The organism is Paenibacillus profundus, assembly GCF_021369635.1.
GTDB classification, from domain to species: Bacteria; Bacillota; Bacilli; order Paenibacillales; family Paenibacillaceae; genus Paenibacillus_B; species Paenibacillus_B profundus.
The window spans coordinates 1-49,816 of sequence record NZ_JAJNBZ010000040.1; the positions used below are offsets into that span (position 1 = coordinate 1).

Sequence of the window (49,816 nt, forward strand, 5' to 3'; positions counted from 1 at the left end):
GTAGCAGTAGAAGCTTTTGTTTTTCCTACTGTCTACTATGATGGGAGCATATCAACTAACCGCGGCTTTTTCCTTTTTATGTATTTATGAAATAATAACCTGCCAAATGAACAGATTGCTCTTTTTTAGGATGTCACAAGGAATTTAATATCATGAGGGGGGATGAGAAGGAACTATCTTGATAAAACTAATCCTGAATAAGGGGGTGTTATGGGTGGATAAAACGACAAAAAACGGACTGAAGAATTTAGAAAAAACCATTAAGGCTAAAAATTTCACTCAGGAAGAAAAAGATAGCCCACATGCTGAAACTGTCAAATCCGAGAAGATCCGTTACGAAAACGCTGATAGCATTTACGAATAGATGTGGTGACCAGCCTGATGAGTCCGAGCAGAATAGGACGAAACCTAGGGGCAATGCCCCGATGGTCGCGGATAAACACACTTATTATGCGGGAGATGATGTCGGACACCTTGCTCCAAAGTGGCATAAAAAAAGCACCGGTTAAGGTGCTTATCTATGCCACCAAGATTCCACAATCTGATGAGCGGTTGTAGGATTGTAACCTCTCCCTATCAAGAAAGACACTGCCGCAGCTTCTCTTAGGGCATGCTCAACCGATATGGTTTGCGCTTCTCGTAAGCCATTCTGAACCCATGGTTCCACTACTTGTAATGTTTCGCATTTCAACATATTTGGATCTGGGTAAGGGTACGTGTATGGGTATACATTGGCAGGATGCGGTTGACAACAGTAATTCAAATTGAATATCTCCTCTCAAATTACAACATACACCACCATATGCCCATACCCATGATTTTGACTCAGTTTTATTGCTGGAATAAAAGTACCGCCCCCGAAGGAGCGGCTAAGTAGTTTTCAATTAACCAAAAGGCTGTTGTTTACTACTTCGGCATAATATTCAAATTAGAACATATGGATAATATTATGTTATACTATTTAATTTTGGAAGGAGATGCTTATGCGTTTCAAATTGTTGGCCCTATTGTTGTCAGGTGTTTTGTTAACAGGTCCATTTATCCCTGCTGTAGCAGCCTCAGTCCCTGCAAAAGCCCAGAACTCAGTTTCAGAAGACAATGTAATTAAGTACAATAAACGTGTTGTCGTAGCATATAATAAGAAATACTCCCCAACAAGATCATCCATCCCTCAAGTCTACCAGTACAACGACGGTAAATATGCTGGACAACTTAAGATTACAGTAGTCACCTCATACAGAGATGGAGCTGGAGACTGGTGGGGCGTTACTTATGAAGGCCCTGTTCATGCTGTTTATTCTATTTTTCCTGTTTAATCTTGAAAAATGCCGCTCTATTACAGGGCGGCTATGGTTAAGTTTATGAATTGGTATTATTGCACACTATCATAATATCACGATTTAAAACCCCGAAACTGACATGATAGTGTCATATCCATCTGATTTTTTCAGTAATGCCTGCGCGGTGGCTCGTTAACTATTAAGATATCATCGTCAGACTCATAAAAATCCTGCATTTCATTGCACAATTCTATAAGATAGGCCCGATCATCTTTGTAGAAGTCCGGAGCCATACCCTGATAAAAATAAAAAAACTCGCGGTTAGCAAGTTCTTTGCGGGAATATCTTTTGATTGTCTCCAGGTCAACCATCATGGATCAACCTCTTCAGTTCGTCTACTGTCAGGTCTTTCATTGGATTATTGACGTTTACTCCACCACTGTGATTGATGTCCTGCTTGTCACGCCACTTATCCGGGCGGGGCGGTTCTTCATCAGAATATCTGTGCCGTTCCGTCCCGCTGTACTTCTTTGGTGACGTGCTTAGTCTTGACCATTACCGTGATAGATCCCCCTGTTTCTTCGTCTATCTGTTTGACGGCTTCCTGTGCAACCTCATCATATCGAAAACCAATTGCCCGCTTAAGCAGCGCATTCTCCACTTAACGTCAACGACTTCCTGACCTTTTTTAGGGCCTCCCGAAGCTTATTCTTATAGTCAAAGAAAGTGGAGTTCGCTACACTTAACTTTGCGGCTATCTGCTCAATTGTTAAACCGTCCCTCGCCCATGCTTCGATAAGCAGGAGTTTGGGTTCAACATGGGTTTGGTACTTGTTTTTCCGCCCTACTGCCATGTCTATCAGATCCTTTCGCTAAAATAGAAAAAGCACCTCGATGGGTGCTTTGGTTTGCTTGGTTATTACAGATCATAGATTCTATGAGATATTCTGTATTCTTCCATTACTCCATTTTTCGATTCTACAACATAATAAACTGTTGCACCTGGAGGAACTTGTATATTGCCTATGGAGTGTACGCTCCCCTTTGACTGGCCTATATCCACTGGATCCTGCGCAAAAAGTACGTCAGAAACACGACCATTATGATAATCAATAACTACCCCAAATCTATACCTGCAATCGCCCACACTTGGCCATAAAGTACCCCCTAAATACTTAGTTTCACCTGTATTGTTGTTCCAGGTAAACCAATCTTTATCCCCACCACCTTCTATAAATAACCTAATTTCTTGTTTTGGGAAGATGTTAATAGCAGTCTCTTTTGTGTCACCGATCCCTTTAGCAGCAAATGTACTCTGTGAAAATACTAGAACCATAACAAATACAAAAAACATCGAAAATGACTTTTTAAATTTCACAGGTATTCCACCCTTCGCATTATGTAGAGACAGCTGTCTCTTATTACCATTCTACTAATATATCCCTAATTAAGTACATAGTCCTAAAGCATCAATATACTATCATTTTACTTTTATCAACATATTCCCCCAAATAGCAACATAAAAAAGCCGCTCCGTTGTTCGAAGCGGCAGCAATATAAATATTACATCAGGCTCGACCAAATAATCTGCTTCGTTCCCAGTACAGATAGCGGAACCCATGAGCTGACAGAGGGAACGAAAAACACGACTACCATTTGCTCCGTCGGGTCGACGAACAATGCCGAACGACCAGCGCCTTCTAATTGGAAAGTTCCTTGTGTTTCAAAGGACGTCATATGATCTGCTGCAATGTCGAAGCCAAGCGCATGGGGCTTATCTTGAAGCTTGCCTCCCCACTGATAAGCAGGCTTGCCGAACAGATGCCGGCGTGTCATCAGTTCAACCGTTCTGCGCCCTAATATCCGCTCACTGTTCCAAGCTCCACCGTTTAAGAGCATCTGCCCGAATTTCCACATATCGTGTAAGGTTGAATAAAGCCCGCTGTCCGATCGAGGGGGAAGCTTAGCATAATCCTCCTGTGGCTTTAACAAATTGACGTCCCATTGATCGACAACACACACCTGCCCATGCAACGATTCCGGTACGTCGAAGAATGTGCGATCCAGTTGCAACGGCTCAATAATGTTCTCAATGACGAACGATTCGAACGGAACCCCAGATACTCGTTGTATGATTTCACCTAACAGCAAAAATCCTGCGGACGAATAATTGTACGCTTCGCCCGGCCTATAGTAGAGCGGTCCTTGCAACACTTTGCGTATCCAATCCTCCATTCCGTTCGTGCCCCACCAAGGGTTCGGATACGGTTCATTGAAGTAACCCCCAACCGGCAGGATGCCGGACGTATGGGTCAACAGATGATATAGCGTAATATCCTGATGCGTAGGATTGTTTAATTCCTCAATGATGGTGCATACGGGCTGATCCAGGTACAGCTTGCCGTCTTCCACCAGCTTCATGAGCGCTACAGTCGTAAATGTCTTCGTGATGGAAGCCAGCTTGCGAATCGAATCCGGCTGCAGATCTCCCCTGTCTGCCGTGCCGTCCAACTTGCCCATTGACTTCCAAGCAGCGACTTTTCCATTCCGGGCGATCAGATAACTGGCCGATTGGATGGATCCGTTTTCAATTAGCGATAGAAAATGCACATCTAATTTACCCAATTGCTGCGGATGCAGCCCAACGTCTTGCGGGGAAGCAACAATTGGAGATGATTGGCGTTAATTGTGATGATATGAGATTGTGGGTATAATAAAGTCCATAGTTCTGTTTTATATACTCATGCAGAAGGTGATGGAATGTCTAGTTCATTAATAACAAAAAAAGCGCTTGCAAATTCGCTCAAGGAAGTCATGAACCATGTTCCTTTCAATAAAATTACCGTCAAGCATATCGTGGATAGCTGTGGCTTGAACAGACAAACTTTTTACTATCATTTTCAAGATATATACGATCTGCTCGGTTGGGTCTATAAGACGGAAGCGGTTGAGAGCATCGCCCAATACAGGAGCTATAACACGTGGACACATGGTCTCCTTAAGATTTTCCTCTATATCGAAAATAACAAAGCATTCTGTGTTAACACGCTCAATTCATTAGCAAGAACTCATCTGGACCATTATTTGTATAGCGTCACCACAGAATTGATCATGGGTGTCGTTAACGAAGTTTCGTGCGAAATGGAAGTCAAGGAAGAGGACAAGAAATTTATCGCCAATTTCTATACGCTTGCCTTTACTGGCCTAGTTATTCAATGGATGGAGCACGGAATGAAGGAAGATCCGGAAGCGATGATTGAAAAATTGAACGAATTAGTCGAAGGCAATTTCGCAAAAGCGTTACAGCGATATGAGCACAAACCGCAATAACAATAGTCATACAAGGCGATCCGCCAGCTTGCAATCTGCCTAGCCAAGTTTTTCTTCCCTTTGCCCCACCGCACAATTTCCACATTTCTTTTCCTATTTTCGCAAGCATTTTGTTTGAAATATATACACTTTATAACAAATGACTAAAAATCATACAGTCGCTGTTTATTGATTATTCCGCCAGCAGCCGCGATGTAATACATTTAGGTTGCTAAGGAACACAATTAATAATTACCAATGGAGGCGACTGTTATGAACAAGGAATACAACAACAAACAAGTATATTTTGTCGGTGGCGGAATTGCGTCACTTGCAGGTGCTGCTTTCCTGGTTAGAGACTGTGATTTCCCTGGACAAAATATTCATATTATTGAAGAAACGAAAATTCTCGGCGGCAGCAACGACGGTTCTGGCAACGGCGAGCAAGGATATGTAATTCGCGGCGGCAGAATGCTGAATGATGAAACGTACGAGAATACGTGGGATTTGTTGAAATCCATTCCATCTATCGATGATCCTGCTAAATCCGTCAGAGACGAAATCATTGAATTCGATTCGGCCCATCCAACCCATGCCAATGCTAGACTCGTCAATAAAAACGCTGAGGTTCAGGACGTTACATCCATGGGATTTGATATGGTGGACCGGATTGCAATGTCTAAGCTTATCATTACGCCGGAAGAGAAGATGGGTAAAGCTCGCATCCAAGACTGGTTCGGCCCGCACTTCTTCGAGACGAACTTCTGGTATATGTGGGCGACTACGTTCGCTTTCCAGCCTTGGCATAGCGTGGTAGAGCTCAAACGGTATATGATTCGCTTCATGCATGAGTTCCCAAGAATTCAGACGCTTGAAGGCGTAACGAGAACACCGTTCAACCAGTACGATTCACTCACGCTTCCATTGCATAAATATTTGGCTCAGTACGGCGTTGATTTTGATATGAAATGCACGGTGACCGATCTTGATTTCAAAGATTCAAGCGATATCACCGTGACGAAGATTCATTATGTGAAAGAAGGCACAGCAGGTACCATTGACCTCAATGAAGGCGACCTCGTTATCGTTACCAATGGTTCCATGACAGAAGGCTACAGCCTTGGCTCTATGACCAAAGCGCCAAGCTTAAACGGCAAAGGCAGCTCTTGGAAGCTGTGGGATCGGCTCGCCGCCAAGAAGTCTGGCTTAGGCAATCCTTCCTCCTTCGATGATAACATCGATGGTTCAAAGTGGGAGTCCTTCACCGTAACGTGTCAAGATTCGAGATTCTTCGATCTGATGGAAGCCTTCTCCCGCAACAAAGCAGGGACAGGCGCCTTGGTCACCTTTAAAGAGTCCAGCTGGCTGATGTCAATTGTACTGGCGCATCAACCTCACTTCCGCAATCAGCCTGAACATGTCAAAGTATTCTGGGGCTACGGTCTATTCCCAGACAATACAGGCGACTATGTGAAGAAGAAAATGTCTGACTGTACAGGTGAAGAAATACTGACAGAGCTTCTGCATCATCTTAAATTCGATAAAGACATGGACGCGATTATCCAATCCGCCAATTGCATTCCATGTATGATGCCGTATATTACAGCGCAGTTCATGCCGCGCGCAGTCGGCGACCGGCCTCAGGTCGTTCCGCAAGGCTCAACGAACCTGGCATTTGTCGGACAATTCTGTGAGATTCCGGACGATGTCGTATTTACCGAGGAATACTCGGTAAGAGCCGCAAGAATCGCCGTGTATACACTGTTAGGCCTCAATAAGCCGATTGCTCCAATCAATCAGTATCAATATGATGTAAGAACTTTGTTGAATGGACTCGTAACTTCATTCCGCTAAGCGACACATGATTGTGATATGAAATGCATCAGCTTGCCCTTGGCGCTCCTTATCGGAGCATCAAGGGCATTTTGTATTGTGCTAGATGGAGGTCTTATTCGTGGACACATTGGAATAGAGAATGGATACCGATATTTCGCACAATTCATCGGTGTTGTTTTTATAAATGTGACCCGTTTCAGCCGAGAAGGAGATCGCATCCCCTTTCCCAAGCATGCTTGTCTCCGGTCCGATTTCGATCGTCAGCGTGCCCGCAAACACGGTGACGGATTCAATCACACCGAGCCCATGAGGCTCTGATTGATAAGAACAGCCCGGCAGCAGTCGAGCCCGGAACGTTTCTAATGATATGCCAGGCGCCGCATATGTATTGTAGGCTTCGAACCGCTTGTTGTCTTCCCGGAATTGGGGCTGGTCCTCCGCTCGCACGACCTTTAAGGAAGGATTCTCGAATATGAATGCGGTCAAAGGGATTTGAAGTCCGGAAGCAATCTTCCACAGTGTAGCTACCGTCGGATTGGAGCTGCCTCTTTCGATCTGCCCGAGCATCGGCTTGCTGACACCGGTAAGCTCGGCTAAGTCGTCCAACGTCATGTTTAACTGCTGCCGATAATGGCGCAAACGTTTGCCAATACGGTCAGAGATTAAGTCTTTTTCCATAACGACCTCCATCAGGTAAAGTAATGTGATTAAAATTAATCACTTTATAAAAAAATGATTAGATTTAGACAAAATATCAGTTGACCACCGCAACAGATATGCTATATTATATCTCGGGAGTTATTATAGCATATTAGAGGAGTAATCGCGGATGGACGGCTATGTATCATCTACAATAACAAAAGAAATTCCATTACGGAACGGTTTTATGAAAGCTGTATCCGATGTGTTTCCGCTTGCGCTCAGCGTGTTCACTTATGGACTTGCCTTCGGAGCGCTGGCGAATAACGCCAATCACTTTACATGGTTGGAAACCGTATCGATGTCTCTGTTCGTGTTCGCCGGAGCGGGACAATTTACCATTCTGTCTCTCCTTCAGCAGGATGCCACACTGTGGACGATTGCAATCAGCACTTTTCTCATTAACGCTCGATATATTATATATGGACTATCGCTTGGCCGGGACCTCGGCCCCGTACATCGCAGGCATCTGCTCTGGTTATCATATGGCATTACGGATGAAAGCTACAGCGTCGGCACGATGCAGGCAAGACAAGGGAAGCTAGGGCTTGGATATATGGCCGGAGCTTGCTTGGTCGTGCTGCTGGCATGGGTGTCGAGCGCTGCGGTCGGATATCAACTAGGAGGGTTTATTACAGACCCGGCCCGTTTCGGACTGGACTTTGCCTTTACGGCAGCTTTTCTCGGGCTTCTCATCGTCATGCTGAAGCATCGCAGTCATTTCTTGGCTGCCGGGCTGGCAGTAATCGCATCCGTGGCCGCCTACCAATGGTTCGGCACGTCCGGAGCTGTATTTGCCGGAGCTGCTGCGGCATTTGCTGTAGGAGTGTATTCGAAATGACGTCAAATACTATCTTTATTGTCATCTGTGTGGCCGCGGCCGCAACATTTCTGACCCGCTACCCGAGCATGGCGCTCAGCCGATACATTAAAGTATCCCCACGAGTTGAACGCGGCTTCCATTATGTGCCTATCGGCGTATTTGCCGCTCTGGTAGCGCCGGCCATCTTCTATCACCCAACAGTGGATGGCAAGATTGAATGGGTGTATTATGTGGCTGTAGCCGTTTCGAGCCTGACCGCTTGGTTCGCCAAAAGTCCGCTGTGGGCGATGATTTCGGGCGTATTGATTATTGCGTTGCTACGGTTGATTTAACGGCGTAAACCTCGAGGATCGCATTTTTTTTGATATTTTGATAATTAATATTCACAAAAAGAGCGCATTCTCAGTGAATTCCGCTCTTTTTTGTGTTCCCAATATTCGAATGTGCATCTCATTTACTTCATAATTGCAGCCTCGATCGTCTCAAGCAGTTTCTCCCAGCCGACAGAATCATAGCTTTTCGTGTAATTACTTCCTTAGCCCGACGCTATGATAATCTTCCTCCCTTGATTCTCCATCCCCCGAGCCGCTGTTGTTCCTGCCACAGCCTATTATACAATCCGCCTTTTCCCAGCAAATCCTCATGCTTGCCTTCTTCCACAATGCGGCCTTCATCGACGACCAAGATCCAGTCCGCCGCGCGGATTGTTTTCAAGCGATGGGCAATGACCAGCACTGTTTTATCGTAAGCCAGCTTGCCTATAGCTCGCTGCAGATACGCCTCATTTTCCGGATCGAGAGAAGCGGTTGCTTCATCAAGGATAACAATCGGCGCGTCCTTAAGTATGGCCCGGGCAATGGATATGCGTTGCTTCTCCCCCCCAGACAGCGCCGCTCCCCCCTCTCCTGCCACCGTATCGTAGCCTTGCGGCAGCTGTTCAATAAAAGCGTGACAATGTGCAGCCTTAGCCGCTTTCACCACCTCTTCATGTGAAGCTCCCGGCTTCCCCATCCGAATATTGCTTGCGATCGTTTCATTGAATAAGTAAGGCTGCTGCTGCACGGTGCTGACCAAAGCGAGGAGTTCCTCGCTGCGCATATCTCTCACATCGACGCCGCCGATTCGAACGGCTCCTCCTGTGACATCCCAAAAGCGAGATACCAAGCCTGCTATCGTGGACTTGCCTGCGCCTGATGGTCCGACCAGCGCAATGAGCTTGTGCTCCGGCACCCTAAAATCAATCCCTCTTAAAACTTCCTTCTCCTCATATCGAAAACGCACATCGCTAAATTCAATATCGAAGGAGACGGGGAACTGGGGCTGTTCAGGCTCTGACAGCGGTGGTTCGGCAAAGATGCCGCGTATGCGCTCACCCGCCGAGGCCATATACCGCATCTGTGTCAAAGCCGCCCCAGCCGAGCGCAGCGGTTGATAGAACTTCATGCTGACGACCAGAAAGATCAAAAACGCCGCCGTATCCAGCGTGCCCCCTTCTAGCAAATAGCTGCCGATCAGCAGCAGAAACACAAACCCAAGATCCAGAACAATGGAGAACAGCATCACGACTGGGGACGTCATCGCTTCCACCCGAATACTATCGTCTCGCAGCTGGGCCATCGCGCTATCTAGCCGGGAGAACCGCTGTCCCGTCTGATTGTTGGCTTTGATCAACCGGATCGTCTGCACGTATTCAAGCAAGCGCGAATGCACTGCCGCTGCCGCCTCTTGCCGCTGCTTGCTCCTCCGACTCATCAGAGTCTGGGACCAATATAAAAGAGGAAGCGCCAGTGGTACGGATACGAGTACGGCGAGCGCCAGCCGCCAATCGACGACCAGCAGAAACGCCGCGCTAACGATCGGCAGAATAATCGAACCGATGACATGATTGAACAAGTGGGTTAATATCATTTCCACTTCATCTACATTTGTCAGCAGGGTGTGGCTGATGTCCCCTTGATCCCGGCGGGCGAAGTAACCCATCGGCAGCTTCCGCAAATGCTCACCCAGACGCAAGCGCACATCCTTCATAATCGTGGCGCCATTGCTCTGTGCTTCGATCTGGCCGAGGCTGGAGAACAATGCTTGTACGGCGAACAAGCCAATCAGCAACACCGTCCACCACAGAATTTGCTTTAGCGAAGCCGGCCCCTGAAACAGAGATGCCAGAATGGCATATAAGAGCCCGGCAGGAGCGGCGTTTGCGATCATTTCTAGCACCGTATAGAGAGTCGCCCGAGACAGTAACCCTCTGGAACGCCCCGTAATCAAGCGGATTGTGCTAAACATCGGACTCCTCCTTTCCTTCGAGCGACCACTCCCCGGCATCCCGGTGAGCCTGCCACATACCTGCGTATAATGGACAACTGTGAAGCAACTCATCATGGGTTCCTATTCCGGCTGCTTGACCGTCATCAAACACGACGATGCGATCCGCATCCATAATCGTAGATAGCCGATGCGCAATGACGACAACCGTCTTCCCATGCAACAACCTGCTTAACGCATCCTGTATTTTAGCCTCGTTCTCCGCATCAGCGAACGCGAAAGCTTCATCTAAGATCAGAACCGGCGCGTTCTTCAGAATAGCGCGGGCGATCGCAAGCCGTTGCCGCTCCCCTCCGCTTAGAGGAACGCCACCCTCACCAATTCGCGTATTGTAACCTTCCGGCAGCGCGGAGATAAAATCATGCGCTTGAGCCGCTTGAGCCGCATCAATCATATCACTCTCGCTGGCCCCTTCCTTGCCCATCCGCAGATTGGCAGCTACGGAGTCGCTTACGATAGGAACATCCTGAAAGACGAACGATAGGAGGTCCATCAGATGTTCCGGCGGTATAGAGCGGATATCGAAGCCTCCCAAGCGAATTTCTCCTGCCGCAGGGTCGAAGAAACGGGCGATCAGCTGTGCAGCCGTTGATTTCCCCGCTCCGGAAGGACCGACAAAGGCAGTTACCTTGCCATGCTCAGCCGTCAGATCGATTCCTTTCAGCACCTCCCGTTCCCCATAAGCAAATCGAACCTGACGGAAATCAATGTCGAACCGCTGCGGACTATTGGCTTCTGAGCGTGTCGGAACGGATTGCTCCTCTTCGGACAGCACCGCCTCTATTCGGCGGACCCCTTCCAGATTGTTCTGCATCATGTGGCCCAATGTCGAGATTTGCCGCAACGGCGCTGTCAGTCCGACGCCAAGAAGCAGGAACAGCAGCAAGACAGAAAGCGTAATTGCGCCTTGCCCATACAACCAGACACCCGCAGGCATAATGAACAGCAGCCCCGATTCTAATAGCAGAAGAAACAGGGTATAGAGCGGCGTTTTCTTGCGGGCAATTTGCGTCCATAAGCTCGCGTAGCTCTCTACCGAATGGCGATATCGAGCGAACGAATGCACGGTCTGGTTAAACGACTTGATGACCGGCATCGCATGTACGAACTCAACGATGGCTCCATTCATCGTTTCCGATAGATCATGCATTCGTTGCATATCATCGCTCCGGCGACCGTGAGCCGACATCAACCCCTGAACGGCAAAGGCGGCGGGTATCGGCAGCAGCGCAGCGATACCTAGACGCCAATCGACAGCGAACAGGTACGCCGTCGTTAGCAACGGCGCGATGATCGACGCCGTCAGATCCGGCAGATGGTGCGCGATGAACGACTCAATGCGCTCGACATCGTCGGCAATAACTTTATTGAGCCGTCCAGAATGCTGCGTACTAAAAAAACCGAGCGGCAGCTTCCCCAGCTTCTCGATCAGACGTACACGCAAGTCATACAACACGTGAAACGCAGCAGTGTGCGCCAGCATCGTCGAGGCCCCCATCAAGGCGAACCGCAGCAATACAGCAATACATGCAACCAGAATGAGCTGCCGGACCGCTGACACATCGGCCTGTGGATGGAGAAGACCTTCCGCCATGCGATACACGATGACAAAAGGAATTAACGCAAATACAGCGCTGGCCGCAGAGCACAGACAAGACAATATTAGTTTTCTGCGCTGTTTGCCGGCCAGTCGGAGCAGAAATCGCAATGATTTTGACTGTGCCATCTCTCTATTTCCCCATCGCATTCATAATTTCTTCGATGCCGTCGATTTTGGCAAGTGCCATCGGTCCAGGAAGCGAAGGATCTTCCAAGAAGTACACGCTGTTGTGTTTCACCGCATTCATGCTATTCCACACCTTGCTGTCCTTCAAGGCCTCCTTGACGCCTCCCTGAATCGGACTCTGCCAATTGTTGATTACAAACAAATGATCCGGATTTAGCGCAGCCAAGCTTTCCAGCGATAATTGTCCATCTGCATTCGCTCCATCCACCGGCTTAAGTCCGAGCCCCTTGTAAAAAGGATCGAAGCGGCCATCGTTCCAGGTAATAAACTGTTCTTTCCCTGTGTACATGACAAACAGTACGGATTCCTTACTTCTAAACGCTAATTTTCCTTTATATTCCGCGGATTTGCGGTCAAATTCGGCAAGCACGCTGTTAGCCTTGTCCTCTTTGCCAATCACCTCCGCAATTTGCTGCAACGTTTCCCGCCAGTCCCCCGCTTGCGGAAGAATGATGGTTGGAGCAATTTGGGTTAATTTCTCATACTGATCCTGCATATCGTCTGCTGCAATAATCAAATCCGGCTGCGCGCCCAGCAGTTTCTCCAGATTGACCTCCATACCGAGATCTAGTATCTCTTTCCCCGCCACACGCTTGCTCAAGCTTGGAAAATTCCGCGTGATAGTCTCAATCCCTTGCGCTGCAATCGGATATTCGTCCAAAACGGCCATATAATCGACAAACGAGATATAGGGCGTCGCGATTTTGAGCGGTCGTGCCTGGATGACGGTCTCGCCCTTCAAATGTGTGATCATGCGCGGAAAAGCTGATGCAGCACTATCCACTTTGGCTGTTGAAGCCGACTTCTTGTCCTCTTCCTTGACTGTATGACTCGAGTCAATCCCGGCGCATCCGACTATGCTCCATAACATGGTAACGACTAATAAAAACGAAAATACTTTTCTTCCCCTCATGTTCTTTCCATTCCCCTTTTCTAGTATCAGTCACTTCATCATATAATGCAGGCGATTTGAGCTTCTACCAGTAGGCGGAATACGTTGCGGTTAGCGGGAATATATCTTCACGCAAAAAGACCACTGGAGAAATAACTCCAGTGGTCATGTTCGTTTTTTAAATTTAGGAAACTGCCTTGCATTTCTTTACGGATGCTTTCTTGCAAACATTGCTTTTACATATGTGGTATCTGCCTGAAAAATCGAGTCGATGATCGGTCACCTTAAAGCCAAATTCGCGTTCGATTCGTTCTTCCAGTTCCAACAGCCAATCATCCTGAATCTCTTCCACCGCTCCGCACTCCGAACAAATCATATGATGATGCATATGTTCATGTCCGTCTCCACGCAGGTCGAAGCGAACCACCCCGTCACCGAAATTCATTTTTTCTACGATATGAAGCTCAGATAATAGATCCAACGTTCGATACACGGTGGCAAGTCCAATTTCGGGATACTTGTCCTTCACCAGCATGAACACTTCCTCGGCGCTCAAATGATCGCTTTCGTTCTCCAGTAACACTCGAACTATCGCTTCACGCTGAGAGGTCAGCTTGTAGTGCTTGCTGATCAATTGCTGATTGATTTTATCAAGCCGCTCTGTCATCATCATGTTCGTCAACACCTCCCAAGTTGTTGTTTATCGCCAAATTCTTAATTAGAATTATTTTAATTTAGTTATGATACTAGTTTAATCAAATAAATAAAAATAATCAATAGCCATTCAAAGTCCCGACAAAAAAACATAAACCAAAAAGAAAGCTCTTCAACATTGGCTGAAAAGCTTTACCGATTGGTTTCCTAGTTACTGCTGACTTCGTTGCTGCTTCTCACTTCACTAGCATCTTAACTACATCATCAATTTGCATCATTTTTGCTGTGACCGCTGTCGTTTGCCAGTGGGAGCGTTCTACCTTGTATACATGTCCATTTTTCACAGCAGGCAAGTTCTTCCACAATGCTGCACTCTCTAATTCCGCGATTGCTTCTTTATTGTAATCCGTATTCCAGTCTCCATTGGATGGAAAAATAAAAATATGATCGGCATCGAGCTCAGGAATTTTTTCTAATGATAACTGTGCATGATAGTCTTTGATATCTGTGACCAGCTTGTGTGGTGTCAAGCCAAGATCTGTGTACATCGTAGGACCGATAAAGCCTTTATGCGCGCTAAACAATGCTAACGATTTATCTTTGCCGCTTTGCCGAATCACGGCCACGGTTTCTTTTCCAATCGCTTTTTCCAGCTTTCCTTTTGCTTCCGCCGCTTTTTGCTCATACTGTGCAAGAACATCCTTTGCTTTATCAGTCGCACCTAGCAAATCACCCATCGTTTCAAGTGTTTTTGGCATATTTTGATTGACATCAGCCGGCAGCCAGTAGGTTGGCGCAATCTTGGAATATTGCTCGTACTTAGCCGCATCAGGATCTCCAGGAATGATAATTAAATCTGGATTTACATCTAACAGTGCCTCAATGCTGCCATCCATATCGAACAACGGCACGTCCAGATTCAGATATTCTTGTGTGCCCCACGTATGCGTGTACCATTGCACCACCGGCTGTTGACCCAATGCCACGATATAGTCCTCCAAGTAAAGAGCAGCCACCCGCTGCGGATTTACCGGAATCTCGACTTCACCGAACGCATCTGTAACTACCCGAGTGCTGCCTGTTTGCTGTTCGCTTTCCTTTTGTTTTTGTTCAGTGGACGATTTGTCCGTATTTGGCTCTGCATTCTCTTTGTTTTCCTGCTGCTCCGTCTGTCCCGCCGACTGCCCTTGCGCTCCGCAACCAGTCAGACTCATAATCACAACAAGCAATACAGCCATCCATATATCCATTATCCGACGCGAACTAACCATAAACCGTTCCACTCCCATGCAAGTTGTAAATGTAACGAACAGAGAATACTCATATGTAATGATTCTCATTCTCATTTATTCGTTCACGACAATTGTATCTCATCACATTTACGTCTTACAATGCAAATTCTCGGTTCATTTCTTATACAAACTCGTGCTCTATTATACAAAATGACTGCAATTTCCTTGGCTCGCAAAGGGATCTAAGTTCCCATTCCAGAAAATTCACAATCTCCTTGTTTATCATCTCGGCTTGTTCATGATTAATAGCATGACCAGCATCTCTTATTATTTTGTACAGCAGCTTATTCACGTCTAACTTGGCTATTGCTTTCGCGTAATTGGAAAACCTATCGTATTCACCTATTAAAAACAGTGCTTTATTTTGCAGAGCAGCGAGCTGGCTGTTCTCAAAGATGACGATTTTGTGCTGCATCATAGAATAAATCGGCCCCGTTAATTTACTCAACAGCTTTTTACATTTTTCCCTGACGGAAACAAAGCTTCTGGCAAGAAGGCTGTCATCATTTTGGACATCACTTCAAACGGCCCTGAAGGCACTCTGCCAGCCATGCACACCACTTTTTTCACTTTTAGCGAAGTCGGAATGCCTTCAATATATCCAAACATCATTAATGTGAAGACCTGCCGTGAAGAGGTATACGCGGCTTTTTTACTGTATAAAATCCAATGAACAGCCAGATACGGCCCCCTACATATTTTTATTTTTCAAACATATACAATACTCCGTTTTCTGGTTTTAATAATTCTTTCCCCATATAGCCTCTTCGGATCAACTCTTTACTTATAAATCTCATAAGTGCTCCGTGGCTTACTACTAATATATTTGTTTCTTCGCTTGTCTCGATTCGATCAACGATTTGCCTTACCCTTGTCATGGATTCGCTCCTGCTTTCTTCCTGCGACTGATGTGAGAAATACCATGCTACTCGTCCGATAACTAACCATAGCTTAAAATGTAATTTAAATCGCAACTGAATTGCAGATCTGACGTCTATCTCTCTCAGCAGATTGGTTTTGACAATATGGCCTTTATATAATCGTTCTGCTGTTTGGACTGCTCTTGATAAATCACTTGAAAAACATACGTCCCACTTTGTACTGCGATCAAACTGATCATTGGGCTGAATAGACGACTTATTATATTCATCAACCCAATAGTTAAATTGGGTTGCGTTCATCCATTTATTTTCGGGTGCATACGTCACTTTATAGTGTCTGACCAATCCAATCTTCATAACGAATCACGCACGTCCTCTATTGTTATACTAGTTCAAAAATTCCTCACCATATTGTTTGGCAGCGATAAATTTGGTTTTTAAAGCAATTACAACCTCTCGTTATGATTCAATAAACGGTCCACTTTTTCCTCTAAACGCTGCAAGGTAGCTTTCGTATTGCGCGTATGCTGTACCATTCGATTTACAAACCGATATAACCCAATGAAAAACAAGGCAATTAATCCGAGAAATACGATCTGGTAGATTGCAATCCCCCAATGAAAAGTCATTGTTGCACCCCTCTTTCCTTATTCATAACATTTCCTTCCTTTATCAAAATGGTTTAGGTCCACTCATTCTACATTCCCTTCGAATCCAGACTAGCCTGTTCGGATCGTAGTGAACCGTCTCGAATAGCCGCTCTAACTTTTCCAGTTCCCCGTGAATGTCGCTGATTGCCAATATTCGTTCCAGTGTAACGTTCACTTCCTTTGCCTACCATCGTAACATGAGCGTTCGCTTCTTTTCCAGCCATTAACATTTTTCGATTATTAGGGGCTATGCGCAAAGAAACAGTTCATGTCGTGTCTTGACAATGGAGAGCAGATGTAGGTCAACTTGAAAACGCGTTGGACTCAAATAAACCTCCAATCTCACATTACGTGAATTCGGAGGTTTTGACCTATACCTTCATTTATTTATTGACACTCCACACGGCTAAAGCCGTGGGATTCTTAGCTAGTTGGTGCTTCCATGATTGCCGCTTTTGCTGCATCTACTTCATGTCCGAGATTAAAAAATTGATGAAACATTCCTTTATAGCATGTGTAATGAACCGGCACACCTGCTTGCTGTAATCGTTCGGCATAAGCCTTGCCCTCGTATCGCAGTGGATCGAACTCTGCTGTGATGACCATGGCCGGTGGCAGGCTGGTTACATTTTTATATAGCAAAGGTGACGAATAAGGGTTCATAGCATCTTCTTCATTGCGTAAGTATTGGCTGTAGAACCATCGTATAGAATCCACTGTCAACAAATAACCGTTCGCATTCTCTGTCATGGAGGGGAAATCGAATCGAATGTCTGTAGAGACAGCGGGGTAAATAAGCAGTTGATAGGTGAGCGGCGGACTTCCTTGCTCCTTGGCCTTAATTGCCATTACAGCAGAGAGATTTCCTCCGGCGCTGTCTCCCCCGACGGCTATCTGTGACGGATTCACGTTAAGCTCATCAGCATGATCTGAGACCCAATTCAAGGAAGCAAATGCATCTTTTAACCGCAGTGATAGAACTCCATATTGGATCTTTTTTGTTCAACGCACCGCCGTTCGATTCATCCAAAAAGATATAATCGCCGGCATAATCAGCCAGCACTTCAAAAGAAACTTGCTTATATGTTTCCCCCTGATCCATCATCTCCTTCTGAATAAGAGCTGGGGGAATTAACTGAAGATGTCTGTAGATCGCTTGTCCGCCACGATAAATGCCGTCCCCAATACTATCAATTCCGGAGATGAGATTCTGTATATGCACGTTTTTAAGATCGGAATCGGTTGCGCCAACAGGCTTTACCCCCAATAGAAGCAGCGTAGGTAAATATCCGTCTACGATAACCCGTTGTGGATTCGCCGGTATTTCAATATCGCCATGAATCGTGTTTACGACTTTCGTTTTTGATTCTTTTTTTGTGCTGGAGCCCATAAATTCATCAAGGGATGTCTGACTTTCGGAGGATTGGGTGCTCGTACCGCTACATGCGGTAATAAGTATAGAAAATAAAACGAATAACATATAAACGATATAATTACGTTTACAATTAATCATTGTATCCCTCCCCCCTGCGCATTCCTTATCATTCACGACTACATTAACCATTTCGCAGCAGTACGTTTCATGTGCCTTACAGTTGATAAGGAGCGCTGGTCAGTTTTCCTCTTTGTTTTGTTTGCTGTGAACGGAATCCAGGGTTGAAGCCTTCGGATATGGAAAGAGCCGGCTCTTGCTTACACCTATCATTTGAGATGTATAGATGCCGGTATGCCCAGAGAATAAATAGCTGACCACGCACACCATAAAGAGATATACGCTCGCTTCGGAACCAAACAATTCAATCCCCATCACAAAACAAGCTAGCGGAGTATTGGTTGCGCCACTGAAGACAGCGACCATGCCTAGAGCAGCCATAAATGGTGCCGACACCTGCAGCAAAGCGGCCAAAGCGTTGCCTAGAGTAGCCCCAATGACAAAGAGCGGGGTCACTTCTCCTCCCTGAAACCCGGCTCCAAGGGTTACCGATGTAAATACAGTCTTAAGGAAAAAAGAGCCTGGAGCGACTTCACCATCGAAAGCCTGCGACAATAATGGAAGCCCCAGTCCAATATAATCACGAGTTCCGACCAGATAGACCAAGCCGATGACAATCACACCGCCAACAAAGCTTTTTAACATCGGATTTTTGAAAAGGAAGGAGAAGCCCTTTTTCAAACGATGGGTCAGCTCACTGAACAAAATGCTTGTCAAACCAAACAAAATGGCTGCAATACACACTTTTAGAATCAAGGGAAGTGTCATCTCTGGAATGGCCCCAATGGTATAATGGCTATGGTGAACCCCCCACGCAGCAGTTACTCTGTCCCCCACCAAGCTGGCAACAAAGCTTGGGAAAATAGCACTGTGCCTGAACATGCCAATTGCCAGCACTTCAATGGCAAAAAAAGTGCCTGCCAACGGTGTGCCAAAGACCGAGCCAAACCCGCTGCTTATTCCACATATAAGTATGATTTTTCGGTCCAATGCATCCAATTTGAAACATTTTCCAATCCATTCCGACAGACTTCCTCCCATTTGCACCGCTGTTCCTTCCCGACCTGCAGATCCGCCAAACAAATGGGTAATAATTGTGCCAAACAATACTAATGGAGCCATTCGAAAAGGCACATGCTCTTGTGCTTCCGTATTGATTTGTTCCAGGATTAAATTGTTCCCTTTTGAGGCGTTGTTGCCGTAACGTTTATATAAATAACTTACGGCCGCTCCTCCAATGGGCAGTAAGAACAACAGCCACGAATACTGCAAGCGCATGTCAGTAGCCCACTCTAAGCTGGTGAGGAAAAATGCGGAGGCTGATCCGGTAATAATCCCCACCACACCACCAAGCAATATCCATTTAAGAACATAAAATAGAATCGCGGCATGGAGCTGTTTTTTTGCCAACCTTCTCGCTTGCAGCTTCAGTTTTTCCATCGATTTGTTCCTCCAGGTTCAATTGAGCCAAAAAAACAGACTCCTACCAGTAAAAGTTGCTTACCGGTAGGAGTCATTAGCTCAAAGGCAGTTAAAGGCGAACTCCATCGCCTATGATTTGTTATCATTATATTCGATATTTAATGGAGAATGCAATAGCTTATCCATGAGTGAAATCCCTTGCAGGACCGACTGACAGCCTCTCCACAAGCTTAACGGGGATTTGTATGTTTTGCGACGCAATTCTGCCAGTCTCGATTCCCTCGACAACTAATTCTGCGCTTTTTCTGCCGATTTCAAAAAAATTCTGTTCAAACGTTGTTAACGGAATATCCAGATGGTGAACGATTTCATTATTGTCAAAACCAATCAAAGACATGTCTCCGGGAATCGACATTCCCGCTTCCGACAAATATTTATATAAATCGGTCGCAATCGTATCATTTTCACATTGGATCGCTGTCACCTGAAGTTCTCTACATTTTTGCATTAAACGGGACAAAAACTCCTGTTTCCCCAGCTTTCGGGTATGAACAATGGCATTCAGAACGACCATTTCATCATTAATGTATAGTCCATTTTCTTTTAAAGCCTGACAGTATCCAAAATAGCGATTTCTTACCGAAGAAGTGGATTCAATGCTAATGCTAGAAACGAACCCTATTCTCCGGTGTCCCTGCGCAATTAATTGGCTGGCCGCTTGATAGCCGCCATTGAAATTATCAGAAGTCACACTAGTGACTGGGACACTCTCGAAATATTTGTCAATGGTGACAATCGGATACGAATTGAAATACAATGTATTTATAATTTCCCAATTTGTACTATCCGATACGGGATAATAGATGATGCCCGGAATGCCGTTTTTCGGGAGCGTCTTGAGAAATTCATTTTCATTCTCTGAATTCGCATCCGTCTGATGAATGCTTAAGTAATATCCCTTTGCATTCAAATAATCCGAAGCTCCTCGAATATAACCGATCAACCCGCTGGCATTATCGAAAGGCAATATCATCGACACCACTTTATTCATTCCATCCAGCCTTGGCCCTGAGTGGTCAGCATAACGAGATAGCGCCTTCACATAACTTCCGCTTCCTCTGATTCGATAAATGTAGCCTTCACGCTCCAACTCGGCCAATGCCCTTTTTGAAGTAATGCGACTGACTGAGAACTGCTTCGCTAATTCGACTTCAGTCGGAAGTCTTTGATCCGCCTTATACTCGTTTTGTAATATTCTCTCTTTTAGATCATTCAAAATAACAAGATATAATGGTTCATTTGCCTTTGACATTCGGTTTCCACATCCTAAACACGATAAACATCCCCACAGAAAAACATTCACCATTCCACGATGTCTGCACATACAGTATATCGATTTCTAATTACGTTTACCAGAGATTCAAGCTTTGAGCAGTCTTACGGTGACCTATCATAACGCTTGCTGTTCCGCTCGTCCAGCGACACGCTCAGACTAACAAGGGCGCATCCCCCGTCCCTTTGCTTCATTCTCCCCTTCCATCAGAAGGGAGCATGCTCACTCTAGATTACTGCCATTATAATTAGCCGCTTCATGGAATGACCTCTATACGAAACGGAACCGAATGTGTCTTCCCCCGTCGTTATCTTTCCTGACGGTATGGGAGAGTGGAGCTAAGGGCCATTTGTACGGAAGCCCGACAACATAAAAGCCCAATAACGGAATGCAACCCGTTACTAGGCTATTCATTATAGAAATACTTTGTTTTTTACTTCACATTGTTATATCGCTCATACTGGGCACGTTTAATCTCCACATATTTTTCAGCCCCCATTTTATTGAGCGTCGCTACATAATTATCCCACTCAGCATCCAAATCTAATTTGCCCGTTATAAATTTAACACGCATTTCAGCAATATATTTGTTAATATCCGTCATGATTGCGCTAGTTTGTTTGCTTTCTTCCGGTGTCGGCATAAAATCAGGCCATCTTTCTTCTGGAGCATACTTTTCAAGCTCTGCCGTATCGGCGAGAATGTCTTGGGCCACTGTCGTTCCCTTGATTGCCGTTCTCAATTCATCCAAAGGCTCCACATACAGGTAATCTCCTCCATATACGTTATCTACATACTGGAACGCTCCCAATTGCAAGCCGCCTTTATAGTTTGCAATCTCATCAATATATACAGGCTTGCCATCTACCATATTGTAAGTTTCGCCTTCAATCCCTAACGTTCCGAATTTCGAGCCTTCTTCGCCGTAAAAATAATCCACCCATTTCAACGTTTGCTCCGGATGTTTATTTTTATTGGTAATAATGAAAGAGGAAATGCCTCGAGTCGGCGGATCCATCCAGTTCACGACCTTGTCTCCATTCGGACCTTCAAGCACATTGATTCCAATAAAGTTCTTCTTCACATCGCTGCCAAGATAATCTGCGCCAACCCACGAGAAGGCACCGACCAAATCTTTGGCACCGTCAGCCACCCATTGCGCATATTCGTAGCCGGAGAAATTTTGCTGAGGCAGCGACTTGTCATTGTACAACTCGATTAAATATTTCCAGACTTCTTTATACTTTGGATCGTTAAATATCGTTTTCAACTGTCCGTCTTTGTCTTTATAAATCCAGTTGCTGTTCGCCTTCAATCCACCATTGCCCATTCCAAAGCTTCCGAATAATTGTCTCTCAAGCGCCCAATTCAGAGTGCCTGTCGGTGCCACCCAACTCATTTCATTTCCTGCTGTCCCATCACCGTTAGCGTCTTTTTCATGAAAAGCCTTTAATGTGCTTCTGACAAGCTATAGATGATTATATGGAATTTTATAATAACCGCAGGATGCATAGAAGCTTAAAAAAGCGATCGCCAATCGCCTTTCTAAAGGGTGTTGAGGATGGCACTGTTGATGCTGGTAAATTCGCAGTGGCGGTCTAAGTGTGAGCTTCTTAAATTGAAGCTATTCTCTGAAAAAATAAGCTATTCTACGATCGCAATTGATTATCTGCCTAGTTCTCCATAATTAGGGGGTCGAACCGCTTATGCAGTCCAGCACTAGGAATCACGAGCAATGGGACCAAACAAATGTACAAATGCAGTTGGAGCATTACTGAAAATTTGATTCATATGCAAAGGTCTTCCATCACGCCTCGTGCGCTAGAGAGGATGATATCATAACGTAGCGCCTTCGTCAGTAACACGGGGACGGTAGCTGTTATGCTGCCAATTGTGGTCAGTCTGGCCACATGTGCTAATATCAGTCCGAGGCGTTTGCTTATGCCGTTGGTTTTTGCCAGCAGCTTGGGCGGCACGCTTACCATGATCGGTACTCCTCCCAATCTAGTCATCAACGAAACGCTAAGCAAGGCGGGATTCGAGGAACTATCCTTTTTCTCGTTCACCGCGATCGGATTGGTCTGCTTGGTTATCGGTACCGGCCTTCCTCCCTCTTACGATAGTACCCGATATGTTCGCGTCATCGCTTTTATAACAATGATTTTAATTGTACTAACTTTATAGGCTCTCTGGTCGTAATTGCATCGACACCCATTTCGATAAACCTTAATATATCGTTTGTTGAATTAACCGTATATACCCATACGGCTAAATGATGTGTATGCGCTAAGTCTACTAGCTCCTTGCGGCATGTCCGATAATCCATATTTAAGCCGTAGGCGGAGCTACGAACGGCTTCATCGCACATTCTTTGGGCAAACGCTCCGTAATTGGCGATATCTCGTTCACTCAGCTCATCCGGCGTATTGAACACGATTCGGATCCGATTATATTTGCTTGCAATGCCGTGACTGCAGCCAGTAACGAAGACTTTCTTCTCTAAGCCGTACTCTACGACACATTGCATCGCAGGTTCGACTGTTTCTTCATTTTTGATATCTAAATTGAGTTGAATGTCATACTGTTTTACAACTTCGAGAATTTGCGCGAACTTCACAATATGTCTATTTTCATAGATAGGGCTTAATTGAATGCGATTTTCATATTGATTTAATTGTTTATAGGTATGCTGAAGCAGCAATGGAGAATGGTCGTGCAGGAGAACTACGGTGCCGTCCGCTGTCACTCTCAAATCAATTTCGACAAGATCGGCACTCGATTGCATGCCTTCAAGGAAAGACTCCATCGTATTGTCAGGAGCGGCTCCTCCTCCCGTATGTGCGCTAACCAAAGGATATTTTTGTGCCATGATTACTCTTTCACCTCTTATTTTTCTGCTTATCTATAGAGAACTCACTGTCTTAAGCTTAACGCCTGTGAAACAGTATATTCTGTCCAATTTATCTGAGTCACCTTTGCGCTTTATGCGGTTAAATATACAGTCTGGCTAAAGCTTCCCTGTAAATTTGCGGGTCCGGTTTAAGATGGGTTATATTTTCTTTTGTACGAATACAATCGAAATAATTAATTAGCCCGTACTTTTTAAATCCGACGGCCCAATCATAGTGAGCGCTTGTAGCTAGGCCAATTTCGAGCCCGAGCCGTCTACCTTCCTCCATCTTCTGACTACGTCGGCAATAGCCCCGTTTTCGCAATCATGTCGCGATGAATAACATCATGACGCTCTCAATCTCCTTATGATCAAGCACAACTCCGAGCGCCGCTTCCAGATATGCACAGGCGCGCTAACAAGAATCCGTCGCCGCTCACGCTTAAGCTGATTTGGAGCGCTCCACTACAAACTCCGCCAGCGTACGCGCGCCATAACCAGTAGCGCCGGCCGCTGCATACCCGTTGGTCGCCGACACTTCTTTCAATGCCGACATATCTATGTGCGCCCATTTCATAGACGGATGCACAAACTTCCGCAAAAACAATGCCGCTGTAATCGCTCCAGCCTCACCTACACGGCTGATATTACAAATATCCGCATAGTCGCTTTTTAGATAGCCTTCATATTCGTCCGCGAGCGGAAGCTCCCATACTTTTTCTCCTGTTACTTTGCTTAAGTTCCTTATGGTCGAAACAGTATGTTCATGTCCCAATATCCCCGCAAACTTTGATCCAAGCGCACTGGCACAGGAATACGTTAATGTTGCCATATCGATAACTTCCTTTGCCCCTAATTTATGGGCATGGATCAAAGCGTCCGCAAGCACCAACCGTCCTTCGGAATCCGTATTTCCGACTTGAACCGATACGCCGTTAGGAAACTGCAAGACATCTCCCGGCAGCAGCGCATTTCCATCCGGAATATTCTCGGCGGCGGCAATGATGGCGACCAAGTTCACCTTTACACCGCTGTTGCGAATGATGTCTACCGCACCGATTACGGCGGCTGCGCCGCCCATATCTATTCTCCTATCGCTAATATCGTTATCTCTCTTCAGGCTGATACCGCCCGTATCAAACGTGATCCCTTTCCCGACAAGGGCGATCAGTTCCTTGGAAGGATCGGTGCAGTAGCGAATTTCAATCATTACAGGAGGATTGGCGCTGCCTTGACCGACACCGACTAACCCGCACATTTGCTGCGCTGCCAATTGTTCGCCTTCATAACATTTCACTTGAACGTCGCTTCCTGCAAACCGTTCTATGACACGGTCAGCAAGTGTCCGTGGGCGCAAATGATTCGCCGGCTCATTACCCAGATTGCGCGCAAATTTAATGCCTGCGGCACGAACCTCCCCTTGCGATATTGCATCCTTCCACGAATATTGCTGATTGAGATCCAAGCAGACCGTTTGCACATGGCGAACCGTTTTCTCCGCTTTAAACTTATCGAAAACATAAGCTCCCAGCAGCCAGCCTTCTACCCAGGCGGTTACAGCTTGCTCCATATTGGCTATACCTTCGCAATCTTCCAAGGAAACCGCGACTATTGGCAGCTTGTGCTGCTCCACGGCTCTCACCGCATTACCGGCTGCTTCTCTTAAATGCTCAAGCTCGAATTTCTCTCGGCTCCCAAGACCTACAAACAACAGATGCTGCTCGCTCTGTCTTCCATAGAACCATGTTACAGCGCCTCGATCTCCCATATGGCCCAGCAATTGAATCGATTGAAAGGGAGCTTCTGCCGCTTCGTGAAAAACAGGATAAATAACAACTTGCGCCGCTTCTCCCTTGCTGATTTGGAACATCATTTCAACACCGTCCCATTTTCAAGCCGCAGCCATGTATGAAATTCGCGTTTTCCTTCAATTAACTGGATCACCCGCGCACCACGCTGCAATTTACCATAGCAGTTATAACCCGTTGTGCGGCCGTAGCAAAGGGATATGCCATGAAGTTCCCCGATGTAATCGTTATCATGATCATGTCCGACAAAAGTGGCCATAACGTCCCCCATCTCTACCATTCTGGCGTATAGCCCGGAATTCATTTTCGGAGCGCATACTCTTTCGAATTTTTTGCCGCTAATAACGCTCCCTGTATGCCAAACCGCATCATATTCCGGCAATGGGATATGGAAGAAGGTCAGGGCAGGAAGCGGAGACCGGTGTTGGGCCGTCATCTCTTTCGAGACGCCAGCATACCATTCCACCTGGTCTCCATGAATCCATTCATAACCGCCGATATGCTTCGGCGCTTCGCATCCGGAGTCCAGAAAATAAAGCAGAGCCTTTACTTCCCCGCCTCCCGCGCTTTGGATGGGAAGCATGTAATTGCCGACACCACTAAGATGCTCTGGTCCCGGTTCAGCCAAGCAAGTATCGCTCTCTAACATCACGTCCATTAATTGCTCGCGCGTGACTCCTTCTTCTGTATCATGATTGCCGAAGACAGCGGCCCAAGGAAGACCGGATTTGACAGCAGGGGAAATGGCAAGGCGAAAGCCTTGCTCAGGATCCTTCACACCGTGGCTCCAGCACAGATCTCCCGTATATACAATCAGATCGGGTCGCTCCTGTTCAATTAACCGTTCCATTAATGCGACGGTGTGTGCATCTTTGTCCCTGCCATCGACTCCATCGCCCATATGAACGTCGGTAAACTGCAATATTTTGAATGTTCCGTCTTCACGAAAAGTTAAAGTCTTAGACATAATTCTAATCCCCTCTCATTTTGGTAACGAAGCTTGAACCATAGCCAAGATCGCTACTTCAGTCAGCGCTACAGGGGGCAGGAAGTCCAACAAATATTTTTTCCACCAATATATATCCCGCTATGCAGAAACTTACGAGAAAGGCAAACGTGAGCCCATTGAAATCGACATATCGCGCTTTTGTAAGAAACATGCACCCTGTGTACCGTAATCGTCAACAGTAAAAAAGATACGCTACCCATGCCATAATTCCATCGCCAGAACAGGCAGTAAATCAAATAGCTTTATGGATGAACCAACAGTACGACTCAATTTGTCATATATTTCTCTCACTTACATCTCTAGTTGCAGTCGAACTCTACGCATATGCTCGCAAGGCTAGATGCGTCTACATCGAACGTAATATTTGATCCATTGATCGAAATCCCCACCCCGTCTGTTTTCTGCTCAACAATCGATACAAAATAGGCATTCTTCACCTTTTCGCTAAACTTCAACGAAACGGTTGTTTGTTCCCCTTCCGTTTCATAAAGCCGCACAATCCAGCGATTGGGCGCAGACCTCTCAGCCACTTTGATCGCCGCAAGCGATACCTGTCCACGCTCCAGCGTTACAAAGCTGTTGACAAGCGGCAAAATCCCTCTGCTCGGCCGCACGGAAACGGCTTCAAGCGGATGCTGGTAATGATACGATTCCTGCAACATCTGTTGCGTGCTGGTATAGTCGGTCAAGCATACGGCAAACTGGAAGTTGTGCATGCCGACTTCAGGATACGGATCAGGACTATGCGAACTGCGCAGCAACGTAATAGCCATCGCCTGGCCGTCGCTTCTAAAGCCATATTTCGAATCCGTCAGCAGCATAACCGATCTTTTTACGTCTCTTTGAGTCGGGATCGCAGCTACAAAACTGTTGCCCGGCACATCAAACTCCATACCTTCTCTATCGATTGTTCCAAAAGGAACATCATATTTAAAAAACTTGCAATCAACCTTTACAGGCATATAGAAGTTTAACTGCGGCGTATTCTGATCCTTCTTTCCAATCTCATGCCAATCACACTCTACCTTATAATTTAAGGCGCAGCTATCGCGATCCAAAGAAACGATGACCTTCAGTTTCGAGCTTCTAAAGGTCGTGCGGATCGTGATAGACTGGCGCAGAAAGCCTTCACCGATTTCACAGCTTTCAAGATTCCACTGAATCAATGGTTCCACATGGCGATATCTTCCGACAAGCCAAGCATTGCCTCCGCCGTTAAACGTATCTTCCTCAATGAATCGGAACACGCCCGCGGTATTTGCCGGGTCTATGTATTCACGATTGGTATGCTTGTCGATCAGGGAAGTGATCGTAAATCGCTGCGTATCAAACCGTGCGGTAAGATGAGCGTTCTCTAGTACGAACTCATATTTCTCGATTGGCGGCAAATTTTGTTCGGCTAAATAGAAATCATTGGCGGATAACCGTGTCATATCGCCGTCCTTCTCGGTCATGACGTACGTGCTGTATCCAATGGCAGGCACGTTCACCTTCAGCAGCACTCGTAAAAAGTAGTGGCCCCAATGCTCTATGAATCCTCTGTCTACATACTGAAAAGGAACGCTCTGTCCTTCACTGTCGTGGAACTGAATGCTGTCAACATGCCCGTTCCAATCCCAGATCACAATCTCCGCAAGTTCTTCGCGCGCACGGACGGAAGAGTTGAACAGATGGAATATGCGCGTCTTCCCCCGGCCGCGTTCGCTTGCACCCATCCGGAACAAATGCACGCCAACGCCTGGGCCGGCCCCTTCGGACATACTCTCGCGCACATCTTCATCGGCAACGATATAAGCCGACGTATCGATGTGCTCAGCAAGTTTGCGGATAGCGTAGCTTTTCTTGCTGCCGGCCGTCGCCATAATCTCCTGGAACGAAGCCATAGCATGTTCTCTTGTCTCCAATACGCAGGAGCCCGGCAAAATATCATGAAATTGATTAAAGCAGGTTTTCTTCCAGGCATCGCCCAATTCTTCTCCAAAATAGCGGGCCGACGTGAATAAAGAAGCAATGCTGCCGAACAGTTCCGCTTCGCCGAGCATATTTTCCGACATCCGGTTCGCAAGCTTGATTCTCGATTCCGAGCTGTAGCAGCCGGTAAATATAAAATTCAACTCCTCGCGAATTACCGGCAAGCTGTCCGCTATTCGCTCCGTTAAAGCAAAAAATTGCTGATAGGTTCCAAACTGAATGTTCGGGAAAATCGGCCATGTCTGCATATCCCGTATTCGTTCGATATCGCGACGCGTCGGTCCGCCGCCATGATCCCCGACCCCATACACTTTCAGCATCGTGGTCATGTTCGTTCGCGAGCAAAATTCAGGCACCGTAAGCGCCATTTCCGGCTCGATTCTGGAATCGTACCAATGCGGCTCCTTGTATGCGACGACAGATCGCCCTGACGGGGACTCCCATCTGAACAAATGATGGCCGTTGTCGTTATGGCCCCGGCAATAGTAGTAATACTTCACGCCGGAATGATTCAACGCTTCCGGAACGTTGATGCTATGTCCGAACGTATCGGGCTCGAAATCGATTTGCAGGCTGTCTGGATCGAGGCCGAACAGCTGCGAAAGATAGGTTTTGGCATACAACAATTGCCTTGCCATGCTCTCGCCGCTAGGCATGTTTTTATCCGCTTCGACCCAGGTTGAAGCCGTGACTTCCCACCGTCCCTCCTGGACCCGCGCCTTGATCTCCTCAAGCATCTCGGGATCGTATTGCTCCACGATGTGATAAGCGGCCGCTTGCGAATGGGAGAACAAATAGTCCGAATACTCCTCCAGCAGATCGAGCATCGTGCGGAACGTATTCAACGTGGCGGATACCGTCTCCGCCCAGCCCCATAGAAAGTTCATATCCAGATGAGCATGTGCAGCGCAATGAAGCGTATAGCTCTTGGCGGCCGGCCCGCATTCGGCCAGCATGCTCTCCGCCTGGAGCGCTGTCCTCTCTGTAATGGCGCCCTCGTTATCCACGCGAGCAAGCAGCCATTCGACAACCGGGAGAATGGCCCCATCCCACTTTCGGTCTTGTACATAGGATACTCGATTCATATACTCCAATTGGGATAGGATTCGTTTTCCCCAGTAGCCCGGCGGGGTTCTCATCGTCAAAGCCGTCAGCTTGCCATACAATTCGTTCGTATTCATCCGTTCCATTCTCCTAACGTATCGCGATAAGCTTCCAAATAATCGGCAACAAGATCTTTCGCCAGAGAATACGAATTGACAAGCGGATGAACCGATAGCGCTTTCACGGCCAGACTTCTCGACTTCTTCGCAACCGCTTCTACCGTCAGCCTTTCGAACAGCTTCACCGATTTCATCAACGCATGCATATCGTCCGGAATGCTGCCGATCTTCACCGGATGGGCTCCATCCTTCGCGATATAACAAGAAATTTCAACGACATCGTCATCCTCAAAGCCATTGATGCTTCCCTCGTTCGGGACGGACAGAACAATATTGTGTTGGCGGCCGGTCTGCAATGATTCCACGAAATCCAGCATCACTCCCGCATATCCGAGCGTTTCGGGAAGCATCAGCTGTTCGATCGGAAGCATTTCCTTGACCTCCGAATTCGTTTCCGCAGACATATAGGACGCTTCACGCTTTTGCGTGTAATAGAGATAAGTTTGAATCGCCAGTTGCGGGTCGCTGTCGATATCCATTTTTTTCAACTCATCAAGCATGGCCTTATTATTCAGCGCTATCATTTGTCCGCGCGTCATTGCCGCCTGTTGAATATTATCCAGCGATTTCTCGCGATGGTAGTAATAATACAAGTACTCATTCGGCAAATACGGTAGTTCCCGCAGCAAATCAGGATCGAACATTTTCAATTCCGCAACTGACTTCACGAAGGCCGGATCGTTTTTCAGTTCCGGCAGCAGATCTTTTCCCTCATACATCAGTTTGCTGATCCAGGAAAGATGGTTCAGGCCGAAAACTTCGGTTTGCAGCTTCTGTTCATCCAGGCCAACGGCTTCCGCAATGCGCAGCTTCGTATGACTGGGCGTATCACATATTCCGATGACACGGTCGTATCCGTAGCTTCTCAACGCTTGCGTGACAAGACCGGAAGGATTCGAGAAGTTGAAAATCCAGGCGTTCGGCGCAACCTCCTTCGCTAATTCGCAATACATCCGCAATACCGGAATCGTTCGCAACGCCATGGAGAAGCCGGCCGGTCCGGTCGTCTCTTGCCCAAGCAATCCCCGGTCGAGCGCAATCTTCTCATCGATATACCGCGATTGCTCCTTCCCGACGCGAATCGTCGTAACAATATAATCCGCTCCTTCCAACGCTGCCCGAGCATCCACAGTCGTATCGAGCCGAAGATCGATGCCGCTTTGTTCGATGACAATTCGGCATAGCTTCCCGATTATCGCCAACTGTTCCTCGTCGGTGTCATGCAGCACCAGTTGCGTGATTCCGGTCTGCTCCGCCTTTAATGTTAGACTTTTCGTAAACAATACGGCCCGAACGCCGCCTCCGCCAATTAGTGCTAATTTCATCGTAAGTCCTCCCGCCAAATGGATTACACCGTTGTTATCGAAGTTATGAATTGCTGCAGCGCGTAGATGTCCGGAATGCCCGTACTCCCTCCGTAATTCATGACGGAACAAGCGCCGCATGCATTTCCGTACAATAAGCATTCCTCTACAGGTCTGCCCGATAAGTATCCGAACATATATCCGGCATTAAAGGCGTCACCTGCGCCCGTCGTATCAATGGCGTCCACCTTAAAGCCCTCACTGTGGGTCGTCTTGCCGTCAATGCACGCGAGTGCCCCCCTGGAGCTCAATTTGATGACAAAATGAGAGGAGTGCTTCCTTAACCGCGCGATACTGTCCGCTTCACAAGAGCAACGAGTATAGTGCAGCGCTTCCGCTTCGTTCATGAAAAATATGTCAACCGTCCTCATCAATTCATATATTCCTTCATACCACTCGCCCGTATCATCCCAGCCGACATCGCATGACAATGTCACACCCATCGATTTCAGCCTGGCAATCATCCCCATATAATCGTCATGATTTCTGCGGCCGCGATATCCTGTTAAATGAACATGTCTTGCAAGCTCGACGCTTTTCAGATCAAGTTGCTGCAGATCGATTTCTTTGTTGGTGCCCATATACGTGATGAATGAGCGGTCTTTGTCCGAATTAAGCGCGATCGATATTCCCGTGTTATTCCGTTCGCTTATTTTTATATATTGTGTATCTACGCCATGCTTTTGGAACTCGTTCAAAATATACTGCCCGTCATCGTCTTTTCCCAATACGCCATTGAAAGCAAGCTTCAATCCTAACTTTGCCAGTGACAATGTGAACAGCGCCGCTCCTCCACCTACATGCACCTGCATCTGATCGGCAAATACTTCTTCCCCAGGCGCCGGCATCTCTGGACAGCCCACCACAACAAGATCGATATTCGCATCACCAATGACTACTGCATCATATTTTTTCAATAGCCTTCCCCTCATCTCTGCCTCTCAAAGGAATGTTGTCATATTCAATATGGTATCGTTACCATATTGAAATAAAAAAAATCACTTTATCTTTCTGGTACTATCCCGTACGACAAGCTCATGCTGTAAAATGATGTCTTGATTCAGAGCGGACGGTTCCGATATGAGACTCAGCAATGCCTTTACCGACTCTTTTCCCATCTGCTGGATCGGCTGCTGCATCGAGGTAAGCCGCGGGCGAATAATTTCCGTGAACGGGCTTCCGTCGAAGCCGATGATCGAGATATGCTCAGGCACTTGCAACTGATGGTCGCTAATGCAATTCATCGCTCCCAGCGCCATATCGTCGCTGACGGCAAAAACCGCCGTCGGCATCGGATCGCATTGCAGCAACTCCTCCATTATGGCGTATCCGCTCTGAAGCTTGTAGTCGCCGAATTTAATATATTCATACAAAATAGGAATCTCATAGGCGGCCAATGCATTGCGGTACGCAGCATATCGATTCTGACCGGAAGTAATGTCTCTCATGTCTCCGCCGATGAACCCAATCCGGCTATGTCCCAGAGAAACTAAATATTCCGTCGCTTCATAAGCCGCCTTGTAATCGTCGATAATAACGGAATGGAACTTGCGATTCACCGGTTTCACGCTTGAAAAAATAACAGGTATATTGGATCTGTCTAAAAAATGCTTAATTTCATTATTGATCTTCTCGTGCATAATAATGATGCCTTCTACGCGCATCTCCTGGAACACATTCAAATATTTCAATTCCTTATCTGTGTCTTCAATGATATTGCAGACAAGCAGATTGTATCCATTCTCGCTCGCCGCTTCTTCCACGCTGCTTAAAATGGTCGAATAGAAGCTGGAGGCGAGATCAGGCACAATAACCCCGATTAAGTTCGTTTTCTTGCGCACCAGACTTCTGGCAATATGATTCGGACTGTAATCGAGCTCTTCAATGGCTGCCAGCACTTTTTTCTTCAATTCATCCGTTACATATTTCTCATTGTTCAATACTCTCGATACGGTCGTAACCGACACGCCCGCTTTCCGGGCTACGTCTTTAATTCGCACTGCCATAGTCCATCGATTCCTTTACACAATACAATGTATTCATCCTGCTAGTAATAATCTACGAATAAAGGTTGGGAAAACGCTCCATAGCCCCCTTCGAGATATGCCGCTATTCGGACATAGCCTTCGTCTCCGCTGCATTGATACTGTACGCGGTTCAGACGGCCTGTTTCTTCATGTAACACTTGGCCTTCTTTTCCAATCAGCGTAACATACTTATACATCTGATTCAATCTCTCATTAGCGGGCAGATCAACGGTAATCAGCCCTTCGGCAGCATGGATGCCAGCGAAATCAAATCCGGTAGATACATAGAAGCTTCCCGCCCTGACGGCTTCCAAAATGCTCTCGTTCGTATTTCGCTCCGTAAGAACCATATTCCAGGCGCGCTTCTCTTGACCATACACATGAAAATCATCGTTGCCGAATCCCCATACGGTACGGCCCGCAGTCAGCAGTTGATCCCACTTGTCGAATGCCACGTCATACTCCGGGTTGCCGTCGCCGTTAACAATTTCTATGCCCGTATAGCCCGTTAAGCTCAACATATCTTCCAAACGCCAATATTGGGAAAAATAACGATTCGGATGCGCCAAAATACTAATTCCGTCATTGGAAATGCATGCATCGGATAAATGCTGATAGTTATCAATCGTGAACGTATGATGGTAGCCCTCCATAATCGAATGCGGCGGCTGGACAAGCAGCATATGCGCTTCGGGACTACTCACTTCCATCCCTTCGAATACCGTCGGAATACGCCGCTCTCCCTTATGAGCTGTAATGACATCGTGATCCGAGATGCCCAAATAATCATATTGTCCATACATTTGATAGACCACTTCAAGCGGCTGCGTGCCGCACTTGCTGTTGGTCGTATGATTGTGAAAGCTGCCTTTCAGCCATACTCCCTGCTTATCGTATGGATTTTTTATCGTTATCACAGTGAAAACCTCGCCTTCTCCCTTATTCTTTGACCGATCCGATCATAACACCTTCAGCAAAAAACTTCTGAATAAACGGATATACGCAAATAATCGGAGTTACGACAACGATAATAGTTGCCATCTTCAACGAATTGCCTGTAACCTGCATCTTCTCCAAAATCTCATACGACGTCGTGCCCGCGTTCTGCATCAATGCGGCACGAATCGCGTCTTGTCTCGTCAACATCTCTTGCAGAAGCGTCGATACCGGCCTCAGATTCGTTTTTTGCACATAGAATGCTCCGGTGAACCAATCATTCCAATGCCCTACCGCGTTGAACAGACTGATAACCGCAATAACCGGTTTGCTAAGCGGCATAATAATTCGGAGGAAGGTCGTAAAATCGTTGCAGCCGTCAAGCTTCGCCGACTCTTCCAGACTGACGCTGATTTGCGAGAAAAACGTTCTCATAATGATGATGTTCCAAGCGCTATACAGCCCGGGAATGACATAGACCCAGATCGTATTCACCAAATGAAGCTGCTTCAACAGCATATAGTACGGAATTACGCCACCGCTGAAGAGCATCGTAAAGAAGATCATTAACGTAAAAAATTTGACTCCCGGAAGTGTTTTGCTCTTCAATGTATAAGCGGCCATCGCTGTCAGGAACACGCTGAAGAACGTGCCCACAATCGTACGGAAAAGCGTAATGGCGTAAGCCCCTAAAATATTGGATGAATGGAACACTTCTTGATAATTCTCCAAGGTCCATACCCGAGGCCAGAAAAAAATGCCGCCTCTTTCCGCATCTTTCCCCGCATTGAACGACAGCGCTAATATATTGAGAAACGGAAGGATAATCGACAGGCATAACAATATGATGACAGTATAGATGACGATGCGGTATATTTTCTCGCCTGTAGAAATTTTATAGAAATCGTTCACAGTCGTTCCCCTTTCCTTTTGAAATGCAGCAGGAATACCCGTAGAGGCCCTCGTCCGCCGAGGGAACGCCTCTACGGATTCTGCTCCTTTCTGTCTACTGCGCAGGTCTTAACAAGATTGGCGTGCTCGGATCTTTGCCCTTTTGCTCCAACAGATGGATGTAGCCTTGCACATCCGCCGCCTCAAGCTGCTTGCTAACGGACTCCATAATCTTGGCCGCTTCAGTCATCGACTTCGAATAATACGCCCGGATTAAGCTCTCATTATAATTATCCAATGCCGTTTTCAATTGCGTACCTTTTTCATATTCGCCAAGGAAGGACAGCGGTCCATAGCCGTCTTCGACTTTCGCATTTTTATATTTCTCGTCCCAACCGAAATAGTCGGCGATTTTGTTAGGACCTTCATTTTCGGCAGGAAATGCGGCGTCTCCATATTCCACTTCGCCGAAGTCAGCTACCGGATCCAAATCCGTATTGCCGAGGTACTCGCCCCACGTATCGCCTGCGCCTTGGAAAGCAAGCTGCTGCGCTGCTTTCGGATCCTGCTTTTTCAGATCGATAACTTCCTGCTTCACGATCGGGTTGCCTTTCTCATCCAAATTGTAATCGCGGCCTTCTATCCCGTACTGCCATAACAGCTTGCCTTCGCGGCTTGCCAGGAAATCGGCGAACTTCACAATTTCCTCCGGGCGTTCCGTCGTAGCCGGGATCGCCCACATGTTGTACCCCGATTTGTAAGTCAGACTCATCTGATACGGGCCTTCCACGCTGTTCAAAGGACCGAGCGGCAAGTAATGCATATCTTTATTGAACTCCAAGTAGTTGTGCATGTCGGGAATAATGGCGAATGAGCCGTTCAGAGCCCCTTCTGTAGCGCGCGTCTCGTCCATCGTATAGTATTCTGGATGGAGCAAGCCTCCATTGAGCAATTTCTGAACGAACTCGATCCGCTTCATTGCATACTCCGTCTGACTCTCGTGCTTGATGGCGCCATCGCCGTCCGTAAAGAATCCTTCGTCTCCCCACCACAGATCGGAGTAGATGTAGCTGTTTTCATTGCCGCCCCAATAACGAGGCCCAATCGGATACACTTCATTGCCATTCGAATCTTTGAAGTTGCCGGCCTTAATCTTCTTCGCCAACTCATACAATTGTTCGGAGGTTGTAATGGACTTCGGATCGATTTGAAGCGCTTCCGCAATATCTTTGCGGATATGCGGCCCCCCTACCCATTTCCGGGTTTCCTGACCGCCCTCGCGGTTTATTCGCATATGAACGAAATAGGTTGAGCCATTGAATTCCGGACGAAACATGACACCGTTTTTCGTATCGACAGGCAGAAAACCGTCTTCCAAATATTTGCTGTATATTTTCATATCCTTTAAATAAGGCGTTAAATCCGTAAACATTCCTTCACGGGCCGCTTTGAGCAGAACCGGCATTTCCGGCCGTCCGCTATGATTCAAATAACTGACGATAACATCCGGCAAATCACCTGTAGCCAGTCCGGCCGTCAATCCTTCCAGGGAGCTGTTAGCCGGGGTATTCTCCCACTCAAGCGTAATTCCGGTCAGTTCTTTAATTTTTTTGGCTACTTCGTTGTCAATCTGATTGCCCGAAATATCATTCATGACTCCATTCATGAACAAACGCCCCTTAATGGTGCGATCCGCGATCCAGGTCGCCGGCTTCTCCCCCTTATCCGTACTCGTTGAATCACTGCCTTCCGCTGACTGGCTATCAGCCCCTCCCCCGCTGCAAGCGCTTAACAACATGACGATGGCAAGCATTAATGTCATCCACTTTCCCCATCTCCCTTTCATACCCACACCCCTTTTCTTTTAATTGGTTTATGAAAGACGTCTTTCGAAGCCGTTCATGCTGAATAACAATTCGTCCGTCAAAAACATGGAATCGTTACCACAATGATGTGTCGGAAACCTTGCGGGATATTTTATTGGCAACAATGACAAGGATAAGGCCAATCATCCCTTGAATCATACCGACTACGGTCGCATAGCCGAACTGGCCGTTTTGCAAACCGACACGAATAATGTACGTATCCAATATTTCCGCCAGATGCATATTCCCAGGTGTCCTTAACAGATATATCTGATCAAATCCGGCAGATAATATGTTGCCAAGCGATAGAATGAATAAAATGACGATCGTTGGCAATATAGATGGAAGCGTAATGCTCCAAATTTCGTTCCATTTGTTCGTTCCGTCAATTTTACCGGCTTCATACAGCTCAGGATTGATGCCGGATATGGCTGCCAAATAAATAATCGATTCCCAGCCGATCCCTTTCCATATGTAGCTCCAGAACATTATAGAGTAAAAATAGTTGCCTTCCATAAGGTAAAAAGTTGAGCCGTCTCCGCCAAAAGCGCTGATTGCTTGATTGAGCAGTCCGGTATCCGGCGCCAATATTCTTTGCAGCATGCCGACTACGACCACCCAGGAAATAAAGTGAGGCAAATAAGAAATGCTTTGGGCAATCCCTTTAAATCGTTTATGTCTCACTTCGTTGAACATGAGAGCCAAAATAATCGGAAAAGGCAATCCAACAAACAGCTTCAGCGAGCTGATAATGAGCGTATTTTTGATCAACATCCAAAATTGATAATCATTGAAAAATGCCTTGAAATAGTCAAAGCCAATCCACGGACTTCCTAATATCCCCATATTAAACTTGTATTCTTTAAATGCTAGTACCAAGCCACCCATAGGAATATAGTTAAAAATAATAAAGTACACGATACATGGCAAAAGCATAAAGTACAAATATTTATGTAGTACAATCCTTTTCCATAGCTTCCGCCGTTTTCCCAACCGAATTCCGGCAGTTTGAATATTCGCGTGCATTCCATCAGTCCTTTCCCTAGAGTCTGTGAGGCTGTCGGATTGACTTTTTACTCACCTCCTTCTATAAGAAATCGTTACCATATTAGAATAAAAAAAAATATCAGATTAACAAAGTGAAGCAACAAATAAAATAAGTTTATAATACTGTCCTGCTATAGATTATCCTATATCCAAGGAAGTGAGCGATCAGATTGAATGTTTTTTAGCTGATGATTATAATACCGGGATAATTCCTTTTTCTTCTCATTTGAACAAAAAAACGTATGATAACGTTACCATAAAGAGCTAGAAAATACACTCAAGAATGAGAAAAATGCCTTCGGTCTAGGATAATTAACCCAAAATAGGCTCGGCTTCCATTTAATCATGAAATTGCAGCATCTCATACGAGTAAGCGCTTTCCTTTTAGCGTTATTCTATCTAAAAACCTTTCCAGAGTCAACAGAAATGTTGGCGCTCACATCGTCCTAATGGTTGGTTAAATATGGACAATCCGCCATATTTCTGAGAAAGAAGGAAATCGAGCTCGTCATTCTTCGGTAACTTGTAAACAAAGCATCTACACAGCCAATTAAAGTGGCCCGAAGCAAAAGTGCTCTTCTAATGGAGGCCGTCCAGTGCCAGGATACTCCCTCTCCTTTATACGATTGCGTCACAATAATTGCGAAGGATGCTTTTTTTCCAAGGGGTTTATCTTATAGATTATACTTCTCCACTTTACGTTCTGAAAATCGCATGCTCGAAAACATGTCATAAAAGTGCATCCCATTCAGCTTGAATACAAAGTATCATATGTATATATGAACCCTATGTATTCCTTATAAGTCATACAGAAATAGTCAGGAAAGGGGCTTTACAGTGACTGCAGACATGATTATCACTCTCGTGGTTTTAGCAGCAGCAGCTATTCTGTTCATGAGCGGCAAGGTCCGGTCCGATCTAGTAGCAATCTGCTCATTAGTCCTGCTTGTTTTGCTCGATATTTTAAGTCCGAATGAGGCGCTTTCTGGCTTCTCCAATTCCATCGTCATTATGATGATCGGCCTGTTCATCGTTGGGGGCGGCATTTTTCAGACGGGTCTTGCCAAGATGGCTAGCGGGAAAATGCTCAAGCTGGCGGGAGATAGCGAGTTCCGTTTATTAATAACCGTGATGCTGGCCACTTCCTTTATCGGCGCCTTCGTCAGCAACACGGGTACGGTAGCCGTCATGCTGCCCATTGTGGTCAGTCTGGCCACGAGTGCTAATATCAGTCCGGGGCGTTTGCTTATGCCGTTGGCTTTTGCCAGCAGCTTGGGCGGCACGCTTACCTTGATCGGTACTCCTCCCAATCTAGTCATCAGCGAAACGCTAAGCAAGGCGGGATTCGAGGAGCTATCCTTCTTCTCGTTCACCCCGATCGGATTGGTCTGCTTGGTTATCGGTACCGGCCTTATCCTGCTTCTCAGCAAGCTGCTGCCTAAAGAACATGGTGAGGGGAAAGGAAACAGACGCGGCCGCTCCTTGAACGAGCTTGCCCGTCAGTACCAGCTCTCGCAAAATCTATATCGCGTCCAAGTGAGTGACGACTCTCTCATCACAACAAAGACGCTGCTTGAACTGGATATACCAAATCAATATCAAGTACATATTATCGAAATTCGTCGTAAAACATCCCACAAGAACCCGTTTTTCAAAACGATTAATCAGGAAATTGCCGGACCTTTAACCGTCATTAACAAGCAGGATATCCTGTATGTATATGGAGTGTTCGAAGCTGTTCAAGCCTTCGCCGAGTTCTACCAATTAGCACTGCTTGATCACCAAGTCGTGGAGCAGTCGATTATTCAGAATACGGAACGATTCGCTTCCGATCAGATTGGAATTGCGGAAGTGCTGCTTCCTCCCAATTCAAGTCTCATTAATCAACAGGTCAAGCAGTCGGGATTCCGTGAGAAGTATAGCGTCAACATTTTAGGCATTCAGCGCAAGGGAGAGTATTTACTGCACCAGCTGAAAGATGAGAAAATCCGGTTCGGGGATGCGTTGCTTATTCAAGGAACATGGAAGAGCATCGCGCTGCTCTCCAAGGAAGAGTCAGATATCGTCGTGGTCGGTCAGCCACTGGAGACCGCGGCCGCCATCCCTTTGAACCATAAAGCGCCGATTGCCGCCGGGATAATGCTGTTCATGGTCGTGCTGATGATCCTGGAAGTATTCCCTGCTGTCATTTCTGTCATGATCGCGGCGATATTAATGGTGGCGACGGGTTGTCTTCGCGGTATGGAAGCTGCCTACAAGACCATCAATTGGGAGAGCATCGTCCTTATCGGCGGCATGATTCCGATGTCCATCGCCATCGAGAAGACGGGCGCGGCCGCACTCCTCTCAGAGAAGCTCGTCTCAAGTCTCGGCAATATAGGCCCGTTCGCCCTGCTCGCAGGTGTCTATTTCACGACTTCTATCCTGACGCTATTTATTAGCAATACCGCTTGTGCCGTGTTATTTGCGCCAATCGCGTTGACCGCAGCTGTACAGCTCGGTGTCAGTCCGGTTCCTTATTTATTTGCCGTAGCGATTGCAGCTGGAATGTGCTTTGCCGTGCCTTTTTCCACGCCGCCTAATGCGCTCGTCATGTCTGCTGGCAAATATACCTTCATGGACTATGTCAAAGTCGGACTGCCTTTGCAGCTGTTGCTGGGCGTTGCCATGGTTGCTTTGTTGCCGTTGTTCTTTCCTTTTTGAATGATCTATCTTCCCATGGAGCCGTTGCGACCACTTCCATTCTATCAAGTTTTCGACTTGGGCGACGGTTCCAACTGACAGGGTTCAACAGACAGCGTTCAACAGACAGCGTTCAACAGAAAATCTCCAAATTAGAAAATTATGTCTGTAGATAGTATTTACATTATCGACATCAAATGGTAATATAAAGGAAAAGAATACACTTTTAATAGTATCGGAAGGTGATGGTATGCAATCGAATCTGAATGTGCTGCTGCACACAACCATCGGCGACCTTATCCGACAGCATAGAGAAGAAGCGAATTTATCGCTGAGCCAATTGGCACATCAATCAGGAGTCGATAAGGCGGGGATATCCAGGATCGAACGTGGTGAAACCAAGCGTCCGGAATTGAGAACCGTTCAATTACTGGCTGACGTGCTTGGTATACCATACGAAGTATATGTGAGTCATTATATTGATGTGGAGCAACGTCCTGACGTATTGCATGATATGTTGATGGAAGCTATTCGATTAGCTCACGTACCGCTTATCTCAAAGGTTGTCCTGCGGTTCCTCGAATCTCCTCAGAAGGACAGCTATGACCTGATTGAGCAGTTGTTTCATACGACAATTAACATCACCAATCGTGAAATGAAGTTGGAGCTGCTTAAGCATATCATTGATTTCTCCCGAAATCACGGCATTCAAACGTATTTCTCCAAAGGAATTTTACATAAGTATTTAATCGAGCGCGATGACTTTAGCAAGCTCGATTCCACCTACCACGCGGGAAAAAACATCATTCAATACGAGAATTTCTTATCATACGAGGAAAAGATACTGCTGTACTATAAGCTTGGCGTACATGCCTATGTTTTAAGGCTGTATAAAGATTGCATTGAATTATGCGAACAAGTGATTCGTAATGATACAACAGACAGTTTCTTTAAAGCTGAAGCTTTTTTTGCCTTATGCAATTCACACTATTATTTATGTGACTATACACGTGCCAAACATTATTTGGAGGAATACAGTAAGTTCTCATTCCCCAATGTAGCCGAAAACGTCAGGTTCATGACGGGATCCATAAACGGTAAGATTGGAAATACGGAATTGGCAGTCACCCAGCTCGAAAGCTTTCTAGAGCGTTCTTCCGAATACAACTTTATGAATGTCGTAGTCGCCCTAATGGAATTATATTTGGAAAAGAAAGACCTTATTGCAATCGAAAAGCTTCTAAGCTACGAGATGAGGATTACGCAGACTGAGATTCGAACACCGTATAAAAGGTTTGCATTAGCATATTTTCACAGGTTAAAAGGAGATTATTTAATTTATTCTAAAGTAACAATTACTGCTTTTGAAAGTTACATTAAGAGTGCCTGCGAGTATATAAAAGTTAGTATGTATTCACAGGCATTTGAATGCTTGGGCTTCGTTACTAACAAAGCCATAGAGAATGGAAATATCGAATTATATAAAGATGTTCTCCAAAAAATGAACAGCATGTATTCTATGCTGAGCAAACCTAACTAGGAGGTAGATGGCATGAAAAAAATTCGTATTCGTGTATCCATTTTGGCCATTGCTGTATTGCTTTTTGTGGCTCCAGTCACCATTTCTGCAGAAGGTAACATTGGGAAGTTCTTCAATGCTTCATTTGGCGGAGAACCTTCGTGGCAAGTCCGTTAACGTGGACAAGTTATTTTCATCATCTTTCGATAATATTATATAAATTCCCATGGAACGCTACGAAAAATAGCGTTCTTTTTTTGTTAAATTTGTTGTTTTATTCCTTTTTCCACCAAAAGTCGTCAACATGATTTATATTAGATTTAGAGATGAGATAACCAATTTCATCCAACCCCATTTTGGGAGGTGATTGTTTTTATTTTACATAGGCATGACCCCAAAGAAGACAATCGGATACGACAAGAAGATGAATTGCTGCAAAAGATCGAGGACAAGCGCAATCAGCTATTGAGTGCAGCATTATATGAAAAGTGTCTTACCGATGATGATATCGTCCGGTTAAGTCAGGAATTGGACATTTACATTGTGAAGTTTCAAAAGCAATTGGATCTGCAAAGAAAAAAACGTTCACTCTCTTACAAAGGAGTCGCGCAAACCGAGCGAATGAGCCATGTATTGGCAGGAGTGAATATCTAAAATGAATATTTGTGTGATTATTTTACCTGACCCCGACCAACTGAATCATTTACAATCTTGCCAATATTGGTCGCAAGATAGGCATTTATGCTTGATATCATTTCTGCCAAGGAATCCGGCAAGCATTCCAGTCGCTCCAAACCGCGCGCCCCCTAACAAACCTCTGCGAATGCTACATCCTTTTTTCCGATTCAAGATTTGTCGAATCGCACTTTGGACAAAAGCGGCTCGTCGATTCATGGGATGCGCTCTTATTTCTACGGGTCAGCAGCGTCCTTGAGCAAATACCCGACCGCTCCCACACGAATGTCGTCATACACATACTCCTCGAGATCAAAGGTAGTCAGAATGACAATCTTGCAGTCCGGCAAGTCGCCAAAATTTCACGAGTTGCATCAATTCCGCTATATTCTGGCATTTGGACATCCATCAACAGAGCATGAGGACACGCCCGATCGGCCAAAAGAACGGCTTCTCGCCCATCGGAAGCCTCCCCCACCACTTCCATGTCCTCCTTGTCCGTTAATAATGTAATGAAACCATGCCTGACCAGCTGTTGATCATCAACAATGCCGACACGGATCGGCTTGCCCTCTCCCCTTACAGCATCCTACATTGGATTTTGTCCAATGTAACAGTAGTCGTACCTCCTATCGCGCAGGTTCCATTGGATTTTATGCAGTGCTTTGACGCTCATTTAGCAACGATCGCTCCTAAACAACCGAATCCACTGTACAAAATACAGTCCACATGTCGTTTGACCACCCGCTCCTCACATTTGACTGTACATTTTCCAATAGGACTTACTTTAAGAGCGACAAGTAAAGCACTTTAAAGGAAATAATGGGGCTTTTCGCGAAAGCATTAACGAATTGGTTTACAAATGGACGGTAACCGAGTGTGCTTTGACCTTTTCAGATTGCAAAAAGTGTCTACGGAACGCGGCACTTCTACAGTGTAGTTTCAATGGGATTGTAAAGTGGCAAATGAGGCATGTTGGAGCATGAGTAGAGATCGAAATCCTATTAATTTATTTAAGATTGCTAAAATTTTGTACACTTGCTATAATCAACTTAGAAAACACTACCTGCAACGCAAAAAACCTCTTTCTTATCAAAGAGGTTGATTTTCTTACTGTTGTTTAAGATCCACCTTAAACAACTAGGATCATCTTTGTGTTGCCACAAAAAAAGGAGATGTTCTATATTATGGCCAAAGATGTACTGTGTGAAGTCAATTCTTGTCGTTTCTGGGCTGACCAGAACAAATGCACAGCAGCTTCGATTCTCATTTCTATCAATGAGAACAAGAACAAAGCAACTAACTCTGTTGAAACTGACTGCCAAACGTTTGAAGTGAAATAAGTTTTTTTTCAAAAGGAACTCTAGCCGGTTCCTTCTTTTTTTACATTATAGCAGTAATGATTATTATTATCAAGCCATTCATTGATTTTAGTTGCTCAATGAGCTGTTCAACTATTTTTCCACCCCGACAGCTTTGCTAGTGCTTCAATGAAAAAATAACTCCATAGATAAGCGAGACACTCACGTTCTCATTTCCGGGCTTGTTTCCGGTTCCCTCGTGTAAAATCCCTTGATATTCCGTTATGGAAACGATTATGTCCCCCAAATGAAAATCCCAGCATCTTGGATGAGAAGCTGGGATTGCTGGAATGTGTGCATGAGTGGCAAGTTAATTGGCATTATTCTACAACCAATTCAATCGATTTAAAAACTGCTTCGTCCGCTCCTGCTCCGGGTGATCGAATATTTGCTCCGGCTTGCCTTCTTCGACCACGACGCCTTGATCCATGAAGACAACCCGGTCGGAGATGCTGCGCGCAAACTGCATTTCGTGCGTGACGACGACCATCGTCATCCCTTCTTGTTTCAACTCCGCCATAACTTTGAGCACTTCGCCAACGATTTCCGGATCGAGCGCGGAGGTCGGCTCATCGAACAACAGCACGTCCGGTCCCATCGCCAGCGCCCGTGCGATGCCGACGCGCTGCTGTTGACCGCCGGACAGCTGGTACGGATACGAATCCGCCTTATCGGATAAACCGACCTTGTGCAATAACTTGAGCGCTGTCGTACGCGCTTCCGCTTTCGTTCGCCGTTGTACCGTCACGAGTCCTTCCATAACGTTCTGCTGCGCGGTCATATGCGGGAACAAATGATGCGATTGAAACACCATCCCTGTATGCAAGCGCAACTCCATCAAGAATTGTCGTTTTATCGATTGTCCCTCATGGAAATGAAGCTTGGCATCACCAATGCGAATCGAGCCGTTTGTCGGCTGTTCAAGCAGGTTCAAGCAGCGAAGAAGCGTTGTTTTCCCTGAGCCCGAAGGACCGATAATGACAACCGCCTCACCTTTTTTTACTTGCAGGCTAATATCTTTCAGGACCGATAAGCTTCCGAAACTTTTCTGCACATTTCTGATTTCGATCATTCGGCTTCTCCTATCGAACAACGTAACGTTCAAAATATTTTTCTACGCGAACTTGCGCCGCCGACAAAATCGTACTAAAAAACAAATATACTAGCGCTACTTCGCAATAGATGAGCATATGCTCGTACGTGGACGCCGCAATCTGCTGCGCGCGTTGAAACATTTCAGTCACCGTAATCGTCGCGGCAAGCGATGTATCCTTCACCAAGCTGATGAACGAATTCGACAACGGCGGTACGGACACTCTTGCCGCTTGCGGCAGGATGATACGGCGCAGAATCTGGGCGCGCGTCATGCCAAGCGAGTCAGCAGCTTCCCACTGCCCCTGCGGTATCGATTGAATGGCGGCACGGATAACTTCCGAATTGTATGCCCCGACACTCAACGAAAACCCGATAATTGCAGCCGGGAACGCTCCAATCGTAATGCCAAGACTCGGCAAGCCATAGAAAATAATAAACAACTGTACGAGCAGCGGCGTTCCCCGAATAACCCACACATAAAATCTAGCCATCCAAACAAGCGGCTTAATATTCGACAGCCGGACTAAGGCCGTCAACAAGGCAAGCGCAAGACCAAGCGCGAATGAAATGAGCGTAAGCGGGACCGCGAACAACAGCCCGGCTTTAAATAGCGGCCATAGCGAGTCTATAAATAGATTTATATATTTATCCACGAGTCATCACCCGCTTATTTCGAAATATCGGCATTAAAATATTTTTGCGATATTATCAAGTATGTGCCATCGGCCTGCAAATCTGCCAACGCCTTATTGATCGCATCGACAAATTCTTGATTGCCTTTACGAATCAAAATACCGCTTTTGGAAGCGTCCGGATGCTCATCGACTACTTTCACCTTCGCCTCTGGGCGGTGCTTTTTGAAGTCCAGGTACGATAGGCCGTCGTTAACCGTCACATCGATGCGCTTCGATACAAGCAATTCAATCGCTTGGTTAAAGCCATCCGTCTGCACGATTTCCGCGCCGTTCTCTTTTGCCAGTTCGGTCAAGTTGGATGTCAACGATTGTCCGGCTTTTTTCCCTTTCATGTCGGCAAATTTCTTCACATCATGATTGTCTTCATGAACCATCAATACCGCTTTAGACACGCTGTATGGATCAGAGAAAGCGTATTTCTCTTTGCGATCGTCACGAATCGCCACTTGATTCACAACGATATCGAAGCGCTTCGCGTCCAGACCCGCAAACATGCCGTCCCACTTCGCTTCTTCAAACTCTGGTGTCACGCCTAACCGCTTCGCGATCTCTGCGGCAATTTCAACATCGAAGCCCGTCAGCTTGCCGCTTTCGTCATGATAAGTAAACGGAGGGTAGGTGCCTTCTGTACCGATTCGGATTATGCCGTTCGCTTTAATTTCTTCTAATACATTTTTAGCTTCTGCCGGATCAGAGCCCGAATTTACTGTCTTCTCGTTCCCGGTCTTGTCACCACAGGCCGCTAATGCAAATACAAGCGTTACTAACAGTAAGGTTAAAGTTGTCTTTTTCATACGATACATCCCCCTAGAAGCTTGTTATATAACTGCCTTCAATCCGTTGTTCGAGTGGCTTACGGCCGGTGTGAGCGATTATTGTTTCAGATGATATCACGGTTTCCAGCACTATACAATACTTTTTTTTAATTATTCCGATATGATAACTCGTCTTTATATAACAAAAAAAAGACAAATATCCTGAGTGAGGACTTGTCTTTAAGATCGTCATCTTCCGATATTTATCCGTTACTACGAAAAAGCAGCTAAAGGTCCTTGTTTTGCAACATTTCTTCGAACTCTGTCTCAGACAACACCGTAAAGCCATGCCTGCGCAGCAACGCAGCCGTAACGCCTTCACCAGGGATACGCTGATTAGAGAAGCTCCCGTCATGTACCATGCGGCTGCCACAAGAAGGGCTATATTCCTTTAGCACAATCATGTCGGCCTTCAAATCGGTTGCCATCTCAAGCGTCTTATAGGCGCCCTTCAAGTATAATTCCGTTACATCGCTGCCCGATCGCTCGATAATTTTGCTCTTTCCGTTGAGAACATCTTCTCCCGTGTCGCCGACGATTTCGGCAGGCTCACGTGGTGTCGCGAATCCCCCAAGCAGCTCTGGGCACACGATGACGGCTTTGTTCCGCTCGACCAGCTGTTGTATTTCCTTGCGCAAGCTGTGCGTGCCGTTGTACCGGCATTCGATCCCAGCCAAGCATGAACTGACGATAATCATAAATAGTTACTCCCCTAACTTCTGCAAAAAATCTAATTCCATTATACATGAAATTGGAAGCTATATAAGTTGAGCTATAGAAAGACCACAGTTTCAGCCAATAACGATACACTGCCAAGTACCTCTCCCCATTCTCCCTCTCGTTCAGAAGAGGCATCCCTCCGAAAGGCGAGGTTAACTTTGGTGTACATGTCTCTAGTAACCTTGCTTCTCAGATGACGCAGCTGCATCATCGTTAGATCACACCGCCTAGCGCTTGAGACATGCGGGAATCGTTGTACTGATCGAAGGGGAGAGTGATCGGAAGCGCCGAATGGATGGATAAGGAGGTATTGTATCCATTTCCATGTTGAACTCGTTTTCCAGTAGAGATCGCCGCCTGATATAAAAAGGATTGATTTTACATTTGCAACGTGATACTACTCGATTAAACAACGTTTTAATCATTGTTTAAAACATTGTTTAAATCAACAGTGTCAGAAGGAGCCAACATGCTATCTAACGCAATAATCGCCCAGTCTGATCTGTATTTCATCCAGCCCCCAAGCTCGCGCCAACACAGCTTTTCGTACCGGCAATGATAGCGCTGAGCGTGCGGCGAGTCGCGCGTGGCGCATCGTCGACGTCAGCGATTTTTTGTGATACTCGAATCTATGAAACTATGGATCTTCGTTTGATTTTCAGATTTTCATGCACCAAAGGGACAAGTCCGAAATATAGTAATCTCAGAAAGACAAAGGGAGGTGAAATCATGGTAGTATTTAAAATCGCTTCTGTTTTGGGAATCAACCTCGCAGAGGCTCAGGTGGTTCTGGAAGGTATCCTTAACGGCGTCGTACCTCCAGCCCTTGAACCTTTCAAAGATTTGATTCTGTCCCTTGTCAACGCTGGCTTGAACAACCTTGCCGTTCTGCTGTAACGCTGAAATTGTACGAGCACGAGGTGCATCCGTTATCGGGTGTGCCTCTCCCTGCTGCATCGGTTCACGCCAGTTCGGACAGACTTCTCTGTGTCCGAATCTAGCACGCAGGCACGCTTTCCTTCATATGATGTACTAGATTCGAACTGGACATCGGAGGGAGGGATTGATTTGCTGACATTCTGGAAAGCGATCTGGAAAGAAGAGAAGAAGCTCTTCTTGGCAGCCGCCATGTGGTTATTCGGAGGCATTGCGCTCAGTCTTCTGATTGGGAACCAGATACATTTAGACAATGCGATTCACGTAACCGGGTTCGATTATGAATGGTACCAGATTGCGTTGAACAATATCGGAGCAGGGCTTCTCATCGCAGGAAGCGGGATACTATTGTCCGTTCCGGCCATGCTGTTAACGCTGTTCAACGGCTTCATGCTGGGCTACCTCGTCATGTTGTCCGCCTCTCATTATTCTATGGCGGAGATTATCGCGGCGTTGGCACCCCACGGCATCTTCGAGCTTCCGGCCATCATGCTGGCCTGTTCCGTCGGCTTGAAGCCTATTAGCTGGCTCATTCGTTACGTGCGCACGAAGCAGTCTGTTTCATGGAAAAAGGAAGTACGCAGCATTGCAGCGCTTCTTGGCTTGATGGTCGCATTGTTCACCGTTGCGAGCTTGATAGAGACGTACGTATCGCCTATCACCATGAGCTGGTTCAAATAGAACCAGGCTCTGTCACCGTTGGTTGAACGGTGGACCGCAGACTGGCGCAGATGAAGAGCCGTATGGATCAAGCATCCCCCGGCTCTTAGATTGTTCACATTACCTACATACAGTATGGCAAATCGTTCAGCAAGAGCAATTCTGGCATATACGATTTCCCCATAAAAATTTCGCTGATGAGGTGAGAATAATGAACATGTTAAGAAAGTATTGGATGGATTTGGGTGTTATTGTAGCTGTGGCCGTATGCATTCATCTAGTTATGAACTGGAGCTTTATTCCGGACATCCAGGGGATATTGTGGCTCAGTTTTATAGCCATTCTATTTCATCAATTTGAGGAGTATCGCTGGCCGGGATACTTTGGAGGTCTGTTCAATGTGGTGATATTCAAAAGTGAGCATCCAGAAAGATACCCTTTAAATACGCAATCCGCCATGGTCATCAACCTAATCATCGCTTACCTGTTTTATCTGCTGCCCGTTCTGTTTCCACATGTGATCTGGCTGGGTCTCGCCCCGATTCTAATGGGCTTCTTCCAGTTCATCTGGCATGGGGTATTCGCCAATATAAAGGCAAAAACCATTTATAATCCCGGATTATTTGCGGTTCTTTTTCTCCATATTCCTATCGGAGCCTGGTACATCTATCATATTGGTGCGCAAGATATCGCAACCGCCACCGACTGGACTCTCGGAACGATCTATTTTGCCGTCGCTGTCTATATCCTGATCATTAAAGGCAACATGTGGATGAAGAACAAAGAGTCACAGCACTGCTTTTCCAAAAAACATTTAGGGCCATATGCTCCATAAAGGCTGTCGTTCGTGAGTAACCATTATTCATAAACAAGGGACTGCCCATCAGATCATCCTGACCTTTGATATGCTCCCCTTACGGTAGACAGGTGAAATAATAAAACCTGTGTATGGG

At 46.2% G+C, this 49,816-nt stretch carries 50 protein-coding genes, 1 pseudogene and 1 riboswitch; of the genes and pseudogenes, 16 read left to right on the top strand and 35 right to left on the bottom strand.

The genetic code is table 11. The features are described from left to right. Positions 1-214: 214 nt before the first annotated feature. Positions 215-364 (top strand): hypothetical protein, encoded by a 150-nt coding sequence (locus tag LQV63_RS27355; protein WP_233699069.1) that lies wholly within the window; start codon positions 215-217, stop codon positions 362-364. A gap of 619 nt (positions 365-983) precedes the next feature. Next, a complete protein-coding gene (locus tag LQV63_RS27360; RefSeq protein ID WP_233699070.1) occupies positions 984-1,316 on the top strand; it encodes a PAS sensor protein in 333 nt (110 codons plus the stop codon). A gap of 131 nt (positions 1,317-1,447) precedes the next feature. Here the strand turns inward: LQV63_RS27360 and LQV63_RS27365 are convergent, their stop codons facing one another. The 3 genes from LQV63_RS27365 to LQV63_RS27375 all read right to left on the bottom strand — a co-directional run bounded on the left by LQV63_RS27365 (position 1,448) and on the right by LQV63_RS27375 (position 3,905). Continuing rightward, positions 1,448-1,654: a hypothetical protein gene (locus LQV63_RS27365; protein WP_233699071.1), complete on the bottom strand. Its 207-nt coding sequence runs from the start codon at positions 1,652-1,654 to the stop codon at positions 1,448-1,450. 545 nt (positions 1,655-2,199) lie between these two features. Further along, positions 2,200-2,658, bottom strand: coding sequence for a hypothetical protein (locus LQV63_RS27370; protein WP_233699072.1), 459 nt, complete (start codon positions 2,656-2,658; stop codon positions 2,200-2,202). 185 nt (positions 2,659-2,843) lie between these two features. Beyond that, complete coding sequence (locus LQV63_RS27375) at positions 2,844-3,905, bottom strand: serine hydrolase domain-containing protein (protein WP_233699073.1); 1,062 nt, start codon at positions 3,903-3,905, stop codon at positions 2,844-2,846. Between the two features lie 135 nt (positions 3,906-4,040). Between LQV63_RS27375 and dhaS the strand changes: the two genes are divergently transcribed. Both dhaS and LQV63_RS27385 read left to right on the top strand, forming a co-directional pair. Next, positions 4,041-4,610 carry a dihydroxyacetone kinase transcriptional activator DhaS gene (dhaS, locus tag LQV63_RS27380; protein ID WP_233699074.1) on the top strand — a complete coding sequence of 190 codons (570 nt, stop codon included), beginning with the start codon at positions 4,041-4,043 and terminating at the stop codon, positions 4,608-4,610. A gap of 252 nt (positions 4,611-4,862) precedes the next feature. Continuing rightward, complete coding sequence (locus LQV63_RS27385; protein ID WP_233699075.1) at positions 4,863-6,443, top strand: oleate hydratase; 1,581 nt, start codon at positions 4,863-4,865, stop codon at positions 6,441-6,443. A gap of 81 nt (positions 6,444-6,524) precedes the next feature. Here the strand turns inward: LQV63_RS27385 and LQV63_RS27390 are convergent, their stop codons facing one another. Then, positions 6,525-7,103 carry a helix-turn-helix domain-containing protein gene (locus tag LQV63_RS27390; protein ID WP_233699076.1) on the bottom strand — a complete coding sequence of 193 codons (579 nt, stop codon included), beginning with the start codon at positions 7,101-7,103 and terminating at the stop codon, positions 6,525-6,527. Positions 7,104-7,254: 151 nt separating this feature from the next. Here LQV63_RS27390 and LQV63_RS27395 point away from each other — a divergent pair, with 151 nt between their 5' ends. Together LQV63_RS27395 and LQV63_RS27400 are read left to right on the top strand one after the other, a co-directional pair. Next, complete coding sequence (locus LQV63_RS27395) at positions 7,255-7,965, top strand: AzlC family ABC transporter permease (RefSeq protein ID WP_019424471.1); 711 nt, start codon at positions 7,255-7,257, stop codon at positions 7,963-7,965. Next, entirely contained in the window at positions 7,962-8,279 is a 318-nt protein-coding gene (locus LQV63_RS27400) for an AzlD domain-containing protein (protein ID WP_019424470.1), read from the top strand. Before LQV63_RS27395 ends, LQV63_RS27400 begins: the two co-directional genes overlap by 4 nt. Before the next feature lie 214 nt (positions 8,280-8,493). Here the strand turns inward: LQV63_RS27400 and LQV63_RS27405 are convergent, their stop codons facing one another. The 13 genes from LQV63_RS27405 to LQV63_RS27465 all read right to left on the bottom strand — a co-directional run bounded on the left by LQV63_RS27405 (position 8,494) and on the right by LQV63_RS27465 (position 22,073). Further along, the gene (locus LQV63_RS27405) at positions 8,494-10,233 is read right to left on the bottom strand and encodes an ABC transporter ATP-binding protein (protein ID WP_233699077.1); all 1,740 of its coding nucleotides are present in this window, start codon (positions 10,231-10,233) and stop codon (positions 8,494-8,496) included. Further along, positions 10,226-11,998: an ABC transporter ATP-binding protein gene (locus LQV63_RS27410; protein ID WP_233699078.1), complete on the bottom strand. Its 1,773-nt coding sequence runs from the start codon at positions 11,996-11,998 to the stop codon at positions 10,226-10,228. The genes LQV63_RS27405 and LQV63_RS27410 overlap by 8 nt, the downstream gene beginning before the upstream one ends. A gap of 4 nt (positions 11,999-12,002) precedes the next feature. Then, on the bottom strand, positions 12,003-12,971 hold the full coding sequence (locus LQV63_RS27415; protein WP_233699079.1) for an ABC transporter substrate-binding protein: 969 nt from the start codon (positions 12,969-12,971) through the stop codon (positions 12,003-12,005). A 163-nt stretch (positions 12,972-13,134) separates the two neighbouring features. Beyond that, on the bottom strand, positions 13,135-13,623 hold the full coding sequence (fur, locus tag LQV63_RS27420; RefSeq protein WP_325175925.1) for a ferric iron uptake transcriptional regulator: 489 nt from the start codon (positions 13,621-13,623) through the stop codon (positions 13,135-13,137). Between the two features lie 217 nt (positions 13,624-13,840). Further along, complete coding sequence (locus tag LQV63_RS27425) at positions 13,841-14,875, bottom strand: ABC transporter substrate-binding protein (RefSeq protein ID WP_233699080.1); 1,035 nt, start codon at positions 14,873-14,875, stop codon at positions 13,841-13,843. 465 nt (positions 14,876-15,340) lie between these two features. Then, a complete protein-coding gene (locus LQV63_RS27430) occupies positions 15,341-15,508 on the bottom strand; it encodes a hypothetical protein (protein ID WP_019424463.1) in 168 nt (55 codons plus the stop codon). Between the two features lie 89 nt (positions 15,509-15,597). Further along, entirely contained in the window at positions 15,598-16,134 is a 537-nt protein-coding gene (locus tag LQV63_RS27435; protein WP_233699081.1) for a histidine phosphatase family protein, read from the bottom strand. Between the two features lie 89 nt (positions 16,135-16,223). Beyond that, entirely contained in the window at positions 16,224-16,406 is a 183-nt protein-coding gene (locus LQV63_RS27440) for a DUF4083 family protein (protein ID WP_233699082.1), read from the bottom strand. Between the two features lie 444 nt (positions 16,407-16,850). After that, entirely contained in the window at positions 16,851-17,372 is a 522-nt protein-coding gene (locus LQV63_RS27445; protein ID WP_233699083.1) for an alpha/beta hydrolase, read from the bottom strand. Beyond that, positions 17,347-17,940, bottom strand: coding sequence for a hypothetical protein (locus tag LQV63_RS27450; RefSeq protein ID WP_233699084.1), 594 nt, complete (start codon positions 17,938-17,940; stop codon positions 17,347-17,349). Before LQV63_RS27450 ends, LQV63_RS27445 begins: the two co-directional genes overlap by 26 nt. Positions 17,941-18,039: 99 nt before the next feature. After that, entirely contained in the window at positions 18,040-19,359 is a 1,320-nt protein-coding gene (locus LQV63_RS27455) for a voltage-gated chloride channel family protein (RefSeq protein ID WP_233699085.1), read from the bottom strand. 60 nt (positions 19,360-19,419) lie between these two features. Continuing rightward, positions 19,420-19,480: riboswitch (Fluoride riboswitch) on the bottom strand. A gap of 39 nt (positions 19,481-19,519) precedes the next feature. Continuing rightward, a complete protein-coding gene (locus LQV63_RS27460; protein ID WP_325175926.1) occupies positions 19,520-20,707 on the bottom strand; it encodes a GntR family transcriptional regulator in 1,188 nt (395 codons plus the stop codon). Positions 20,708-21,107: 400 nt separating this feature from the next. Further along, a complete protein-coding gene (locus tag LQV63_RS27465; RefSeq protein WP_233699086.1) occupies positions 21,108-22,073 on the bottom strand; it encodes a type 2 periplasmic-binding domain-containing protein in 966 nt (321 codons plus the stop codon). A gap of 83 nt (positions 22,074-22,156) precedes the next feature. Between LQV63_RS27465 and LQV63_RS32195 the strand changes: the two genes are divergently transcribed. Then, a complete protein-coding gene (locus LQV63_RS32195; protein WP_407672972.1) occupies positions 22,157-22,276 on the top strand; it encodes a hypothetical protein in 120 nt (39 codons plus the stop codon). 246 nt (positions 22,277-22,522) lie between these two features. Then, a pseudogene (locus tag LQV63_RS27470) lies at positions 22,523-22,858 on the top strand (SLC13 family permease); the annotation flags it as partial. Here LQV63_RS27470 and LQV63_RS27475 read toward each other — a convergent pair. From LQV63_RS27475 to LQV63_RS27525, 12 genes are all read right to left on the bottom strand, one after another. Then, a complete protein-coding gene (locus tag LQV63_RS27475) occupies positions 22,824-23,543 on the bottom strand; it encodes a glycerophosphodiester phosphodiesterase (RefSeq protein WP_233699087.1) in 720 nt (239 codons plus the stop codon). The pseudogene LQV63_RS27470 and the gene LQV63_RS27475 overlap by 35 nt on opposite strands. 121 nt (positions 23,544-23,664) lie before the next feature. After that, positions 23,665-23,853: an HAD hydrolase-like protein gene (locus tag LQV63_RS32200; protein WP_407672974.1), complete on the bottom strand. Its 189-nt coding sequence runs from the start codon at positions 23,851-23,853 to the stop codon at positions 23,665-23,667. A 153-nt stretch (positions 23,854-24,006) separates the two neighbouring features. Next, positions 24,007-25,437, bottom strand: coding sequence for a leucyl aminopeptidase family protein (locus tag LQV63_RS27480; RefSeq protein ID WP_233699088.1), 1,431 nt, complete (start codon positions 25,435-25,437; stop codon positions 24,007-24,009). Continuing rightward, positions 25,434-26,339, bottom strand: coding sequence for a metallophosphoesterase family protein (locus tag LQV63_RS27485; RefSeq protein WP_233699089.1), 906 nt, complete (start codon positions 26,337-26,339; stop codon positions 25,434-25,436). Before LQV63_RS27485 ends, LQV63_RS27480 begins: the two co-directional genes overlap by 4 nt. Before the next feature lie 341 nt (positions 26,340-26,680). Next, positions 26,681-29,533 carry an alpha-mannosidase gene (locus tag LQV63_RS27490; protein ID WP_233699090.1) on the bottom strand — a complete coding sequence of 951 codons (2,853 nt, stop codon included), beginning with the start codon at positions 29,531-29,533 and terminating at the stop codon, positions 26,681-26,683. Then, positions 29,530-30,900, bottom strand: coding sequence for a family 4 glycosyl hydrolase (locus tag LQV63_RS27495; protein ID WP_233699091.1), 1,371 nt, complete (start codon positions 30,898-30,900; stop codon positions 29,530-29,532). Before LQV63_RS27495 ends, LQV63_RS27490 begins: the two co-directional genes overlap by 4 nt. Positions 30,901-30,923: 23 nt before the next feature. Further along, a complete protein-coding gene (locus LQV63_RS27500) occupies positions 30,924-31,856 on the bottom strand; it encodes a carbohydrate kinase family protein (protein WP_233699092.1) in 933 nt (310 codons plus the stop codon). Positions 31,857-31,937: 81 nt separating this feature from the next. After that, on the bottom strand, positions 31,938-32,945 hold the full coding sequence (locus LQV63_RS27505; RefSeq protein ID WP_233699093.1) for a LacI family DNA-binding transcriptional regulator: 1,008 nt from the start codon (positions 32,943-32,945) through the stop codon (positions 31,938-31,940). A gap of 41 nt (positions 32,946-32,986) precedes the next feature. Continuing rightward, entirely contained in the window at positions 32,987-33,883 is an 897-nt protein-coding gene (locus LQV63_RS27510) for a CehA/McbA family metallohydrolase domain-containing protein (protein WP_233699094.1), read from the bottom strand. A 22-nt stretch (positions 33,884-33,905) separates the two neighbouring features. Further along, the gene (locus LQV63_RS27515) at positions 33,906-34,814 is read right to left on the bottom strand and encodes a carbohydrate ABC transporter permease (protein ID WP_233699095.1); all 909 of its coding nucleotides are present in this window, start codon (positions 34,812-34,814) and stop codon (positions 33,906-33,908) included. A gap of 94 nt (positions 34,815-34,908) precedes the next feature. Continuing rightward, complete coding sequence (locus LQV63_RS27520; RefSeq protein ID WP_233699096.1) at positions 34,909-36,639, bottom strand: extracellular solute-binding protein; 1,731 nt, start codon at positions 36,637-36,639, stop codon at positions 34,909-34,911. 94 nt (positions 36,640-36,733) lie between these two features. Next, positions 36,734-37,684 carry an ABC transporter permease gene (locus LQV63_RS27525; protein WP_233699097.1) on the bottom strand — a complete coding sequence of 317 codons (951 nt, stop codon included), beginning with the start codon at positions 37,682-37,684 and terminating at the stop codon, positions 36,734-36,736. Positions 37,685-38,542: 858 nt separating this feature from the next. On the opposite strand from LQV63_RS27525, the gene LQV63_RS27530 reads away from it, so the two are divergent. The 4 genes from LQV63_RS27530 to LQV63_RS27545 all read left to right on the top strand — a co-directional run bounded on the left by LQV63_RS27530 (position 38,543) and on the right by LQV63_RS27545 (position 42,560). Beyond that, positions 38,543-40,408, top strand: coding sequence for an SLC13 family permease (locus LQV63_RS27530; protein ID WP_233699098.1), 1,866 nt, complete (start codon positions 38,543-38,545; stop codon positions 40,406-40,408). Between the two features lie 229 nt (positions 40,409-40,637). Then, complete coding sequence (locus LQV63_RS27535; protein ID WP_019424451.1) at positions 40,638-41,927, top strand: helix-turn-helix domain-containing protein; 1,290 nt, start codon at positions 40,638-40,640, stop codon at positions 41,925-41,927. 12 nt (positions 41,928-41,939) lie between these two features. Next, complete coding sequence (locus LQV63_RS27540) at positions 41,940-42,083, top strand: hypothetical protein (RefSeq protein WP_019424450.1); 144 nt, start codon at positions 41,940-41,942, stop codon at positions 42,081-42,083. Positions 42,084-42,335: 252 nt separating this feature from the next. Continuing rightward, positions 42,336-42,560 (top strand): aspartyl-phosphate phosphatase Spo0E family protein, encoded by a 225-nt coding sequence (locus LQV63_RS27545; RefSeq protein WP_019424449.1) that lies wholly within the window; start codon positions 42,336-42,338, stop codon positions 42,558-42,560. A gap of 17 nt (positions 42,561-42,577) precedes the next feature. Here LQV63_RS27545 and LQV63_RS31590 read toward each other — a convergent pair whose 3' ends face one another. Both LQV63_RS31590 and LQV63_RS27550 read right to left on the bottom strand, forming a co-directional pair. Further along, positions 42,578-42,700 carry a hypothetical protein gene (locus LQV63_RS31590; RefSeq protein WP_019424448.1) on the bottom strand — a complete coding sequence of 41 codons (123 nt, stop codon included), beginning with the start codon at positions 42,698-42,700 and terminating at the stop codon, positions 42,578-42,580. A gap of 203 nt (positions 42,701-42,903) precedes the next feature. Next, positions 42,904-43,143 (bottom strand): response regulator transcription factor, encoded by a 240-nt coding sequence (locus LQV63_RS27550; RefSeq protein ID WP_325175927.1) that lies wholly within the window; start codon positions 43,141-43,143, stop codon positions 42,904-42,906. A gap of 625 nt (positions 43,144-43,768) precedes the next feature. On the opposite strand from LQV63_RS27550, the gene LQV63_RS27555 reads away from it, so the two are divergent. After that, positions 43,769-43,924 carry a DUF1540 domain-containing protein gene (locus LQV63_RS27555; protein WP_019424446.1) on the top strand — a complete coding sequence of 52 codons (156 nt, stop codon included), beginning with the start codon at positions 43,769-43,771 and terminating at the stop codon, positions 43,922-43,924. Between the two features lie 343 nt (positions 43,925-44,267). Here the strand turns inward: LQV63_RS27555 and LQV63_RS27560 are convergent, their stop codons facing one another. The 4 genes from LQV63_RS27560 to LQV63_RS27575 form a co-directional block, all read right to left on the bottom strand. Beyond that, on the bottom strand, positions 44,268-45,014 hold the full coding sequence (locus LQV63_RS27560) for an amino acid ABC transporter ATP-binding protein (RefSeq protein ID WP_019424445.1): 747 nt from the start codon (positions 45,012-45,014) through the stop codon (positions 44,268-44,270). Between the two features lie 10 nt (positions 45,015-45,024). Continuing rightward, positions 45,025-45,690 (bottom strand): amino acid ABC transporter permease, encoded by a 666-nt coding sequence (locus LQV63_RS27565; protein ID WP_233699099.1) that lies wholly within the window; start codon positions 45,688-45,690, stop codon positions 45,025-45,027. 14 nt (positions 45,691-45,704) lie between these two features. Continuing rightward, the gene (locus LQV63_RS27570) at positions 45,705-46,526 is read right to left on the bottom strand and encodes an amino acid ABC transporter substrate-binding protein (protein ID WP_233699100.1); all 822 of its coding nucleotides are present in this window, start codon (positions 46,524-46,526) and stop codon (positions 45,705-45,707) included. 248 nt (positions 46,527-46,774) lie between these two features. After that, positions 46,775-47,245: a DUF523 domain-containing protein gene (locus LQV63_RS27575; protein WP_233699101.1), complete on the bottom strand. Its 471-nt coding sequence runs from the start codon at positions 47,243-47,245 to the stop codon at positions 46,775-46,777. A gap of 751 nt (positions 47,246-47,996) precedes the next feature. Between LQV63_RS27575 and LQV63_RS27580 the strand changes: the two genes are divergently transcribed. The 3 genes from LQV63_RS27580 (at position 47,997) to LQV63_RS27590 (ending at position 49,698) form a co-directional block, all read left to right on the top strand. After that, complete coding sequence (locus tag LQV63_RS27580) at positions 47,997-48,164, top strand: hypothetical protein (protein WP_233699102.1); 168 nt, start codon at positions 47,997-47,999, stop codon at positions 48,162-48,164. A gap of 171 nt (positions 48,165-48,335) precedes the next feature. Further along, entirely contained in the window at positions 48,336-48,884 is a 549-nt protein-coding gene (locus tag LQV63_RS27585; RefSeq protein ID WP_233699103.1) for a stage II sporulation protein M, read from the top strand. A 190-nt stretch (positions 48,885-49,074) separates the two neighbouring features. Beyond that, a complete protein-coding gene (locus LQV63_RS27590; RefSeq protein ID WP_233699104.1) occupies positions 49,075-49,698 on the top strand; it encodes an HXXEE domain-containing protein in 624 nt (207 codons plus the stop codon). Positions 49,699-49,816 lie beyond the last annotated feature (118 nt).

Bases quoted from the DNA above. Each gene is read 5' to 3' on its own strand.
- LQV63_RS27460 (WP_325175926.1), bottom strand. From the start codon at position 20,707: ATGGTGAATGTTTTTCTGTGGGGATGTTTATCGTGTTTAGGATGTGGA.
- LQV63_RS27425 (WP_233699080.1), bottom strand. From the start codon at position 14,875: ATGGTTAGTTCGCGTCGGATAATGGATATATGGATGGCTGTATTGCTT.
- LQV63_RS27390 (WP_233699076.1), bottom strand. From the start codon at position 7,103: ATGGAAAAAGACTTAATCTCTGACCGTATTGGCAAACGTTTGCGCCAT.
- LQV63_RS27365 (WP_233699071.1), bottom strand. From the start codon at position 1,654: ATGATGGTTGACCTGGAGACAATCAAAAGATATTCCCGCAAAGAACTT.
- LQV63_RS27525 (WP_233699097.1), bottom strand. From the start codon at position 37,684: ATGCACGCGAATATTCAAACTGCCGGAATTCGGTTGGGAAAACGGCGG.
- LQV63_RS27395 (WP_019424471.1), top strand. From the start codon at position 7,255: ATGGACGGCTATGTATCATCTACAATAACAAAAGAAATTCCATTACGG.
- LQV63_RS27410 (WP_233699078.1), bottom strand. From the start codon at position 11,998: ATGGCACAGTCAAAATCATTGCGATTTCTGCTCCGACTGGCCGGCAAA.
- LQV63_RS27440 (WP_233699082.1), bottom strand. From the start codon at position 16,406: ATGACTTTTCATTGGGGGATTGCAATCTACCAGATCGTATTTCTCGGA.
- LQV63_RS27580 (WP_233699102.1), top strand. From the start codon at position 47,997: ATGGTAGTATTTAAAATCGCTTCTGTTTTGGGAATCAACCTCGCAGAG.
- LQV63_RS27450 (WP_233699084.1), bottom strand. From the start codon at position 17,940: ATGATTAATTGTAAACGTAATTATATCGTTTATATGTTATTCGTTTTA.
- LQV63_RS27360 (WP_233699070.1), top strand. From the start codon at position 984: ATGCGTTTCAAATTGTTGGCCCTATTGTTGTCAGGTGTTTTGTTAACA.
- dhaS (WP_233699074.1), top strand. From the start codon at position 4,041: ATGTCTAGTTCATTAATAACAAAAAAAGCGCTTGCAAATTCGCTCAAG.
- fur (WP_325175925.1), bottom strand. From the start codon at position 13,623: ATGATGATGACAGAGCGGCTTGATAAAATCAATCAGCAATTGATCAGC.
- LQV63_RS27405 (WP_233699077.1), bottom strand. From the start codon at position 10,233: ATGTTTAGCACAATCCGCTTGATTACGGGGCGTTCCAGAGGGTTACTG.
- LQV63_RS27520 (WP_233699096.1), bottom strand. From the start codon at position 36,639: ATGAAAGGGAGATGGGGAAAGTGGATGACATTAATGCTTGCCATCGTC.
- LQV63_RS27575 (WP_233699101.1), bottom strand. From the start codon at position 47,245: ATGATTATCGTCAGTTCATGCTTGGCTGGGATCGAATGCCGGTACAAC.
- LQV63_RS27495 (WP_233699091.1), bottom strand. From the start codon at position 30,900: ATGAAATTAGCACTAATTGGCGGAGGCGGCGTTCGGGCCGTATTGTTT.
- LQV63_RS27505 (WP_233699093.1), bottom strand. From the start codon at position 32,945: ATGGCAGTGCGAATTAAAGACGTAGCCCGGAAAGCGGGCGTGTCGGTT.
- LQV63_RS32200 (WP_407672974.1), bottom strand. From the start codon at position 23,853: ATGGAGGAAGGTAGACGGCTCGGGCTCGAAATTGGCCTAGCTACAAGC.
- LQV63_RS27415 (WP_233699079.1), bottom strand. From the start codon at position 12,971: ATGAGGGGAAGAAAAGTATTTTCGTTTTTATTAGTCGTTACCATGTTA.
- LQV63_RS27540 (WP_019424450.1), top strand. From the start codon at position 41,940: ATGAAAAAAATTCGTATTCGTGTATCCATTTTGGCCATTGCTGTATTG.
- LQV63_RS27535 (WP_019424451.1), top strand. From the start codon at position 40,638: ATGCAATCGAATCTGAATGTGCTGCTGCACACAACCATCGGCGACCTT.
- LQV63_RS27490 (WP_233699090.1), bottom strand. From the start codon at position 29,533: ATGAATACGAACGAATTGTATGGCAAGCTGACGGCTTTGACGATGAGA.
- LQV63_RS27590 (WP_233699104.1), top strand. From the start codon at position 49,075: ATGAACATGTTAAGAAAGTATTGGATGGATTTGGGTGTTATTGTAGCT.
- LQV63_RS27555 (WP_019424446.1), top strand. From the start codon at position 43,769: ATGGCCAAAGATGTACTGTGTGAAGTCAATTCTTGTCGTTTCTGGGCT.
- LQV63_RS27570 (WP_233699100.1), bottom strand. From the start codon at position 46,526: ATGAAAAAGACAACTTTAACCTTACTGTTAGTAACGCTTGTATTTGCA.
- LQV63_RS27455 (WP_233699085.1), bottom strand. From the start codon at position 19,359: ATGGAAAAACTGAAGCTGCAAGCGAGAAGGTTGGCAAAAAAACAGCTC.
- LQV63_RS27400 (WP_019424470.1), top strand. From the start codon at position 7,962: ATGACGTCAAATACTATCTTTATTGTCATCTGTGTGGCCGCGGCCGCA.
- LQV63_RS27385 (WP_233699075.1), top strand. From the start codon at position 4,863: ATGAACAAGGAATACAACAACAAACAAGTATATTTTGTCGGTGGCGGA.
- LQV63_RS27480 (WP_233699088.1), bottom strand. From the start codon at position 25,437: ATGATGTTCCAAATCAGCAAGGGAGAAGCGGCGCAAGTTGTTATTTAT.
- LQV63_RS27560 (WP_019424445.1), bottom strand. From the start codon at position 45,014: ATGATCGAAATCAGAAATGTGCAGAAAAGTTTCGGAAGCTTATCGGTC.
- LQV63_RS27475 (WP_233699087.1), bottom strand. From the start codon at position 23,543: ATGGCACAAAAATATCCTTTGGTTAGCGCACATACGGGAGGAGGAGCC.
- LQV63_RS32195 (WP_407672972.1), top strand. From the start codon at position 22,157: ATGGAATTTTATAATAACCGCAGGATGCATAGAAGCTTAAAAAAGCGA.
- LQV63_RS27430 (WP_019424463.1), bottom strand. From the start codon at position 15,508: ATGATGTTTGGATATATTGAAGGCATTCCGACTTCGCTAAAAGTGAAA.
- LQV63_RS27485 (WP_233699089.1), bottom strand. From the start codon at position 26,339: ATGTCTAAGACTTTAACTTTTCGTGAAGACGGAACATTCAAAATATTG.
- LQV63_RS27465 (WP_233699086.1), bottom strand. From the start codon at position 22,073: ATGAGTTGGGTGGCACCGACAGGCACTCTGAATTGGGCGCTTGAGAGA.
- LQV63_RS27435 (WP_233699081.1), bottom strand. From the start codon at position 16,134: ATGAAGATTGGATTGGTCAGACACTATAAAGTGACGTATGCACCCGAA.